This is a genomic window from Shewanella sp. CAL98-MNA-CIBAN-0140 (genome assembly GCF_040309905.1).
Lineage (GTDB): Bacteria > Pseudomonadota > Gammaproteobacteria > Enterobacterales > Shewanellaceae > Shewanella > Shewanella psychromarinicola.
Genome location: NZ_JBEOPI010000030.1, coordinates 1 through 49,988 on the forward strand (window position 1 = coordinate 1; position 49,988 = coordinate 49,988).

A 49,988-nucleotide genomic window follows, 5' to 3' on the forward strand; every position below is an offset into this window, starting at 1 on the left:
TTTCATAGCAAATCTCACTTCTAGTCTTGATTTATACTATAAGAATAGGCCAAAACTGACTCAGATGCATAGGCATGAAAAGTAATGATGCGGGTAGCTTAGTTCATACAGGTTTTCAAACAACATTTGAATCTTTTAGAGATGGGTTAGCTGACTATTTAGATAAACCTGAAGTGTTAAAGAGTACAGGTATTATCCATTGTGTTGGTCATAGTTTAGGTGGTGCATTAGCGACTTTAGTTGCAAATTGGGTTAAAGCTAAATATAACAAAACAGTTTACTTATAAACCTTTCGACCTATATCCAAACGAAGTTTGGACATAAAAAAGAGTAACCGCGATTACTCAAGGTTACTCTTTATTCGGGAGCACTCTCTACTCTGGGTCACTCTCTACTCTGGGTCACTCTCTGCTCAGGATCACTCTCTATTCTGGGTCATAGTCCAATATCGGTGACAACCATCGCTCTGTCTCTGCTAAGGTCATGCCCTTACGTTTAGCATAATCTTCAACTTGATCTTTACCAATATTGGTCACGCCAAAATAGCGTGATTTTGGGTGGGCAAAGTACCAGCCAGACACTGCAGCGGTTGGGTACATGGCGAAGCTTTCGGTAATGTTTAAATCAATCGTTTCATCGGGTTTGAGTAAATCCCACAACAAACCTTTTTCAGTATGATCCGGACACGCTGGGTAACCTGGTGCTGGACGAATACCTTTATAACGTTCGCGAATTAACGCTTCGTTATCGAGTATTTCATCGGCGGCATACCCCCAAAACTCTTTACGGACGCGCTCGTGCATACGCTCGGCCAAGGCTTCGGCTAAACGGTCGGCTAAACATTTGAGCATAATCGCATTGTAGTCATCATGGTTGGCTTCAAAACGGGCTACATGTTGATCAATACCGTGACCTGTTGTCACCGCAAACCCGCCCATGTAATCGGCAACGCCGCTGTCTTTAGGGGCAACAAAGTCTGATAAACAGAAGTTGTCGTTACCCACGCGTTCAAGTTGCATGCGCAGATGATGGGTGGTCATTTCCAATGTGGTGCGAGTGTCATCGGTATACAGTTCAATGTCGTCGTGATTAACGGTATTGGCTGGGAATAAACCGATGACGGCTTTGGCGGTAAGCCACTTTTCAGCAATAATTTGCTTCAGCATGGCTTGGCCATCGGCGAATAATTTAACCGCTTCTTCACCGACCACTTTGTCTTTTAAAATTTCAGGGTAATGACCGTGCAGTTCCCAGCTTCTAAAGAACGGTGTCCAGTCAATACGTTCAACTAAATCATCTAGCGGGTAGTCATCAAATACTTGGCGACCTAACACGTTAGGCGTAAATGGGCGGTAGTTTTCCCAGTCATGTTGGCAACGGTTTTCACGCGCCGCTTCAATCGACACTAAGGTTTTACGCTTGGTTTGCGATAAGCGTTTTTCACGCATCATGTCGTATTCAGCATAGGCTTCGTCGATGGTGGCTTGGCGGGTGGTATTGTTAATCAGTTTCGACACCATAGGCACGGCGCGGGATGCATCGGCAATATAAATGGCGCCGTGTGGATAATGCGGCGCTATTTTCACAGCCGTATGAATTTTAGAGCAAGTCGCCCCGCCGATAATGGCCGGAATGGTTAAGCCTTCACGGTGGAAGGTTTTCACGTTGTGGACCATTTCATCAAGGCTTGGGGTAATGAGCCCTGACATGCCGATGATGTCGATATTATGCTCTTTAACGGCATCGAGAATTTTATCAACCGATACCATCACCCCAAGATCGACCACTTCGTAGCCGTTACAAGCGAGCACGACGCCGACGATATTTTTACCGATGTCGTGCACATCACCTTTTACGGTGACCATTAAAATTCGTCCGTTTGACTGACCCGCAACCTTCTCTAGTTCGATATAAGGATTAAGGTAAGCAACGGCTTTTTTCATCACTCGAGCCGATTTAACCACTTGCGGTAAGAACATTTTGCCCGCGCCAAATAAGTCACCGACTACGTTCATGCCGTCCATTAATGCCCCTTCTATCACATCAAGTGGGCGGGTGGCTTCTTGGCGTGCAGCCTCGGTGTCTTGGTCAATAAATTCAGTAATGCCTTTGACCAAGGCGTGCGACAACCGCTTGGACACCGGCCAGCTACGCCAGGCTAAATCTTCTTTTTTGGCCACTTGGGAGCCATCGCCGCGAAAGGTTTCGGCGATGTCGAGTAGCTGTTCGGTGTTGCTTGAGTCGGCAACCGGGCAAGGTAAGTTTTGTACTACGTTTTCAACCCGTTTTTTAAGCTCGGGATCTATATCATCGTATATGGTTAACTGACCCGCGTTGACAATGCCCATGTCCATGCCGGCTTGAATAGCATGGTATAAAAATACCGCATGAATCGCTTCACGTACTGGGTTGTTACCCCTAAACGAGAATGACACGTTAGACACACCACCGGAGATCATTGCATGTGGCAAGGTGGTTTTGATGTCTTTAATGGCTTCGATAAAGTCGACAGCATAGTTGTCGTGTTCATCAATACCGGTGGCAATGGCGAAGATGTTGGGGTCGAAAATAATATCTTCTGGTGGAAAGCCGACCACATCAACCAAAATACGGTAAGCACGGGTACAGATTTGGGTTTTACGTTCACGCGTGTCGGCTTGGCCGTCTTCGTCAAAGGCCATTATAATGGCGGCGGCGCCATAGCGTTTCACTAAGGTGGCTTGCTCGATAAATTTGGCTTCACCTTCTTTCATCGAAATCGAGTTAACAATGGACTTGCCTTGGACGCATTTAAGGCCCGCTTCAATCACTTCCCATTTAGACGAGTCGATCATGATCGGCACGCGGGAGATATCTGGCTCAGAGGCAATTAAGTTTAAAAACTTCGCCATGGAAGCCACGCCATCGAGCATGCCTTCGTCCATGTTGACGTCGATAATTTGGGCGCCGTTTTCGACTTGCTCGCGCACCACATCGAGGGCTTCTTCAAACTTTTCTTGCTTAATTAAGCGTAAAAACTTGGCTGAGCCTGTCACGTTGGCGCGCTCGCCGACGTTGACGAATAGCGAGTTTTTATCGATGGTCAGTGGCTCTAACCCCGACAACCGACACGCCACAGGAATGTCTGGAATGTGTCTTGGTTCATGTCTGAGTACTGCTTCACGAATGGCATTAATGTGGGCGGGGGTGCTACCGCAACAACCGCCGACAATATTGAGCATGCCTTCTTGGGCCCATTGGTTGATGACTTCAGCCATCTCTTCTGGGGTTTCATCGTAGCCGCCAAACTCGTTGGGTAAGCCCGCATTTGGATGGGCGGAAACATAACACTCGGCAATACGTGACAATTCTTCAACGTAAGGACGCAGCTCTTTTGGCCCAAGGGCGCAGTTAAGGCCAATGGATAACGGCTTAATGTGGCGCAGTGAGTTATAAAACGCTTCGGTAGTTTGGCCGGTTAAGGTGCGGCCCGATGCGTCGGTGATGGTGCCGGAGATCATAACGGGTAAGCGATCGCCAAGTTGATCAAATACTTTTTCAATCGCAAATAGGGCGGCTTTGGCGTTTAAGGTATCAAAAATGGTTTCAACCATAATGATATCGGCGCCGCCTTCGATTAAGGCGCTGGTCGATTCGACATAGGCTTCGACGAGTTGATCAAAGCTGACATTACGAAACCCTGGGTCGTTCACGTCTGGGCTGATAGAACAGGTGCGGTTAGTTGGCCCTAATACGCCGGCAACGTAACGTGGCAAGCCTGTTTGCGCAGCTACTTCGTCGGCAGCTTGGCGGGCAATTCTGGCACCGGCTAAGTTAATTTCGGCGGCCAGTGACTGCATGTCGTAGTCGGCCATAGCAATGGTGGTAGCGTTAAAGGTATTGGTTTCAATAATGTCGGCACCGTTCAATAGGTACTGAGTATGAATATCTTTAATGATTTGCGCTTGGCTGAGTACTAATAAGTCATTGTTGCCTTTAACATCGCAATGCCAATCTTTAAAGCGCTCACCACGATAATCTTCTTCTTCCAACTTATGGTCTTGGATCATGGTGCCCATGGCGCCATCTAAAATCACAATTCGCTGCGCTAACAATGCATTAAGTTGTTCAAGTGTTTGACTGTAAGAAGTCGATTTAGCCATAACAGTTACCTTTTTATCACTATGTTGCTTGATACCTTGATTGAGATAAGCATACCCTTATTTTTACAATAATAGGGCGATAACATCATTTCTGTGTACAACTGTTGATTACAATTGCTGCTTACAATGCGCATCTTCTAAATGATTACCTTTTAAGATAGCCTTTTGGACATATAAACGTATAGACGTCTATACTACGCGAGTTTTCACCGCCAGAGCAAGGCTGATTTAACTTCTACTTGGGTTAAGCGATGGGGGACGTCAGTTAGCCGCAGAAATGTTCAACCAATCAACATAATAGTAGGTGTTTTTTATTGATCTAAGCCTATGTTTAATAGAAATTTATTATCAATATATGTTTATTATCTTATTCGATTGCTTCAGGCTGCTTGTCGTCAAACAGGTTGAGGATGACAAGCCCAATGAGGCCGAACACTTGAGCATCCAAATGACAACATACTATGGCTTTAAAACCGAGTTGAGTTATAGGGCGTAACTCAAGCTGTTTCAGCAACATATTGCCAATTTTTATCACAAGCTTGGAAAGCGGCAAAGTCTACGATGTAGCCAATATTGCAGCATAGGGAGAAACGTTTAATGACAGATACCGTCTTCTGCCAGAAGGCACTAGATAAAAAACTGAGATAAAAACCCTACATGGTTATACAAAGGTTCTAAAGCATTAACCAAATCACCTCCCCGCTAAACATAAAGGGTTATACTCATGCTGTTATAGTTTTTTATTCATATTTAACAACTTGTTAATAGCTGTATTCTTCGTTATCGCTGATTTTGTGGAATTATTTCACTGCCAATTAATGTGCTCTGCTCTTAAAATAATTCTTTAACTGAGGAATTCTGTATGCCTGATAGCAAGAATAAAGTGGGACGCCCCAGTGGAGAGACCCAAAATCGCGATAAGCTTATTCAGGCGGCAAGATCTCTTTTTGTCGAACGTGACTACTCTCAGGTTACCGTTCGTGATGTCGCGGCGCTTGCAGGCACTGATCCTGGGCTTATTCGCTATTACTTTGGCTCTAAACAAAATCTGTTTATCGCGATGTTGCGAGAGACTGCGGCGCCAGTGAAACAAGAGCTCTACAAGGTGAATAAAGAAAAACAAGCCCATGGCCCGGCAAGCTTGATGCAGACCTACTATCAAGTGATGTCAGCGCATCCCCATTTCCCAAGATTAATTTTCCGTCTGGCAGGCCTAGATCAAAGTATTCCCGAAAATAAAGAGATAACCAAGGTGTTTAACGAAATTGTCAATGTGGATGACATCATGATGTTTGATAAACTCGAAGCTAAGGGACTGTTGCACGATGATGTTGATATCCATTGCGCTCAACTGAGTTTTTTTTCGATGATGATCTTTCCATTTATTGTGCCCGAAGGGTTCTTGAGTCGACTCGGTATACAAATCACCCCAGAATTTTTAATGAAACTTGCACAGCAAAATACCAATCTGCTTGCAAGAGGCTTGATGCCGACAAAGGACAAAAATAATGACCAGTAATAAGAAACGTTTTCTGCTCCCCGGTGTCCTAGGCGGAATGCTGATATTATTTTTAGCTATAGCCCTAAAACCATCACCCTCGGTTGTCCAGAGTTATGATAAAGCCAGGGCGGTTGACATTCTCACCCTGGACAAAACCTTGCTGGCCCCAAGAATACAGGGGTTTGGTCGCGTGACACCTAAGCATATATGGCAAGCCGTCGCCGAAGTGAGTGGCAAAGTTATCTACCGCCACCCTCAGCTTGAAACGGGCCGAATGTTACCAAAGGATACCTTGGTGCTAGAGATAGACCCTCTGGAATATGAGTTGAAGCTGGCACAGGCACAAGCGAGTCTCAATGCTACGTCGGCACAACTGACAAGGCTCGATCAGCAGGAGCGAAACCTCAATACCAGCCTGCAGATAGAGAACCAGAAACTGGATCTGGCTAAGCAGGAATATCAACGTAAGCTCACCCTCAAAAAGCGTAATTTGGTGTCGATTTCTGAACTTGAAAGTCAGCATCAGTCCTTGTTGGTACAAACCAAGTTGGTAGAAGATCTGCAAAACTCAATTAAGCTCCTTCCCGACGATAGAAAAGTGAGCCAAGCACAGCAAAGCGTCGATGTTGCACAGTTAGAAGATGCCCGCAGAAGACTGAAACAAACCAAGGTTGTGCTGCCTTTCGATGCCAGAGTGGCCGATATCAACATTGAGCAAGATCAGGTGGTTGCCATGGGCTCAACTATGTTGATCGCTCACCAACTCGGTACTGCGGAGATAATGGCTGAAATATCGCTGCAGGACATGCGCACTTTAGTCAGCAGTATTGAAATGATCCCTGAACAAAATAGTCTACCTTCTTTTGAGCTCTTAGCATTACAAGCCGATGTAGAGTTTCAGGTAGGAAGCAATCGTTTTACTTGGCCAGCTAAAGTCACCCGGGTGGCTGAAACGGTTAATCCGAATCAGGCTACCATCGGCTTATATCTTGAGGTTGAGCAGGATATTCGTCAGCTTAAGCCATTCAGTCGGCCTCCTTTGACCAAGGGAATGTTTGTTTCAGCGCGGATATACGGCCAGGCAAAGCCACATTTTATCGTCCCCGAGAAGGCGCTTCACGGTGACAAGCTATATCTGATGAGCTCGGATAATAAACTGATGATAAAACCGGTGACCATTTTGTTCCGTAATCAAGATCAAGTGGCGATTAAAGCAGACGTTATCGTTGGTGATAACATTGTGCTCAACGATCTTATTCCCGCTATCCCAGGCATGTCTTTAAGAGATATCTCATCAGACCTCGACGTTAATGCTGCTGAGCAATCTCAGGTGAACCGAGAGGAGGCCGGTCAGTGATCGCTTATATCACCCGTCATCCGACCTTAGCTAATTTGTTGATGCTCAGCCTACTCTTGCTCGGATTATTGAGTTTGGGATCAATAAAACGTGAGACTTTTCCAGAGTTTGCGCCTCCCTATGTTACCGCTACCGTGGTTTATCCCGGCGCGTCGCCGATAGAAGTGGAAGAAAGTCTATGTCTGCGTATGGAAGATGCGGTCGATGGGCTAGGCAATGTCGAAGAAGTAAAATGTGACGCACAAGAAGGCGTCGCGTCCATGACTATCAAGCTGGACGGCAAAGCCGATATTGGGCGCGCTATTGTGGATGTGCAAACCCAGATCAATGGGATTAAAAACTTTCCATCACAAATTGAACCGCCGATCGTTAAAGAGCTCGATTGGGCCGAACCTGTTGTTGATATCGCTATTTCGGCCGATGCCAGCTGGCCCCATCTGAAGCATTATGCCGAGGATCTCAAACGTCGCTTGAAAATCGATGCCGGAGTGAGTCTGGTATCCGTTGTTGGCTTTTCCGATCATCAACTGCGGGTTGAGCTTAATCAAATCGATATGCGCCGTTTGGGGCTGACTGCAACCGACATTGCCGATGAAGTGGGTCGGCAAAATGTGAAGATCCCTGCCGGTAATATTGAGTTAACAGATAAAAATCTGCTGCTGAGATTCGATGAGCGCAAAGTCACGCCAGCGGCGTTAAAGCAAACCATCGTGGCCTCTACCAGCGACGGCAGCGTGGTCCGACTCGGCGATATTGCCACCGTGACTGACCGATTTGAACTCGATGAAGAGCACATCTTTTTCAACGGGCAGCACGCCGCCATACTCAAGGTGAAGAAGAACAAAGCCGATGATGCCTTAAGAATAAAACAGAAAGTAAGCCGTTTTATCGAGCAAGAGCGTTTACGTGTGCCCGATGGCGTGAATTTGACCTTGACCAACGATCTCTCGTCGCTGCTTAAAGATCGTCTGGATATGATGTTAACCAATGGCTGGCAAGGGATCATCCTAGTCTTCTTTAGCATGTGGTTATTTTTCTCTTTGCGTTACTCTTTTTGGGTATCGGCAGGTCTTCCGGTTGCCTTTTTAGGCGGCATCTATTTGATGAGTCTCTTTGGCGTCTCTATTAACATCATGAGTTTAGTCGGTTTGCTTATGGCCATCGGGATCATGATGGATGATGCCATCGTTATCGCCGAGTCTATCGCCTCCCATGTCGACCGGGGCTTAGCGCCACATGATGCCGTGGTTCAAGGGGTTAAAAAGGTTGCCCCAGGAGTGGTCTCCTCATTTCTAACCACCATTTTAATCTTCAGTAGCTTACTTGGGCTCGATGGTCAGATGGGCGCCGTACTCTCAGCTATCCCGACGGTGCTGATTATGGTGCTCAGTATCAGTTTGATTGAGGCATTTTTAATCTTGCCCAACCATTTAAACCATTCATTAAGCCATGTCCCCAAGAAAGCGCCTAGGCCTGAGCTTAAATTTAAGCGAGATTTCTTAGCCGCATTCGAAACGTTTCGTAATACGACACTCGTTAATGCGGTTAGGTTTGTGGTGCATTGGCGCTACGCCAGCGTTGGCATAACCTTAGGTATCTTGCTCTCATCTGTGGCGCTGGTTGCCGGTGGCGTGTTGAAATTCTTGCCCTTTCCGGAACTTGATGGTGATATCGCCGAAGTGAGAATTATCCTGCCACCTGGCAGCCCATTGAGTTCGACTCAGGAGGTTGTCGAACAAGTGATCCTCAGTGCTAAAGAGACGGCTGCTCGCTATACCCAAGACGTGGAAGAGGGCGTTGAGCTTATTGAAGATATTACCGCACAGTTTAATTTTAATGCCGATGCGGGCGAGAAAGGGCCTCATGTGGCGACGGTTAGGTTAGATCTCTTGTCGGCCGAAACTCGAAATACGCTAATAGAAGATTTTATCGAAGATTGGCGCGACGGTACGGTTGAGCTGGCAGCCCCCTTGTCTATGGTCTTTAAGCAGCCAACGATGGGGCCTGCGGGTCGTGATATCGAGGTTCGCCTGCTAGGTGATGATCTGGATATGCTAAAGCAGGCCTCGGTGTCGCTGCAATCTTATCTTGTCAGGTTCGATGGTATCAACGGTATTCTCGATGATATGCGTCCGGGGAAAGAGGAAATTAAGGTCAGTCTGAGGCCCGGAGCGGAAGTCTTCGGCATCGATGGTCAGTTGGTCGCCAATCAACTGCGCAGTGCTTTCTTTGGCCAACGGGCCGATGAGATCCAAATTGGGCCCGAGAATATCGAAATTGAAGTTAGGCTGAATAAGGAGCAAGCAGGCGATCTTCATGCATTGGCTAACTTTCCCATTATGTTAGCCAATGGGGAGCAGTTGCCTCTGTCGGCGATCGCCAAATTAGAGCATCAACGATCTTATGTCCGTATTCAGCGGATCAATAGCCAACGTTCGGTTACCGTGATGGCCGATGTTGACAACCGCAAGGGTAATTCCACCGAAACATTAGCTAAGATAAAATCCGATTGGCTGCCGCAAGCCACTGAAGATTATCCTGGGGTTAAGGTCGACTTCGAAGGCTCGGCAAAAGAGACTGCGAAGACGGGCGCCTCTCTTGGTAAGGGATTCCTTATCGGAATATTTGGACTTTTTGTCATACTCAGTTTTCAATTCAGGAGTTACCTCGAGCCTGTGGTGGTGATGTTGGCAATACCCTTGTCTTTGATAGGCGTGCTTTGGGGGCATGTGCTACTTGGCTATAACCTATCTATGCCATCGATTATGGGCTTTATCTCCCTTGCAGGCATAGTCGTCAATGACTCTATCTTGCTGGTGCAATATATACGTCATCATGTCGATGAAGGTGATAGCGTTCATGAAGCAGTTGTAAGTGCCAGTCGGGAACGATTTAGGGCGGTATTTTTAACGTCGCTGACGACGGCAGCAGGTCTGTTACCCCTATTGCTCGAAACGAGTCTTCAGGCGCAAGTAGTACAGCCCTTGGTTGTCTCAATCGTATTCGGGATCTTTGCCTCTACCTTGATGGTGTTATTTATTATTCCTTGTGCCTACGCGATTTTGGCTGACTTTGGCTTGGTGAAGAAACATCAAAAAATTTAGCGAGAGGGAGTAAATTACTGCCATTATCTTGTAATGGCAGTGGTCAGATACCCAAACGACCTCGACATGCAGGAGCCAGCATGTCGAGAAGTGACTGCGTTCAAGGTCGTTAATTACTCCTGCATAAACGAGATTGCCATCTTCTGTGGTGGTCTTGGTAACATAGCCGTACTCGTTAACCTCAGCGCAGGAGATAACGGCTTATCCAACAGTCCTTTATCCCGCTAACTGCGTTGCATTAACTTGCAATAGGCTCGCTATTGACGGGTCAATGCGCCTTGTTAGTCAAACAAATGACCCGTTTGAGATGAAATAAGCTGCTCACGTTGGCAATTGCCCCGGTGCGTTATTGGTGACTCACGGTGGCATGATGCGCTGCTTAATGGAATATGTGCTTAAGGCTGGCCAATGTAGCGGATTATTCGCTAACCTAGCGATCCCCTATGCTGCTATTATGGTGCTCGATATCTATTGGCTTGATATATATTGGCTTGACGATATTGATAAGCTTGACTGTTTTCAATCTGTTGTAATGGATAGCAAGGTAGCTAAAGTGAGCATTACATAGGCTTAACGCGTCATATTGATAGTCATAGAATTATCACCATAACGTTATATTAATAGCTTAATAATCATATTGTTATAATCGAAGCATCATATTAATAGCTTAATAACCATAGCTTAATAACCATAGCTTAATAACCATAGCGTTATAATCGACTCATCAGAACCATAGCGCCATAATCATAGTGCCTTTCAAGGTATTGGGAATTGGGATAAGCCCAAACTGTACCCGCAACTGTAGATGGACCAATTAACCATTGGTGCATAAGTCAGATACCAGCTTTGAATTGCCTCAATATCCATGCCTAAGCGGGTGACTTAGGGGAGTTTTTAAATAGATGTATGTGTTAATTAATTGGACATGGCGAGGTCATTTACATGTCTGAATCAGTATTGGATGTCAATCATCTCTTTTGGCAAGTCGATAATAAAACCATTCTAGCTGATATTCATTTCAGTTTGCCTAGAGGCCAAATGCTAGGGCTCATTGGCCCCAATGGTGCGGGTAAGTCGAGTCTGTTACGTTGCTTGTATCGTTATATTGAGCCAACTAGCGGCGATATTGAAATTTTTTCCAAACCCATCAGTGGTTTTTCCTCTAAATCGTTAGCGCAGAGTATTGCTGTGGTGCAACAAGATACCCCGCATTATTTTGATATGACTACTGAGCAGTTAGTGACAATGGGGCTAACACCGCATAAAAACTTGTTTGACCCCAACACAGCGCAAGACCGAGAACGTATTTTAAGTGCATTAACCAAAGTGGGATTGCAGCAAAAAGCGCAGCAACAGTATGAGCTATTATCTGGTGGTGAAAAACAACGTGCACTAATTGCCCGAGCCATTGTGCAACAGCCACATATTCTTATATTAGATGAACCTACCAATCATTTAGATATTCGTTATCAAATTCAAATCCTTGAACTCGTCGTATCACTAGGGATCAGTGTCATTGCTTCTATACATGACCTGAATTTAGCCAGTGCGATGTGCGATAAATTACTGCTACTCGACCAAGGGCGGTTAATTGCTAAAGGTACCCCAACAGAAGTACTCACCGAGCGGCAAATTAGTGAGGTGTTTGGCGTTTGCTGCCACGTCAATGATCATCCACAACATGGTAACCCCCTCATCAGTTATTTCTATGGTTACCAGGCAAGCAAGAAAGGATGCTCTGATCATGATTGATGCATCGCAACGTCGGTATTATGTGTGTTTCAGTTTGTTGGTATTTGCCACGCTACTTACCCCTATTTTTGCGGCCAGTTTTGGTGCAGCCAATATTGATCTTAATGACGTATTGATCATTTTCAATACTTTATGGGGGGGTGACATACCGAGTTCTATTGATGGCAGTGAGCATGCTATCGAGTTGAGCCAACGTATTGTGCTTGAATTACGCTTGCCGCGGATTTTGTTAGCCTTTGTGGCTGGTGCTGGCTTGTCTATCGCGGGCAGCGTATTGCAAACCGTGACCCGTAATCCGCTAGCCGACCCTTACTTATTTGGCATTAGCTCTGGGGCGTCATTTGGTGCTGTGTTGGTGGTGTCATTATTCAGCCAAACAGGCTTGTTTGCGGAGATATTTTCAGGCGCATTGTCGATAAAACCAAGCTTTACGGCACAACCTTGGTGGTCTTGGTCGACATTAAGCATCCCGATTGGGGCATTTATTGGCGCCAGTTTATCGGTATTGATTGTGTTTATATTGTCGGCTTCTGGTCAAAGTAGTCAAGTTGAACGTATGTTGTTGTCTGGTGTGGCGACCTCGTTTCTGTTCGGCGCACTAACTAGTTTGCTGTTGTATTTCTCTAGCCCACAGGCTGCGGCATCAGTGTTATTTTGGAGCTTAGGCAGTTTTGCCAAAGCCAGTTGGTCTAATTTACTATTACCCAGTGTGACGGTTGGTATTAGTTTGTTAATTATGTTGGCGTTTAGACGGCAAATTATGGCGCTAAAAGCGGGTGATGAAACCGCTCACACCTTAGGCATTAATGTCGCTAAATTGCGTTTAAGTATGTTGTTACTGTGTTCACTGATCACCGCGATGTTGGTGGCGACGTGTGGGGGCATTGGTTTTGTGGGGTTGATGATCCCGCACACGGTTAGGCTATTGTTTTCCGGACGTCAGCCGCTGATCTTAACCGCGATGTTGGGGGGATTATTTATGGTGTGGATTGACGTGATAGCGCGATGTATTTTATCGAACCAAGAATTGCCTGTCGGTATTATCACTGCCGCTTTGGGCAGTGTATTTTTCTTGTTTATTTTGCGTCAACGCCGTTAACAGATCTTATTGACTGACAAGTGTCGTTAAGTCGGTTTTGAGCTTGAGATAATTGATTGCCCGATATTATAGCCGCTAACGGGCTAAGCCAATGTTATTGTTCAACGTTTAGGCGCAGGTGCTCAGGCGATACATTTAGCGCCGGCAATGGGCTTGAAAAAGTCGCCTAAGGCTTAGAGCATACTCGTCAGCGGGTGCACGTCTTGTTGGTGCTGGTTGCAATGTCATTGCTTTGGGTAAAATGGTTATAGGCAATACTTGTGCCGCAACTGCGGTAATGTCAGCTATGCTGAATATCATTATTGCGTAATGTGCTGTGTATTGAGCAATATGTTGAGCAGTGTATTGAGCAATGTGTTGAGCAGTGTATTGAGTAATGTGTTAAGCAGTGTATTAAGCAGTGTATTAAGCAATGTATTGAGTAATGTGTTGAGCAGTGTATTGAGCCGTGTATTGGTCGATGCACGGGAATTGATGATGCAACCTAGGACACTAACCCCCGATTAATTAACCAAGCGTTAGACTTACATCGTCATGAGTAAGTCTGTTCATGGGCCATTTTAGCCCTTTAGCTGGCGTTAGAATCGTGTCAATGATTGGGGCGATTTTAGTGGCTAGGGAACAAAAATATGAGTGATGATTGATGGTTTTATCGCTACTGCTGCAGCATGAGTTGCGGTAACATTATTTCCACCATCAAGAGATTATTGAGTCTTTGCTCATCAGTGGCAAGAGCAAGGAAATAAGCTTCTATTACAACAGCTACAAGCTACACTATTGTTGTCGCTGGGATTAAGGCTTGGAGAGGGTACTGGCGCTGCATTGGCGTTAATTCAAGCTACGGTGAATTTTTACAATCAAATGGCCAGTTTCTATGGTGCTGGTGTTAATAATGCGGTTTAAGGGTACAAGATGTCTGGCGAGATAAAGTGGTTGCGGCAGTTGAATCTATTTTTTGTGGCAATGAGTTTTTTTACTCGGATCCCGGTGCCGCCTTGGGTGGTTATCGACAATGATAAGCAGAGCAAGGCCAGCCGATATTTTGGTGTGGTCGGCTTAGTGATTGGCTTAATTTGTGCGCTGTTGTTTTGGTTAGCACAACTCATTTTACCCGCGAGTATCGCTATTTTACTGGCGATGGTGGCGGGTGTGCTAGTCACTGGCGCATTTCATGAAGACGGTTTAGCCGACACCGCCGATGGGTTTGGTGGTGGTAGAACGATTGAAGATAAGCTGCGGATTATGAAAGATTCGCGCTTGGGCAGTTATGGGGCATTATCTCTGGGATTGGTGTTACTACTTAAATGGCAATTGTTGGTAGAGTTAGCTTTATACAGCCCACTGGCGGCGGTCAGCGCACTTGTCGTGGGTCACACCTTAAGTCGAGTCGTGTCGGCGAGCTTAATTTTCAGTGAACAATATGTCCGAAATGAACAGACCAGTAAGTCAATGCCTGTAGCACAAAATCAGCAGCTCAATGACTTGCTTATATTAATTGCTAGCGGTATTTTTGTGTTGTTATGGCTTAATGGCCTAGTGGCATTTGTACTGTTTATTACCTTATGGCTGGTGCGTATTTTGTTAGGCGGATTCTTCCGTAAACAGATTGGAGGCTATACTGGTGACACATTAGGCGCAGCACAGCAAATTAGCGAAGTGTGTTGTTATCTTGTCATTTTAGCGGTGGGATTAAGCTGATGATCCATTTGGTGTTGGGCGGTGCGCGCAGCGGTAAGAGTCAATTTGCAGAGCAATGTGTAGCCGAATACGCTGCTATTGGTTACCAATGCGTGTATTTAGCCACGGCAACGGCGCTAGACAATGAAATGTCGCAGCGTATTGAGCAACATCAGCAATATAGAGTGTCTAGCGCCCATGGCTGGACACTGCATGAACAAGCTTACGATATTGCACAAACCTTGGTGGCAATCGATAAACCCCAGCAAGTGATATTGCTTGATTGTTTGACGTTATTATTAACCAATCATTTATTGTTAGATGATGGTGCCTCGTGGGCTTCTCAAAAATCATTACTCATCGACAGTCTGCCCGCGTTGCAAAGTGAAGTGGTATTAGTCAGCAATGAAGTGGGCTCGGGTATTGTTCCCATGGGCGAGTTAAATCGCCGTTTTGTTGATGAAGCCGGTTGGCTTAACCAATCGATAGCGGCAATATCAGACCAAGTCACTTTGGTGGTTGCGGGCCTGCCTTTGACCTTAAAAGCATAATGTCATTGCCGCATTTTACCCTGCCAACCGCTGACCTATTGTCCGGGGCATTAATGGTGCAAGGCACCACATCTGATGCCGGTAAAAGCACTCTTGTTGCAGGGCTATGTCGCTTATTTGCCCGCCAAGGAGTCAATGTTGCGCCTTTTAAGCCACAAAATATGGCATTAAACAGTGCGGTAACCATTGATGGGGGTGAAATAGGTCGCGCTCAAGCACTGCAAGCCATCGCATGTCAATTACCCCCTCATACCGATTTTAATCCCGTGCTGTTAAAACCCAGCTCTGATACTGGCGCGCAAGTGATTATTCACGGTAAAGCGTTAACCACATTAGAAGCGAAGGCTTTTTTCGGCCCTGAGAGTCGAGGTTATAAAACCTTGGCCTTAGCGGCCGTGATGCAATCATACCGACGCTTACAGCAACAATACTCGCTGGTGGTCATAGAAGGGGCGGGCAGTCCCGCAGAAATCAATTTACGTGATGGCGATATTGCTAATATGGGTTTTGCAGAAGTGGCCGACTGCCCAGTGATTATTATTGCCGATATTGATAAAGGCGGCGTATTTGCCCATTTGGTGGGCACGTTGGCACTGTTAAGTCCGTCTGAACAAGCACGGGTAAAAGGCTTTGTGATTAACCGTTTTCGCGGTGACATCAGCTTATTGCAACCGGGTATTGATTGGCTTGAAGCCTATACCCAAAAACCCGTATTAGGCGTATTACCTTATTTACACAACCTACATTTAGACGCTGAAGATGCGTTAATTGATAGTCCCCAAAATCCGTTATCGGCAACATTGCCTACTACGCAGCGCTTGTCAGTATTGGTGTTAGTGTATCCAAGGATCAGTAATCATACCGACTTTGATCCGCTGCGTTTACACCCGCATATTGATTTTCATTATGTGACTATGCAAAGCGATGCAAGCTCGACTGTATGGCCTAACGCCGATGTCATTATTTTACCAGGCAGTAAAAATGTCCGCGCAGATTTGGCTTTTATGCGTCAACAAGGTTGGGATATTAAACTCAAAACCCATTTACGTTACGGCGGTAAAGTCATTGGGATTTGTGGCGGTTATCAAATGCTCGGTGAGCTAATTGACGATCCTTTAGGCATTGAAGACATTGCCGGTTGCAGCAAAGGATTGGGCTTATTACCTATTACTACCGTATTAACGGTTAGTAAAACCTTAACTCAAGTAAGGGGTCACTTACGCTTACAACACCAGCAGGCAGAGTTTAGTGGGTATGAGATCCATTGTGGTGAGTCTTCACTCACTCAAAGTGATGTAACGCAGCCCATATTGATTGAGCAAGATGCACAGCAGACAATGCCGATCACCAAGCTCGATGGCATGGTGAGCAATGACCAACAAATTTTAGCGACCTATGTGCATGGATTATTCGATCATCCCGCTGCATGCCAACTTATTTTGCAATGGGCAGGCTTAGCGAGTCACCATGCTATCGATATTAACCAGATCCGCGAGCAGCAACTAAATCGTCTTGCCGATGTATTAGAAGCGCATTTGGATATGAATACATTGAAAGGAATAATCTCATGACAACTGATCACCACGACAACGAACAAGCTAGCGCTATTGATGCAAGCAAAGCTGAACGTCATAAAGCCCGCCAACAGAAAGTCAAAGTGGGTGTTGACGCTAAAATTGCCGCAGCCCAAGAAGAAAAAGGTATTTTGCTGGTACTAACCGGTAACGGAAAAGGTAAATCGACATCAGGTTTTGGCTCCGTTGCTCGTGCTGTAGGCCATGGCCATAAAGCGGCGGTAGTGCAATTTATTAAAGGTTCTTGGGCTTGTGGCGAACGTAATTTATTAGAAGGCGCAGGGGTGCCATTTCATGTGATGGGCACGGGGTTTACCTGGGACACCCAAGACAAAGAAAAAGACACCCAAGCCGCAATGGAAGCTTGGCTAGAAGCAGAAAAACTGCTTAAAGATGAATCGATTAATATGGTGTTACTTGATGAGCTGACTTACATGGTCAGTTATCACTATATCGAGCTTGAGCGGGTATTAACGGCATTAAAAAATCGCCCTGCGATGCAACACGTGATTATTACTGGCCGCGCTTGTCATCGTGACATCATTGAATTAGCCGACACAGTTAGCGAAGTGCAACCGATAAAACATGCGTTTAATGATGGGATTAAAGCTCAGTTGGGTTTTGATTACTAACAACAATGTAGGTTTGTTGATGGCTATTCAAATTAGTCTTTTGATTTAGCCGCTCACTCATCGTTTAGTTAAGATTGGGCGGGATATCCATACTTGCTGTAGCACTTAAGTTAACTTTTTTGGTATCAGAGCCAGGAAACCACTTGGCAACAACATGGTTAAATTCGCCGTTTTCTTTGATGGTGTCAAACGCTTGCTGCATTTGATTAAATAACTCAATGCGGGTGTCTTTGTGAGTTGCTAGTCCTAATGAAATTTTGCTAACAATAAATGCCGGAGTAAAATCGGCATGATTAAATCCTAAGTTTTTTACTGCTTCATTAAAACCAATTTGATTGTTGTAATTTAAATCAACGCGGCCAAATTGGAGCATTTTTACCGCAGTAGTTTGGTTGGTCACTAAATACACGTTGGCATAATCATGTTCAATGTTTAAGCGCTCCAGTGACACGTCATTGCGAGATAGCGCTATGTTGTACCTGTCGATATCATCTGGATTAGATATATCGATATCGGTTCTTGCGGTTTGTTTGTAAATCGCGTCTTGTACCGTGTAAAAATCGCTTACCCATTTAAAAGACGTTAAGCGTTTGTCGGTTTTCCCAATTGAAAAAATAAACGTATTAGGGTGCTTTTGAGCATTTCTATAGGCCCGACTCCAAGGCATCATTTGAATATCGATATCAAAATTAACATATTGCTGGGTAGCGTGTAAGATATCAATTGAAAAACCAACTAATTGACCTTGCTGATTTTGAGATTGAAATGGCGAGTATGCCTCAGTATAAAAAGTCACTTTTTCTTTTGCTTCACTAACGAGCGAAATAAGCGATATCACCACAATAGTTATAAAAGTGAAAAGAGACCTAATCATGAAATAGGATTACCTTAAGCCGAATTTTCCGCGCATCTTATCCTATTTATTGTATATATCAACGATCCTACTCATTATAGTTTATTACTGGATGTTGAAAAGTTGTAGACAGTGGTGTTTCTTATTTTGGTTTTTTAGTTTATGTCTTTGTTATCGTGATTTATTTACCACTGATTCAGTTACACCACATATTCGTCTGCCCAATCTTTTAAGCGCTCTAAAATATCCAATGCGGTACGGCCAAGATTGGTAATGGCATAAGACACTGCAATAGGGCGATCACTAATCACATGGCGGCTCACTAATCCTTGGGTTTCTAATTCTTTAAGACGTTGATCGACCATTTTCTTACTGGCGCCGCCTAACATGCGAGATAAATCATTGAATCGTACTGGACCATCTTGCAAGTGCCATAGTATTGATGCTTTCCATTTTCCGCCTAACACTCGCATTCCACGCTCAACTGAGCAGGGTTCTGCGCAAGGGTTGATAACTTTTTTTTGACCGTTATTCATTGTTTCAATTGTTGTTTTCATTTTTTCAACTTAAGTTATCCTAGGTTACTAAAAGTATACTGGTTGCTTTTGTATCCTATTGTATCAAAATAGACTTAATTCAGGCTAGTGTCATTTTTGTCCCATTAAGGAATATTTCTCCATGGCAGTATTAACCTCTTACGATCCGGCGAGTTATCACAAAGCCGATGACGGCCAACATATTGAAGCCACTGCGGTTGGCAGTGTTGAAACCTTAGCGATATCTCAGTTACCTGAGGTCATTGCCAATGCCCGAGTCGCGCAAAAAAGTTGGGCGAGTTTGTCGCTCATTGAACGTCAACAGTATCTGGTCAAGGCCTACCAGCAACTTGTGGCGGTACAAGATGAGCTGGCAAGATTAATCGGCCAAGAAATGGGTAAAGATTATCGCCGTGCCACTTATGAAGTGGGTGGTACGGTACAAAATGCAGCGTATTTTGCCAGTGAAATAAGCGATGCATTAACCACTGAGCAAGTTGATAACCGCACTGAAATACAATATCGACCATTAGGTGTTGTGGCGGTGATTTCGCCATGGAACTATCCGTTAGCCATGGCCAATAACTTGCTGATGCCAGCACTTATGGCCGGTAACAGTGTGATATTAAAACCGTCGGAACAGACACCATTAGTGGCTGAGTTGTTTATCAATACATTGAATAGTGTATTGCCAAAAAATGTGCTGCAACTGGCACAAGGCGATAGATCCCTTGGCCAAGCTCTGGTGGCGGCAGACATTAATATGGTGGCATTTACGGGTTCTATGGCGGCAGGAAAGCACATTATGGCCAATGCGGCAGCGGGCTTAAAACGCTTAGTGATGGAGCTTGGTGGCAACGATCCCATGATTGTGATGGCGACGGCCAACATTGACGCAGCGGTCAGGTTTGCAGTAGCCAGTTCGTTTGAAAACGCCGGACAGATGTGTACTTCAACAGAGCGCGTCTACGTAGATGAACGTATTGCCGATGAGTTTGAACAGAAGGTGGTGATGCTGGCCAGCCGTTATCAAGTCGGTAAATGGGATGAAGCCAATGTAAATATTGGTCCTTTAGTGAACCCAATGCAGCATCAAAAAGTGCTTGAGCAATTGCAAGATGCTAAAGCGAAAGGGGCGAGTTTTTTACTTGGTAGCGATGATTATCCATTACCGTTTATTCAGCCAACCGTGGTTAGCGGAATAACGCCAGAGATGTTAATCGAGCGCGAAGAAACCTTTGGCCCTGTGGTCGCTATCAGTCGTTATAAGCACATTGATGAGGCTATAAGTAGAGCTAACGATAGCCATTATGGTTTAGCTGCAGTGGTGTTTGGTGGCCAGGGCGCTAAAGCGGTTGCTGAGCAACTTGAGGCTGGCATGGTGGGAGTTAACCAAGGTGCGGGTGCCGGTAATGCGCCATGGGTTGGCGCTAAGCAAAGTGGTTTTGGCTTTCATGGTACTGCTGCAGGGCATCGTCAATTTGCCCAAGTACGCGTAATGAGTTATTAAATTTTTGGGCTGGGCAACATTGATTAGCCGATTTTTTGGTGAACAATCGCTGGCCCATTTTATGGTTAAAGGTATAAATAAATGAACACAACAAGTGAAAATTCAGCTTATTTTGTGGTGGCACGTGAACCCGGCGCAGAGCATCCGGCGTTGCCAACGTGGGCTAATCATCAAGCCAATATCGCAGAGCTTAATGATGCAGAGCTGACGCAAACTGAGCGAACTAAGGTGAGCAAAAAAATGTTAGCCGAAGTGCCTGGTGCTTTTCAATTACTCAATGTGTTGTCGGCCGATGAGTGTAAACGGTTAATTTCGGCCAGCGAGACGATGGGCTTTTTACCGGATGCAGCTGTGTCACTGCCTCGTCATGTTCGTCATAACGACAGCTTGACCTGGGTGGTCGATAACACCACTGAGCAAGTCATTTGGAATAGGGTTCAGCACCTTATGGATGACAACTTAGGGATTTTTGATGGTAAAGCTGCCTTAGGGGTAAATAATCGGTTTCGTTTTTATCGCTATAACCAAGGTGATTTTTTTAAGCCGCATTCGGATGGTTCATGGCCCGGCAGCCAAGTGATTGACGGTGAATTAGTGCGAGATGCTTTTGGCGATCGTTACAGTCAGTTGAGTTTTTTAATCTTACTGACAGAAGACTTTGAAGGCGGTGCAACCCGATTTTTAGTCAATGCGGATAACCCTCATTTACCGGCAAAACACGGCGATAATGTTAAGACCGTGGATGTAAGAACCCCAGCGGGTAGCGTGCTTTGTTTTCCTCACGGTATGCATCCGCTACATTGCATTCATAGTTCAGAACCGATTTATCAAGGGATTAAATACATTATCCGCACCGATGTATTGTTTGAGATATAGACATAACGATTAAGCGATAAACAATTTGATGGGTTAGCTTAATAATAAGCTAACCCATTTTTATGGGGCAATATAGTTGATGTGTAGCGTCTGTTATGCTTAACGGATAGAGGTTCTATATTAGAGAGACCAAACGTTACGTTTATGTATCTCTAGAGGCGATCAACGCTATTCAATTAACTCTTTATTAACCAAATTTAATCCGTCTCAGTACTTGCTATTTTAGTGACGAGGTTATCTAATTGTGCCGCTTTCTCCACCACATTTATAGAGGCGTTTACATGAGAGCTGTGCTGTGCAGTTTGTTGGTTGTGAGTGTTGTTTGCCTATCTGGATGTGCAGCAACGCAAAATAATTTTGCATCCAAAGTGAAAGCTGAAGGTGAGCAACACCTCGACTTGTCCCAGCAATGGGAACAAGGTCAAAAAGACGTTAAAAATGGCAGTAGCTTGTTAGTTGATGGCCGGAATTTGATCGGCAAAGGTAATACGAAAATCCGTGAAGGTGAAAAGCTGATTATCGTTGCCAAAGAAGCGGCACAACAACACCGTGTCGCATTTCAATTGATGGCGAGCACGTTAAACGGTGCTCAAAATGGCGCACGAGCACTGGTATTAGTTGAACGATTAGATGATATTGCCGATCTTTGGGAAGATGCCGACGACATGTATGCTGACGGTAAAGAACTTATCGAAGACGGTAATACCAACCTAGCAGAAGGCCAGAGTTCCATTGAACAAGGTCAAAATATGCTCACCAACGGTCGCACTAGAATGCAGCAAGCTGAATCTCAGTATCAGCAACGAACGGGTCAAGGTTTGGTTGAGCAAATGCATTTAGAAGAGCAGCCTCGTCAGTTCTAGTTAGCGTAAGTCATCATCAACGCGAGTTAACAATGAAAACCGATATTGCTGACCCAATATCGGTTTGTTGTTTTTAATGCTTTGGCTTAATGCTTTGGCCTAATGCTGTGGGCTTAGTGCTGTGGGCAATAAACTAAAGCGCTTTGCTGTTAAGCCATTATTCAAAATCGGCTTTTACTTCAAACACCATTGCTTCGCCGCTCACCGGGTGATTTAAGCCTAAATACTGGGCGTGCAAATGCAGTCTATTAGCGACAACCCCGTATAAATCATCGCCCACAATCGGCATGTGCAATCCGTCATGATGAGCGCAATGGATGCGCAACTGGTGGGTGCGACCTGTTTTAGGATACAAATGCAGTAAAGTGCGTTTTCCTTGACGTTGATACACCTGCCAAAATGTCTGGGCATGCTTACCGTATTCATAGCACACGAGTTGCTTTGGCCTGTCGTCTAAATCAACCCTAAGCGGCAAGCTAATGTCGCCCTCATCTTGGTCCGGCGCACCTTCAATGAGGGCAATATATCGTTTGGTGACAACGCGCTGAATAAACTGCTGTTGCAGGGCTTTATTGGCCTCTTTGGTGAGCGCTATTACCATTAAACCAGAGGTCGACATATCGAGGCGATGGACAATTAATGGCCCGGTTGCATTAGGATATTGTTGCTGCATGCGGCTAAATACCGAGTCGGTAATGTTTTTACCCGGAACCGATAACAGTTCAGCGGGTTTATTAATAATGGCCATCGCCTCATCTTGATAAATAATATCAATCGGTAAGTCTTTACCTGGATTAATCAGTAACGGGTCATCATCAACCTGCATGCCTGTTAACATATGAGTCAAAATCGGGCGGCATTTTCCGTGGCAAGCAGGGTAGTAGTTTTGATGTTGTTTGATTTCAGATTTAGGTGATGACCCCCACCAAAACTCCGCCATGGCAATGGGGGTTAATTGATGGCTAAACGCATATTGCAGCAACTTAGGTGCCGCACATTCGCCAGCCCCAGCGGGCGGTAAATGATTGGGAGCATCATTAAAAATATCGTTTAAATCTCGCGCTTCACCTAAGGTATTTAAAAATTGATACTGGGCAAATAGCTTTTTTTGTAAGCCATTAGACAGTTGTTTACGCTGATATTTAAGCTGCTTAATCTGTTGTTGCAGGCTACCGAGTTGCGATTGTGTCGCGTCTATTTGCGTCTGCCATTGCTGCTTTAACCCATTAAGCTGGTGCTTTTGCTGCACGCTTTGACGGCTTAACTCAATCGACAATCTTTTATGCTCATCGGCACTTATGTTTGATAGCGCTAATGCCGAATCTGCTTGCTCACGCTCTATTTTTCGTTGTTTGCGACTTGCCACAATTAAACCGCGTTGCTGCTCAAGTTCGGTGGCAGATTGCTGTTGTTGCTGATGTAATTTCGCGGTTAGCGTCGCCAGTAATGGATTGGCTTGTTGCTGACTAATCGACAGATTAATTTGATTAATCTGTTTATTCTCGGCACTAAAAAAACTGTCTTGGGTTAGCATGTCAAATACTGGCGGCACAAACGGTGGCAAGATATTTTTATCAGCCAATTTACCCGAAAAAGCTGCTAAAAAACCGATATTCCCTTGAGGATTTTTTACCACCAACACACCAAACATTTTACCAATCACCATACCGCGATCGTTTACGCTGTCTAAGCCAAAGTTATGTTGCCAAGGGTTTGATATAAGTAAGTCTTGTTGCAACTGCTCAGCAGCCTGCAAACATATTGGGTGTGGCTGATAATAGAACGGAAAGGTAAACGACTCAGGCTGGCTGTGCTCAGCAATACTGTGATTAAAAGGAATAAAATACGGGTCGTTAACAGCCATTACACACACTCACAGTACAAAAGGGTCGCTATTTTACCCCGTAGCGGTTTGTGATGCATCTATAAGTGCATTGCAGGTTTGGTATTAGTTCCTATCACCTTGGAGACACTTGCTGACATAGGATATAAATAGTCAAAAAAAATCCCCGCGGATAAACACCGCCGGGATAATATTTTAAAAAGCTCTCTCATCGCAAGCTCAGGCTATAGACCCAAAACGACTTAGGCTTTAGCCACTCTGTGCAAGGCACAAACTTTATTACCATCTGGATCGCGAAGATAAGCTAAATACAAGTCAAACGCTGGACCTGAGCGTACCCCAGGCGCATCTTCACAGCCTGTGCCGCCATTGGCTAAACCTGCAGCATGCCATGCATCAGCCAATGCGGGTGTTTCAGCGGCAAAACCGATAGTCGTGCCATTGCCATGACATGCTGACTCACCATTAATGGGTTTAGTTAATGCCAATATACCCGTTGGCGTCATGTAAAAACACCGACCTTTGTCATCAATTTTGCCAGCGGCGTGGCCCAATGTTGCTAAAATTGCATCGTAGAATTTTTTTGATGCATCGATGTTATTAACGCCGATCATAATGTGACTAAACATGGTAACTCTCCTTGTATGAACTCAACTGAATTCAATGGTTATTTGCCCCATCTATATCTTCTCGACGGGTTTATCTTATTGATGTGTTTTTATTGTCTAACATTGAGCTTAGTTAAGCTCAAATTTGGGGTTTAATAACGCGATAGTATGGTTCAGTAATGATTTGTCACCTATCTCGCCATGACCTGGCACCACCATTTTCACTTGAGGGAATTGGGCTTGTACCTTGGCAACAGTTAATGGCCAAGCTTGCATGTCGGCTTCACCAGTGTAGCCTAATGTGGTTGCATTAAGTGATTTTATCAAACACCCGCCAAATAATATTTGCTGTGTTGGTAGCCATACCACAAGGTTATCAAGGGTATGGCCCGCACCGAGGTTATACACTTCGACTAAATCCGTTTGCATAATGTACTGTTTTTCTGCAAAGGTGTTTTTAGCTATTGGTTGATCATTTTTTGCTAAAATTTGCTGGGTAGTTTCAGACACGGTAGTCGAAATGTCTTGGCTGTTAAGGTAACCGATACCACCGGCACGATCCTGGTGGGAATGTGTTGAAATACTGGCGACAGGGGTAAAGCCTTTCAGTGTTATCCAGTCGATGAGTTTAGCGGTATCACTGTCTGTCCAAGGGGTATCAATGATAAAGGCTTGTTTATCTTGAACCACGATAAGGCCGTTGGCTTCGACTAAGCCAAAATTGCTGACATTCATATAGGAATGATGCAAATACACCCCATCAGCAAGTTTAGATACACTTAGTTGGCCTTCAAGGTTAGGTTGTGCTGTTTGGCTTATTGTGGAGTCTTGCTTCGCTTCATGAGCATAGCTTGATGAGCAGAGCATCAATACGAGTAAGCATATCGTTCGCCATGAGCAATTTAAGTAACGGTTAATCATAGCAATGTCCATATATGCCTGAGTGAATGGCGAGTAAAATAAAAATCAACGTAGGCATGTTACACAGGCTTATCATTGGTTTGAGTTTGATAAACAGAAAATAATGTTGCTACGTTCACTTTGGCATTAAGTTTTGCTGCCAGTAAATACATACCTGCCAATTTTCGATGTATAAAAATAGCATCGGTTGGTGGGGTATGCCATTCATTTTGTTGGGTACTCATGACTTTACCTGCTTGAGTAATGCGTTTAGCTAAATTACTTTCGCCAAAGTCGTAATCCCCGTCAAAGCGAAGTGGCTCGCAAGCTTGATAAAAAATATCAATAATTAATTGTTGCTGGGCGGGATCAATTTGATCTTGAAAAAAGCCAATTTGCTTGGCTGCAGCGGTCATTTTAGTCTTGTCTTCATCAGCGGCTCCTAGCATGAGCTCTAGGTAGCCATCTGATAACGTATCACTGATCGCTCGCGTAGCGCCAAAGTCGAATAGAACGATTTTTTGAGTATCTTTTTGATATTGAAAATTGGCAAAGTTAGGATCAGACTGGACTAATTTAAATTCAAAAAGTTCTTTAAAGCACAAGGCCATTAGCGTGGTAGCAATTTGATCCCGCACCTCTTGTGGTGATTGTGCTAATGACTCAATGGCCACCCCTTCGACAAACTGCATGCACAAAATACTGTCATTACTGAGTTGCTTATACACCTTGGGCACAATAAAGCTTGGGTCGTCGGCCAATTGCTGCTGATAAAGTGCTATTTGTTGTGCTTCGAAGTGATAATCTGCTTCGTTATGCAGCTGTGCTTTAGCTTCAGCCAATAAGGTATCGAGTTTAACGTTTGCCGGAATAAGGCGTGAGACTTTTAATAATGTGGCAACGTTGTCGATATCGCTGTCGATACTGTCTCGAATACCTGGGTATTGAATTTTGATTGCCAGTTTTTCGCCAGTCTCTAAATAGGCTAAATGCACTTGGCCAATAGAGGCCGCGGCAAATGGGCGTAATTCAAATTGAGCAAACGGAGCAAGCCAGTCTGGGCCCCAATGCTCAACTAATAAATGGGTTAATTGCTTATGTGGCATGGCTTTAGCGTCTGAACGCAGTTTTGCGAATATGTCTGCTAACTCGGGAGGCACGAGATCGCCCGCATCCATTGACAACATTTGACCCACTTTCATCGCGGCGCCGCGCAGCTGTGACAACTTGTCTGCTACATGGCCAATGTTGGTTGGGGTCATCATCAGTTGTTGCATTGATGGTGATTTGCCTTGGCTAAACTGTTTTGCGCCTTCAAACAGGACGTTACCCGCTAGGCGTGAAGCCAGCCCACCCATTTTTGATAATCGAGATAAACGGCTAGTTGGCACTTTGGCTTCATTATTTTTCATCATCACTCACTTGTGTCGCGTAAATGGGGAACGCATGTAGTCATTGTACGCTTAAGTTGATTATTTCGTTCAATATGCGCTGATGCCCTAGTCAGAAATAGCGGTATTTTATGTTAATGTTATTGGGACTCATAAACTAATAATAAGAAAAGGACCCTCGTTTGAGTATTATTAATCAATATTTGAGCCAAGCGGAATCGCTGTTTAAATCTAAAAATTATTCGTCGGCCAGAATATATGCTCGTAAAGTGGTTAAGCGTGATGATAGGCACGTTGGCGCCCTAGCATTATTAGGCCACATTCATTTACAGCAGCAACAATATGCCCAAGCCGAAAGCTATTTTGTTAGCGCTGTATCGATTGAACCTCATACGGTTTCAGTGTTGACGGGGTTACTGGCTATAGCTGAAGTGAAACAAGACTTTTTCTCGGCTAAAGGTTATTTAGAACAATTAATTAATCTGCAACCACAGGTCGGCCAATACCGTTATAAACTGGGGCTAGTCGCGACTAAAGTGGCCGATATGGCATTAGCTGAACACAGTTTTGAATGGTGTGTGGAACACGATTTTGAAGAGCCAGCGGTGCAGCTCAATTTAGGTCATATTTATAAAGCGAAAGGTGATACTGAGCGCGCGGCTAATTTTTATCATCAGTATATTCAATTAAGCCCAAAGCAAGTCGGTGTTGGCTATTGGAGCTTAGCTGATTTAAAGCAGTATCGATTTAGCGCTAATGATTTAGCGTTATTACAAAACTTTGCTTCGGACGCGTCGCTCAGTAAGCAAAATCAGGCGTTAGTTTATTTCGCCTTGTGTAAAGCCTATGAACAACATCAGCAAATCGATAAAGCCTGTGAGTCGATGTTATTAGCCAATCAAATTATGGCGGTTTATCGGCCATTTAAGCAGCCTTTGTTCGCTAAAATTGTGTTGTCTTTACTTGGACATACTCCGTCGCCACATATTGATAGTTTACCGACAACTGGCCAAACGCCCATTTTCATTGTCGGGATGCCGCGTTCTGGCACCACTTTGGTTGAACAGATTTTAGCCTGTCATAGTGAGGTAGGTGCTACCGATGAGTTACCATTTATGGAGCGATTTGCGCTACAAATGGACATGTCGGGCGATTATCAATCTCAATTAAGCCAGCTTTCTGCTAATGAGATTATGCAGTTCCGCCAACGTTATTTAACCGAAGTGGATCATTATTTTACCGAGGCACCGATTTATGTGATTGATAAAAATCCGAATAATTTTTTGCATATTGGCCTCATTAAAAGCTTATTTCCCCAAGCAAAAATCATTAACGTGGTGCGTAACACGGTCGACAATGGTTTGAGCGTGTTTAAGCAGTTTTTCAGTTTTGGTCACGATTATTCGTATTCGTTTACGGGAATAACCAGTTACTGGCAGCATTATTTAGACATCATGGCGCATTGGGACAAACTGTACCCGAACGAGATATTACATGTGTGTTTTGAGCAACTGGTGCGTGAACCAGACTCGCAAATTCAGCGCATGCTGGACTATTGTGGCTTAACTACTCAGGCGCAATGCTTTACTTTTTATGAGTCAGATCGCGCCGTATTAACGCCCAGTGCCAGTCAGGTTAGGCAGCCTATGAACCCTAAGGCTATTGGTCAAGCGGCTAAGTACCAGCCTTTTATTGCGGCGGAAATTGCGCAACTTGATGCGATTGCCAAAAAAGCATCGCAGCAATTTTTTGGTTAATAAAATGGCGCCAATAAGGCGCCATTTTATCTGATTAGGATTAATGCTAACTCACTTTACCGTGGCAGGCTTTATAGCGTTCGCCGCTGCCGCATGGGCAAGGACTGTTGCGTGATTGTGGTGCCGCGATAGGACTGGCGGTTGTTGCCGTCGCCGCTTTAGCGGGGTGATTTTTACCAACGCCACTTTTGGCGACGACGTTAGGCGTCTCGGCTGCCGATTTGTTGCTACCTTGATATTGTTCACTTAGTTCAATATTCATACACGCCACGACAACCAATTGTTCGAAGGCTTTTATCGCCGAGCCCGAATGCATTAGTTGCAGCGACTTAGCGCATTGGGAGGCTTTGACCATGGTTTGCTGGCGCAGGGCATGATAATGCGCCCAACCGGCTTTAGTACACTCAAATTGCAGCCATAACACCCGCCAATCGGCAACAAACTCAGCCATCAGTAACCTAAATGCACTCACTTCTTCAGTTGTGTTTTGGGCATTGTGATTAATTTCAGTTAACAGCTCATTGGTTAAATATTCAACCTCTGCCGCAGGCATGATCAGCGGGGAATTAAATTGCTCAGTGATGAATGTTGCAGGTGAGTTTGGGTTAAAGCCGACGAATTGACTGCTTAATGCGGTTGATTGATCGTCTACGATTGAGCGCGAGTGTTGAAAAACAGTGCGCCAAAATTGGCTTGAACCAGCAAGGTCTATCACTAAGTGCACTCGATACTGGTCACTGTTATTTTCCACTTTGTGATGTTTCCACGAGTCGAAAATCCAACACTCACCCGCACCCATGTGGACTTGTTTGTCATGACAAAAAAACTGTACTTGCTCGGTGGTGGTAATAGGAATGTGTACGCGAACGCGTTTATACCAATGATAATTGATGTCTGAATGCAGTGGTACTTGTGCGCCAGGGGCTAAACGCATTAAGCGTGAACGACTGAGTACTTCGCCAAATGAGGCTAATATTTGTTTGATGTAAGGGCTTTTATCTAGCGCCAATGTGGGCTTCATTGGCCCTTTAAAGTCATTATTAAATTCGCCGTTGACCGAGATTAACGGAATGGCAGAATTGCCTTGAAAACCTTCATGATGAGTCACCCAATCTGATTCGGTAAATTGCTCGATCTCTTTGGTTAATTGACCAACATCAAAGCTAAAAGGTAACTGATAAAACTCATGGGGTAACTTCATAATTTGGCTCTCTGCTGTTTAGCTTAACGCACCATGGCATTGTTTAAATCGTTTGCCAGACCCACAAGGGCAGGGACTGTTACGAGCCACATTATTATAGATAGCGTCTTTTGTTAATGGCTTTGTTAATGGTGCGGCTTGCGGTTTTGCTAATGGCACGGTTGGCTCAGCAATGTCGTGATGCTGCCATTGAGTGTCATATATTGGATGACCGCGTTCGTGTAAATGATGATTGATTTTGTTCAGTGTCGTAGAAGTACTCGGCCAAATTTTGGCAATGTCATGATAGTTTTCGAGCCACTTATTGGGTTTGGGTGTCGATATGGTGTAGCGAGAATGCGCTAATGGCTTACTGCATAATTGCGCTAAAGCTGGGTCGAAATCCGTACCGGTAAATTGACAGAGTTGCTTAACGGTTTTCGCAGGGTTGGCAATTAATTGATCATAAGACACCATGCACCAGCGATTGCTGTCGATCTTTTGCAATGAATCCATAATCGCTTCATTAGCCGCTTGCCATTGAAACGCGGCGATAGCCTGCAATGGTTGCTGATTTAACTGTTGCCATTTTTCTGGAAGCAGTAGCGACCAATTGTGTTTATCCCACCCCGGTAAGTTAGGGTAAGTGACAAACTTATTCGAGCGCCAAGCTTGCATAATACTGCTAATATTTTCTTTAGGTTCTCTGACGAGGTAGATAAACAAGGCGTCAGGAAATAGCGCATTAAAAAAATCGACTCGTAAGCTATTCTTGGGAGTTTTCTCTAAAAAACGAATACTCGCATCGCTATTTCTTTCGGGCTTATTGCCTTGGTTATCTTGCAGCGCATTGCTAAAACGGTGCAATAATTGCTGACGTAAATCGGCATCAATATCCTGTTCCGTTAAGGCATTAGAACTAAATTGACGGTAGGCAATATTCAGTTTAGGAATGGTTTCAATCAGCGCATGGCTCTCCCCGCCAATAGTGAATATTGACTGGCTTTTTGATAACACCTCGAACAACAGGGTACTGCCAGAACGGGGCGCGGATAAAATAATAATGGGTCGATCAAATGGGTGCATAGCAGTATGATGTTATTGTTATATTTATTTTAACATCATACCCACACTGGCAACCTATGGCTACTTTATCAATTTCAGTAAGGCCTTAAAGCGATCGCCTTGGGCAACATGCTGTAGTTCAAATAGCAATGATTCAACATTGGTGAGTTTAGCGCCATCATTGAGCATCATTTGCACTCCAAGTACTTTATTGTCTGTACCCCGAGATGACACCGCATCGGCGACAAGATGCACTTGATAGTCGTTGGCCAATAAGTCTTGGCAGGTTTGGTAAACGCAAACATGGGTTTCAATACCGGCTAGGATCACGTTGTGACGTTTTAATGAGTTAAGTTGTTGTTTTACTTCTTCACAGTGCCAGCCACTAAAATGCTTTTTAGCGATGGGTTGTGTGGTTTGCGACAACAATTGTGAGAGTTCTTCGCTAGTATGGCCTAATTTATCGGGTAATTGTTCTAACCAAATAATCGGAATATCAAATAGTTGTGCACCTTGAATTAATATGCCAAGTTTTTGGTGTAGCGGGGCCGATTGCTGCATCACTTGGGCGAGCTTACCTTGTACGTCCACAATCATTAATACACTTTGTTCTGCTGTTAGCATGGTCAGTTACTCGAATCAATTTAAGTGAGCTTTCGAGTATTGGTTATTTTGACGATGGTGAAAATAGGCATTTAGTCTATTATGCTTTATGGGATTATTTACACTGGAGCGTCAGGGATTGATATGAACAAACGAATTATTATTTGTGCCGATGGCACCTGGAATCGGCCAGAAAAAGATCTTGAAAAAGATCACGCCACTAATGTGCTTAAACTCGCCAGAGCGATAAAGCCTATTGCCGATGATGGTGTGCCCCAGCAGGTGTTTTACGATTGGGGGATTGGTTCCTACTATGACTCGATGATTGGCGGCGCGACGGGGCGAGGGCTGCATAAAAATATTATGGATGCTTACCGCTACATAGTGCAAAACTATTCCCCTGGTGACCAAATATATTTGTTTGGGTTTAGCCGAGGTGCTTATACAGTGCGTTGTTTGTGTGGCCTAATTAACAATTGCGGTATTGTTACTCGGCCAGATGCCAAGCTTATCCAGCAAGCCTTTGACCACTATAAAATGAAAACTAAACCCTTCGCTCCAGATGGTGAACGTTCGCTGCAGTTTCGTCAGCAGCATTCTCATCCATCACGTGATGTGGCGTTTGTTGGCGTGTGGGACACAGTCGGAGCCATGGGGATCCCGGTGTCTTTTTTAGGCCTGTTTGAAGACAAAGATGAGTTTTACGACACTAAACTTGGCCGTAATGTAAAGGTGGCGCGCCACGCGCTGGCGCTTGATGAACATCGCAGCGACTTTGAACCGACACTTTGGCAACCCCGAAGTGGCATTGATATCAAGCAAGTGTGGTTTGCTGGCGCCCACAGTAATATTGGTGGTAGTGTTGCGCCCAATTCAGACGGTAGTACCTTGTCGGACATTGGATTGCAGTGGATGATTAGCCAAGCAATGGCATTTGATTTAACGGTAGAATTGCACTTAGCTGATACATTGTTGCCTAACCCTATGGCTGATATTGAAGATTCGTATCGCAGTTTTTATCGGATCAAAAAGCGTTTTTACCGTGAAGTAGCCCCTGTACTTGAGCCCGCACTTAAGTCTGAGCTTTCGCTAATACAGATCCATCAATCGGTTAAAACCCGTTGGTTAAATGACGATCGTTACCGGCCTCAAAACTTAGTAAAATACATTGATAACTATGGCTGGCCCGATAAACTGGTTGATTAGCCACTTTTGATTCGTCGCTTTTAATTAACATCAGGTATTAAGGAAAACATCTTGTTGCGTCTATTTTTATCGCTGAGCATTGTCATTGGATTATTGTCGGTGTCGTTGATTTTACCTGGGGCTGAACTCACTTCAGTACAAGCTCAACAACAAAAGCCACCAGCCAAACGGATTATTGCCTTGTCACCTCATGGGGTTGAAATGCTGTTTGCTATTGGTGCTGGGGAGTCAATTTTAGCCACCACTGATTATGCAGATTATCCCGCAGCGGCTAAAGATATTCCCCGTATTGGTGGCTATTATGGTATTCAGATAGAGCGGGTGATTGAGCTAAATCCAGATTTGATCATCGTTTGGCAAAGTGGCAACAAACAGGGCGACATTAATCAGTTGCGTGATTTAGGCTTTACCCTGTTTAATAGCGACCCTAAAAACTTAGCCGATGTGGCCACTGATCTTGAAGCGCTCGGTAAACTGACGGGTAACGAGGTGCAAGCGCAGCAAGTGGCGACAGATTATCGTCAACAACTAGCCCAAATCAGGCTAAAAAACCAAGCCAAACCTGCAGTCAAAGTGTTTTATCAGTTATGGTCTACACCACTAATGACCGTTGCAAAAGGCAGTTGGATCCAACACCTTATTGAAGTGTGCCACGGTGAAAATGTGTTTTATGACGCTGCGAGTGAGTACCCGCAAATCAGTATTGAGAATGTGTTATTAACTGGTGCAGAAGTGATTTTACAAAGCCAAGATGAAGGCAATGTATTAGGCATTAACTGGGCCGATTGGCCTGAATTACCCGCGGTAAAAAACCACCATATTTATCAGTTTGATGCCGATTTACTTCATCGTGCAACCCCAAGGGCGATTCAAGGCGTTAATGCGGTTTGTGGGGCGTTAGATAAAGTAAGAGGGTAGATTATTGAACTGGTGCGTTTGGCACTGTTTCTTATGGCCTGCGGCCACTAACGTCGTGGCGCTTCGCCCACACCAGATTTTTCAAAGTTCGTTTGAATTAACATCGCAAGGTTCCACCCTGCACCGGCCAAATACTTTGTCATTCCGGCAATGTTTTTGAGTCGGAATTCAGCTTTGTTTTTTTATACGTTGTACTTATGGCCTGCGGCCACTAACGTCGTGGCGCTTCTCCCACACCAGATTTTTCAAACTCCGTTTGAATTAACATCGCAGGGTTCCACCCTGCACGGGCCAAATAGTATGTAATTATGGCCTGTGGCCACTAACGTCGTGGCGCTTCGCCCACACCAGACCAAGAGGAAATCAACGGCTATTCCCTCTTGGAACTCCCAGCCGCCCCGCAACATTTTCAAACAGCGAAAAGGTCGCCATGGGGATTAATCCAGCTTTTAACTTCATTTGTAACCGTCTTCGGACTTATTCGAAAATGCTAACGCTTCCGATAGGCCATCCCTGGCCAACGAAAGCTAGCCTGACGTCCTGTCAGGCTCACGCTATTTTCTTCAACGGCCTCAAGTTCAGAGTTGAATTTGTCCCTTTTAAAGTCAGTATATCTGACACGTTTATGCCCCAAAACGTGTTTCCACTCTTAGTCATTAGCGATTTACTGCATTTACTTTTCCATAGAAAAACTTATGCTCGCCACTATTGTCAGTCTCAAAACTCACACTTCCCTCCGCAGGCTTTTCCTTAATTGAAAAAGCAGATTTTCGCCATGTGTGGTTAATGCTGTTTACCTGTTATTTTACACAGTCGTATTGGTTATTCGTCGAATTCTGGAAGAAAAAAGCGTGAACTGTGCGCGTTTACCCTTGTTAGATATAGAATTGATTTGTAATGTCAGTCATTTAGGTTATTGATGATTTAGATAATAGGCCTGGAGACTGCTCATGAGGCGTTTAGCCTAATGGTATATCAGACAAAAAGCTGGTAAGTTGATAAAATACAGTAGTTTAGTAATTCGCGTTTTTACTGATCTAATGAGGTAAACGCGCATGCGCACTATACAAAGTTACGTGCCCAATAAGGATGGAGTTAACCTATGAAGGATGAAAAGTATCAAAGAAGTATTGGCTTGCTATGCCCCACTTGTGGTTGCACTGACTATGAATATGAGCAAGGCGTTGATGAGACCATTGAGCTAGCTACATGTGCTTCTTGTGGTCGTGAACTTACCAAGGACGAGCTAATTCACGAAAACAGTGAAAATATTCAAGAGCATGTTTCTGAAATAGGCAAGCAAGTTACTGAAGATCTAGCAAAGGAGCTTAAAGCTTCGCTAAAGAAAGCCTTTAGAGGCAGCAAAAACATAAGGATTAAATAATGCCTGTAACAGTAGATGTCGGTGACATTATTGCTGGTTTTGCACTACTAATGTCAGCTTATGCAACTTGGCGTACTACCAGTTTCAATGAAAAACAGAAATCCCTTATCGAAAGCCAAGAAAAGCTAAATAACCTGTTGCTCGAAAAGGAAGAGAGTGAAGCTGTAAGTATTAAAAAAGCTGATTTAGGTGCTTCATTTGTAAAACTAGGCAGCAGCAAGCACAGGCTAAAGGTTTGGAACAAGGGGACCGCCACTGCACGAAATATTAGGCTAGAGTTTCCCGAAGGCAATGATGTGCTTATACAATCCGATGTAGATGAAAAGTTTCCCCTAGAATCTATGGAAAGGTTTCAGTCTGTAGAGTTGATCGCATCTGTTCACATGGGAACAAAAAGTAAGCACGTTATTCGCATAGTTTGGGAAGATGATGCGCACAATCATAATGAAAAGCTCGTATATCCCACGCTGTAAACACGTATCAAACGCGTCAATTAAGACGCTCGCAAGCTCGCGTCAATTACGCGGGCGTTATGAATCAGGAGCTGTATGGATATCTTTCAAAAAGAGTTTATGGAAATGCTTGAAAAGGAGTGCATGTCAAATCCTGAAAAAGCAGAGGAACTTGATGTAGAAAACATGATTGAAAATCTGACTCCAAAATTAACAGTATCACTTCGAACCTCTTTGAAAAGTACGGCCAATCAAATGCTAAAAGAAAGAAGAGAACAATTTTCTTCTTTTACTCAACGTAATGAAGCTAGATGGAAAGATGCTTTTGATTTATTGGAAACCCATATAGCCATTTGCACTGAAGCTGGTGAGAGTGTAAACACTGAGCAAAGACCACTAGCAGTTAAAGAAAATGATCTTAAGTTTGATATTTTAGTCAGGCATCACGCAAGAGCATGCCATATCGCAAATGAAATTTTATGTCTGCTGAAAAATGGTTTTGCTGATGCAGCACACGCTAGATGGAGAGCGTTGCATGAGGTGAATGTAACTGCGATGTTTATTGAAAAGCATGGTCAAGAGTGTGCTCGACGTTTTTATTTTCACGATATTATTGATTCATATGACGGCATGAAAGAGCACAAAAAATATGAAGATAGGCTACAAGAAAAAGCTCCAGATCAATCTATTATCGATGCCTGTAAACGAGAATATGACAATGCAATCAAAAAGTTTGGTAAGGGCTTCGAGTGCCATTATGGCTGGGCTGCTCATTTTTTCACAGAGCGAAAACCAAGAACGATTGGTTTTGCTTCACTAGAAAAAGACGTTGGTCTTGACCATATGCGTCCATATTATAAATGGGCTAGCCAAAATATTCATGCTGGATCAAAAGGAACAAGAAATCGGTTGGCATTAACTGAATGTAATGATGATATTTTAGTTGTTGGTCAAAGTAACTCAGGCATGACAGATCCTGCTCATGCAACAGCATTAAGCTTAATGCAAGTCACATTGAACTTACTAAAAATTGCACCAAATATAGACCACATTGTTTTAATGAATCTATTAAAAGAATTTTCAGACGAAATTGGTGAAACATTTCTTAGAATTTCTCGTAAAGCTGATTCATAACAAGTCAAATTAGCAAAGACTAAAAACAGTGGGCTATCTCGCTCGTATTTTAGACCACAATGTTTCGCCTGTTATTATGGGCGTTAGCGGATATTCAATTGCCATACTTTCTCTCATTCAAATCTCATTAACTAAAGCCAAAGATTTAGCTCGTTTCTGTCCAAAAATGATTTAATCACTATTAAATATATTACCTACAGGCATCAATCGTTTCTGTTCGCGAAGTAGATAACCCCCCTATATCCATAAAACAAAAAGTGTCCGCTCGGACACTTTTCTATTGAACGGACAGTTTTAAAGCTGTCCGCGGACACTTTTATGCTGTTCGGCTATCTTTTTTAATTCTTATCATTATGAAAAATAACAATAAATAACTATTGGCATGGCTTGTGCTTTACCTTGGTATATACGTGAAGTGGTGTGTGTTGTCAGCACCGACTGGGGAACTGAGATGATTAAAGACACAAGTAGCCAAGATACCGTTATCGCGCCGAAGTTAGGCAATAAGTTGCGCTTACCCTTGATAATAGGCTGCGGTGCTATTTTGATGAGTGCATTGGTGTGGGCAAGTTTAGGCCATGACAGCTCAGTGCGTTCAGTTGATGGTGCTGACTTACGCTTAGCAACGCTAACCCGTGGCACCTTGGTTCGTGATATCGCCACCACAGGTAAAATTGTGGCGGCTAACGCGCCGATTTTATACAGCACTGAAGAAGGTGTGGTGACGTTACTCAGTCTGCCCGGCGATGAAGTTGAGCAGGGACAAGTGGTGGCCAAGATTGAAAGCCCGCGTTTGCAAAGTGAGCTGCAACAGCAGCAGTCATTACTTGAAGGTATGCAAGGTAATTTAGAGCGGTCTAAGTTGGATGCTCGCCGTGAGCAGCTTAGGGTGAGCCAGATATTAGACATGGCGAAAGTGGATTTAGAAGCCGCTGATCGCGAAAGCCGTCGTGGCGATCAATTGATTGAGTCGAGTTTGATCAGCAAAATCGATTTTGAAAAAAGCAAAGATGACTTACACAAAGCAAAATTACTGCATAAGCACGCCCAGCAAGAAGTCGAGTTGATGCGCGACACCCTCAGTTTTGAAATTAAAAACCGTACCCTTGAAGTACAACGCCAAGCACTGGTAGTGAGTGAGTTAACCCGCCAAGCCAATGCCCTCAATATTATTGCGCCTGTTAGCGGCATTATTGGTAATTGGCTGGTGGAGCAAAAGGCCCGTATTGGCGCGAGCCAGCCGATGTTAACCGTAGTCGATTTAACGGCCTTTGAAGCAGAACTGGCTGTGCCAGAGTCTTATGCTGATGAGTTGGGACTGGGTATGGATGTTGAGCTGAGCTTTGGCAACGTCAATGTGGTAGGGCAATTGTCGTCAATATCACCTGAAGTACGCAACCGTGAAGTGACTGCCAGAGTGCGTTTTGCCGACAGTAACACCTTATCTTTGCGCCAAAACCAACGTTTATCTGCCCGAGTATTACTGGAAAATCGCCCCAATGTGTTGATGGTAAAGCGCGGTGATTTTCTCAACCTTGGCGGTGAAGTGGCCTACCAAGTTAGTGAGTCTGTTGCCCGCCATAAAACGGTCAAGCTTGGCGCACGCAGTATGAGCCAAGTTGAAGTGCTTGAAGGGGGTGAAGAAGGTGAGGTGTGGGTGATATCGGGCACCGAAACCTTTAAAAATGAACCCAAGATTCAGATCCGATAACTAATTTGATAAACAGGTCGAGAACTTAAGCTGACAGCGTAAGTCGATAACTACAAATACTAATCGAGTAAGGATATCCCATGACATTCACTCAACGTAGACAATTTATTGCGTTAGCCGCGCTGGTTCTTTTGGCCATAGCCGTTATTTATCGTATTGATAATCATACTGACTGGTTATCTGTCAGTTTGCAGTTAATTGATATGAGCAGCCAGGTATCGACTCGTCTGTGGGATAACAACCCTATAGTCAGTTTACATATTGATATCAGCTCAATTGCACACATTAAGCTACAGTTTTAGCCCTTTTATTAACATAACAGCATTTGGTTTAGCAGCACTTGCATTAGCAGCCATAGCCGCTGGGATGTTACCCCAAATTCACCAAGGAAAGTCACTATGTTATCCATGAAAAACATCAGCAAAGTGTTCAAAACTGATTTAGTTGAAACCCATGCCCTGCGCGATTTTAATCTTGAAGTTAATGAAGGCGAGTTTGTCGCGGTTACCGGTCCGTCTGGTTCGGGTAAAACCACCTTTTTGAATATTGCTGGTCTGCTAGAAGGGTTTACTGCTGGCGAGTATCGTCTTGATGGCGTTAATGTGTCTAATTTAAGCGATAACAAAAGTGCCAAAGTGCGCAATGAAAAAATCGGCTTTATTTTTCAAGGTTTTAATTTAATCACCGATCTTAATTTAGCCGAAAACGTCGAAGTACCATTACGTTATCGCGGTATGAATGCCAGCGAGCGTAAGCGCCGAGTTGAATCGGCTCTTGAACAAGTGGGCTTAGGTGCGCGGATGAAGCATTTACCGACCCAATTGTCTGGCGGGCAACAACAGCGCGTCGCGATAGCGCGTGCATTAGCGGGTGAGCCAAGGTTTTTACTCGCCGACGAACCCACAGGGAACCTAGACAGCTTAATGGCACGCCAAGTGATGGAATTACTGGAAAATATCAATCAAAACGGCACCACCATTATCATGGTGACCCATGACCCAGAATTGGCCCGCCGCGCTCAGCGCAATATTCAGATTGTTGATGGTCAAGTATGTGATTTTTCGATGTATCAACACGCTGCCACCGGCACTCGTAACCGCTAAGGGGAATACTGATGTTTTTTTATTATTGCGATTTAGCGTGGCGAAGCATTAGACAAACGCCAATGTTATCAATGTTAATGGTGTTAGCGATTTCGATTGGTATCGGCATTACCATCACCACGCTCAATGTCTACAAAACCATGTCTTATAATCCGGCGGGCGATCGCAGTGAGGTGATTAACTCGGTGCAGTTATGGAGCCAAGGGTTGGATACGTGGGATGAGTTAATGGCAAATATCACTTATACCGATGCGATTAATTTACGTAATAACAATGAATTAAGCCTTAAGGCAGCGACTTACCGTACTGGCTTAGCCCTGCAGTCTGACAACCCAAAAATTGAGCCAGTGTTGAACGGTGTTCGAGTGACCGATAGGGACTTTTTCCGAATTTTTTCGGTGCCATTTTTATATGGTAGTTACTGGGATGCTAGCGTCGATTTACGCCCCGCTTATCAAGTGGTGATTAGTCAAAAATTAAACTTACGCTTTTTTGAAGGTAAAAACAGTGTGGGTAAAACGGTATTTTTAAACCGTAAACCTTACCAAATCGTCGGGGTGATTGATGACTGGAATCCACAGCCCAAATACTACGATCCTCTCAATGGCGCATTTAATGACGCGGAAGAAATATTTATTCCTTTCTCGTTAACTGGCCAAGAAGAATTTGATGTGTGGGGCAATACCAGTGGTTGGAAATTTGAACCTATGCTGACTTACAAGGATCGATTAGTGTCTGAAAAAGTGTGGATTCAATTTTGGACCGAGCTGGCCACCGACGAGAAAAAGCAAAGCTATCTCGGCTGGTTAACGCGTTATGTCGAGCAGCAACGAGCCATTGGCCGATTTACTGACACCGCTAAAACCCCCGCAGAATCTGTGCAAATCAGTGATATCGACAAATGGCTTGAAGACAATAATGTGGTACCTAAAGATAACAAAATATTAGTCGGATTAAGCTTACTGTTTTTAAGTGTGTGCTTGGTGAATATCCTCGGGTTATTACTGACCAAATTTTTAAAGCGTGCGCCAGAAGTTGGCGTTCGTCGTGCCATTGGCGCCAGTCGTGGACAGATTTTCAGTCAGTACATGGTCGAAGTGGGCATGATTGGCTTTATCGGTGGCGTGGTCGGGTTGTTGTGGGCGTGGGGCTCGTTGACGGCGTTGCACAGCTATTTTGACATGGACCAAAGTGTGACAGGACTTGATGCCAGTATGTGGTTTATCACCCCGTTAATAGCGATTTCTACCGCGGTTTTGGCTGGTATTTACCCTGCGTGGGTGGTGTGCCGCACTAAACCTAGTGTGTATTTAAAAGCCCAATAAGGACATCATCATGTTACATATTAAACCGATTTTATCCAGTTTAATACGCAGTAAAAGTGCGCCAATTTTATTGTTATTACAGATTATTCTCTCTGTTGCGATTGTGGCCAATGCCAGCTTTATAATTAACGAGCGTTTGTCGTTAATGCAGCGTGAGTCTGGCTATGCTGAAGATCAAATACTCACATTTAGTGTGTATAACTTTGACCCAGCCATCGATAATGCGAAGCAAAATCAGGTTGATCAACTCATTTTGCGTTCATTACCGAACGTCATCGATGCCAGTTCCAGCAATATGTTGCCTTTAAGCGACAGTGGCTGGATGGACCGTTATGTTGATGGCCCTAATCCAGATACGGCCAAAAGTACCCCTGGATTTGCTTTTTACTTGGGCAATGAACATTTATTGGATGTGATGGGGGCTAAGTTAATTGCCGGGCGTAATTTTACTGCCGACGAAATCAATAGCAACTTAGATGACAGTGGCATGCTGGCGTTAGTGTCACAGCCCTTAGCCAAAGCCTTTTGGGGCGATGAGTCACCGCTGGGTAAAACCCTATATCAAGGTGAGCAAGCTGTGACGATTATTGGCGTGGTGGATAAGTTGCAAGGTGCTTGGGTTGACCATGAAAACTTTGAATATAGCGTGATCCAAAATATCGACTTTGGTGGCAATGGTAGCAACAAGTCTTACATGGTGCGAGCGTTACCTGAGCATATTCCCGCGTTAGAAGAAGCGATCCGCAAAGCATTGCATGCTGAAAACCCCAATCGCGTGTTTGATAACTTTCAAACGCTGTCAGAGATAAGATCCATTACCTACGGTAATCACCGACTAATGGCGACGGTACTGAGTATTATGGTGGTGTTACTGCTACTTATTACTGCGCTAGGATTAACGGGCATGGTGATGTTTAATATTCAACGTCGCACTAAACAAATCGGTACTCGTCGTGCACTAGGCGCTAATAAGCGTGACATCATTGAATACTTTATGATCGAAAACTATTTAATTTGTATTGTTGGCGGGGTGATAGGCGGCCTGTTGTCGCTCGTGCTGGGTCAGCAATTGATGAAGCTGTACAGCTTACCTATGGTGCCGATAATGTATCCTATCGTATCGGTCATGGGTTTGTTAATGGTTACCACGCTGGCGGTCATCGTGCCGGCCACCAAAGCCGCCAATATTTCACCGGCTATGGCGACCCGCAGTGTGTAAAGAGATTAACATGGCGATATTTTTCATTTAAATTATTTACGATAGCGTGACGATTTGTTATTACGTCATGCTAATGTTGTTTAAACATACTGCCGTTTAAACATACTGTTGTTTAGAGATAACCTAATTGGACGCAAGCATACTGCAATGGACACTATTTTAATTGTTGATGACAATCACCCAATTTGCCAAGCACTTGCGCTAATGATTGAGCTGCATGGCTACCAAGCTGTTTTTTGTCACACACCAGAAGCGGCCATTGAGATTGTCACCAAGCAAGAGATCAGCTTGGCTATTCAAGACATGAATTTTAGCCGCGACACCACCTCGGGTGAAGAGGGCAAACAGCTGTTTTATGCTTTGCGTCAGTTGCAGCCTAATTTACCGATTATTTTAATGACCGCCTGGACTCAATTAGAAACCGCTGTCGAGTTAGTCAAAGCGGGTGCGGCCGATTACATGGGTAAACCGTGGGATGACGCTAAGCTTTTAAATAGCATTAGTAACTTATTATCTATTTATCGATTGTCACAGCAAAATAGCCAACTAAGTCGAATTCACAGCGATCGAATGTCGGCCATTAATGGTGCCGACTTATGTGGCTTGATTTTTGGTAGTGGTGCAATGCAGCGTTGTGTTGACTTGGCGTTGCAAGTTGCCCGCTCCGATGTATCCGTGATGATCACCGGCCCTAATGGTGCCGGAAAAGACAAAATAGCCGATATTTTACAGGCCAACTCGCCATTAAAAGACCAGCCGTTTATTAAGGTTAACATTGGCGCATTACCAATGGATTTATTAGAGGCCGAACTGTTTGGCGCAGAAGCCGGTGCGTTTACGGGCGCTAATAAAACCCGCATGGGGCGTTTTGAAGCCGCTGACGGCGGTACGTTATTTTTAGATGAAATTGGCAACTTGCCTTTGTCTGGTCAAGTTAAGTTATTGCGGGTGCTGCAAACCGGTGAGTTTGAACGTTTAGGCAGTCACCAAACCCGCAAAGTGAATGTGCGGGTGATTAGTGCGACCAATGCCGATTTGGCCGATGACATTGCCCATGGCCGCTTTCGTGAAGATTTATTTTACCGCTTAAATGTGATTGAACTGAGTGTGCCGCCATTGCATCAACGCCAAGATGATATTTTACCGTTAGTGAAACACTTTATTGGTGCTAATTTTAGCCTTGATAAGTCGACCCAGCAGGCGTTAATTAATCATAGTTGGTCGGGTAATGTGCGCGAATTAGAAAATGCCTGCAAAAGGGCGGCGCTATTAGCCAAGTCACCACAATTAACGATTGATGACTTTGGCTTGATGGCGATAGCTAATGGCGGCGCGGCTACCCAGCATGCGCTTGTCGTTGAACATCATTTTGGCCAACGAGAGCAGGGTATGGATGATACTCAGTCGATTGGCGAACCAGATAAGCAACAGATAGAAGATGCCTTAGTGCAATATAATGGCGTTATCGCCAGAGTGGCAAAATCCTTTGGCTTAAGTAGGCAAGCCTTGTATCGCCGGATGGAGAAATACGGCCTTAGGGTAACTAAATAATGATGTTATCGTTACGCACTAAATTGCTGCTCAGTAACATGTTGAGCTGCCTTTTGGGTTCAGTGTCAGGGGCTTTAGTGTGGCTTACATTGGGTGACGACACCTTATGGCTGGCTATTATTGTGATGCTGGCCGTGTGTTATTTTTGCAGCATGTGGCTTACCCGCAGATTGAGTGACAGTCTACGAGCATTAGAAATCGGTCTACTTAACTTTAAAGATAATGACTTTAGTGTGTCGCTGCATCCTTACGGCGAGCCACAGTTAGATGCGTTAGTGAGCTTATATAACCAAGCGTCGGCAAAATTGCGCAGCGAGCGACAGTTTATTTATCAGCGTGAGTTAATGCTCGATAAGGTGATTCAAAACTCGCCTAATGTCATGCTGTTAATTGATGATAATCAACGGGTTATTTATGCGAATGGCGCCGCGAGGCATTTGTTTAATCAGGGTGTCAAAGTAGAAGGCATGTTGTTACCAGAACTTGTCGTCACGTTACCCGATGCGCTTAAAACGGCGTTAAACAGTGAGCAAGAAGGCTTGTTTTCGATGGGCAGCAGCGATAGCACTTCGGATGATGTTGATAATAACGCTGGTAGTAACGCTGGTAGTAACGCTGATAATAACGCTGATAGTAACGATGTTGAAACCTGGCATATTTCTCGGGGGCGTTTTACCCAAAACAATCAGCAGCACCATTTAATTCTACTTAAACAGCTGACTAAAGAGCTTAATCGTCAAGAAGTGGCTGTGTGGAAAAAGGTCATTCGAATTATCAGCCATGAGCTCAATAATTCGGTCGCGCCCATTGCCTCCATGGTCAATTCGGGTAAGTTTTTAACCCAACATTTAGATAATGATAAGCTGCAATTAATTTTTGATACTATTGAAAATCGCACCACTCATTTAAGTCAGTTTATTTCCCATTATGCCCAGTTTTCCAAACTGCCACTGCCACAAAAAGAGCTGATTGATTGGACTAAGATGACCCAGCAGCTGGCGCAGCAATATCCGTTTCGTCTGTTATCAGCCTTACCGCAAACCGCGATTAAGCTCGATGCAGTGCAATTAGAACAAGTACTGATTAATTTACTTAAAAATGCCCATGAGTCCGGCTCTAGTGCCGATAATGTGGCGCTGAGCTTTGACGAAACGATTCATCCGCTTGCGGGTTTATTGATAAAAGTGGATGATCAAGGCAGCGGGATGTCGAGCGAAGTATTATCGCAGGCGTTATTGCCTTTTTATTCGACCAAACAGTCTGGCACTGGCATTGGCTTGCCATTATGCCGCGAAATTATTGAGGCCCACGGCGGACGGATTAGCATGCAAAACCGCCCACAAGGCGGCTTAAGCGTCAAACTCTGGTTACCTGCTCAACCCTGACACGTCATTAGCGACTCACTACCGCTCGAATTAACCCTTGTTGAAACCAAGCTTGTAAGGTTTGTAATACCATCAGTGGCGCTGACTGCTCGTCATGCCATTCAAGCATGTGTTCACACTGGTTGGCAAAGTTGTTTCCCTGAATAAAACCGAGCAATAATCCATGTTGTTCAGCAGACAATGACACAAACTCGGTTAAGCGAGATCCACCGCGCCATAGTAACCAAGCACGAGGTGACAAATAGTCTGGCGCAGGTGGCGGGGTGTCTATTTTTAAGGCTTGCCAAGCTTCAACGGCATTACTATGACAAGTAAACACTTGCACGCTGGGATGAAAACGTAAACAGCAATTAGGCCATTGTTGTGGCGGTAATGCTTGTAAGTCATTAAAGCTAGCGCGTGGGCTATCGGCTGCGTCAAACGCATTAAGCAACCGGCGTTCAAATCGGGCTAAATCAGCAATGATTGGGTGCTGTTTAAAAAAATCATCTTGTTGTAAAAAATCGGGCAGTGCATCGCAAAATTGGCGCAATGACTTATTACTCGAAGGATAAGCGCGGGTATAATCTGCGGCCATTTTGTCGAACAAATCATCGCCTAAATACAGCCCTAGGATCTGATGATCGGTTTCGATGGTTTCTTTTAAACGGATGCGATAAGCGTTGGCATAAATGGCTAGACGGATCTCGGCACTGATCCCGGCTTGATCAGACACATTTTTTTGCATCACCGACTGAATTTGGCCATGGTTATCATTTGCTTTATCAGAAAGTAAAAATTGCATAAATTGCTGTTGTATTTCAGCTAAACGGCTCATGTCTATCCCCTGATTTTTTGCGGTGAATCATGATGGGGGCTTGCTGAGGCGAGCTTGCTCGTCTCGCTAAGTGTGCGAGTGCCAAAGTGTGATCGGGCTAATGCTGGGTGGTCCGGTAAAGTTAACTGAGCAATATGCTTAGCTTCAAGTAATTCATTATATAACGCGGGGAATGCTGGAATATTAGCATCGCGCTCAATCATGGTGCTGACGGCACCAAAGCGTTCAAGTGCGGCTTGGTATAGGGTCCACACTGACGGCGTAATATCGTGGTCATGAGTATCAATAACGTAATCACCATAATCACTGTGACCCGCTAAATGGAATTGCTGCACTCGACGTGGGTCGATTTTGTTAAGATAATCGAGCGGATTAAAATGATGATTGCGGGCGCTGACATAAATATTATTGATGTCGAGTAAAATCAGGCAATCTGCCGCTTCAGCCACTTGGCTTAAAAAGTCCCATTCATCCATGGTCGAGTCTTGGTAAGACAAATAACTCGACACGTTTTCCAGTAAAATACGACGACCTAGAACATCTTGTACTTGCCTAACTCGCTGTGCCACATGGTTAACGGTTTCTTCGGTATAAGGTAAGGGCAGTAAATCGTGACTGTTGACACCGTGGAGTGATGTCCAGCAAATGTGATCGGATATCCATTTAGGCTGAATGTCGTTACTGAGCTTTTTTAGTGCTTTAAGATAATCCATATCTAAAGGATCGGTACTGCCTATCGACATCGATACGCCATGCATCACCACCGGATACTGTTCGGCAATCGCTTCAAGATAATAACGGGGTTTACCACCGGCCACTAAGTAGTTTTCAGACAGGACTTCAAACCAGTCAATGTCTGGTTGGTGTTGTAAAATATATTCGAAGTGGTCAGTACGCAAACCTAAGCCAAATCCAAGAAAGTCTTCTGTAATACGCGTATCTGGCATGGGGTATCCTATTTCTGCGGACCTAGTAACGGACCTAGTAACGGACCTAGTAACGGACCTAGTTACTTGCTTAATTATTTGCTTAGTTATTTGCTTAGTTATTTGCTTAGTTATTTGCTTAGTTACTGGCATTCGCGCTGCAAAGATGTGCTCGCGCTAAGATCAAAATACGTTAATGGCACTAAGGTATAAATAAGTTTATGACGCGGTAATATAAATAATTTGATGACTCTGAATAGAGATTAGAGACAGAGTCAACAAATTTAAGCGGAATTAGCTGGCTTTGCCACCAATGTCAGCACATGATTTTGCTGTGGTGTTAACAAAACCAGAGCCTTTACAGCTTGCCATTCCACCACAAGCGTTATCTGCGCCTTTACAGTCGTTATGACCTTTACATACGTTAACGCCATAGCAATGGACTAAATCTGCTTTGGTCACTTTGCCAACCCAGTCATCTTTTTGAGTGCCGCCAACATCAGCGCAGGCTTTTGATGGCATACCAACAAACCCGCTACCTTTACAGCTTGCTTTACCGTTACAGGCATTGTCTGCGGTTTTACAATCGTTATGGCCTTTGCAGGCGTTAACGCCGTAACAATGGACTAAATCGGTTTGACCCGCAGCCATAGGTGCAGAGCTTGTTTCAGCAGCCATAGCCTGACCTGACAAGCTTGCCATTGCGAGTGCTAATGCTGCGCCAGTTAAGCTGCTTTGTGCTTTAATATTCATGATGTGTTCCTTGCATTGGTGGTTATTATATTTACTGCTATTCATGTTTACCCATGACAAGGCTGATGGATACTATCGTGGATGAAACCCATCATTCTCGTTAGGCGTTATTAGTATTGACCGTGGTGCGATCAAAAATCTTTCAACGTAAAGTGTAGACTAGTGACTGAAATGTTGTAGATGTGTTAACTTGTGATTGATTTGTAAAGAGAAAGAAAGTTTACGATTTACTGGATACGATTTGCTCAATAAATGCTTAAGCATGATATGACTTGGCTTATTATTGATGCGGTGTTGAGCGGCGAATGTGATCACATTGTATTGATCACGCTGTATTGCCCACATTGTGATCAATACAATGTCGACAGCCAAAAGGAGCGGGTTCAATCGGAGTTAAAAAACACATAGCAAACACATAATAAAAAATTGATAACTAAGGACAGATTATATGCAGACGATACTTATTTGTTTATTAATAGCCGTTTTATTGCCTTATGCCGCAAAAGTACCGTTAGCAATGGCAATGACTAAATTGGGCCGATATGACAATAATCATCCGCGGGAGCAGCAAGCTCAATTAACCGGTTTTGGTGCTAGAGCATTAGCGGGGCATCAAAATGCATTTGAATCGCTGATCATTTTTGGTATTGCAGTATTAACTGCGTTAGTCACCAATAATGTTACCGATTTGGTCGCGCTTTTAGCGATTGTGCATGTGGTGGCGCGGTTGGTTTACCATGTTCTGTATTTATTGAACTTCGGTACATTACGCTCGTTGTCTTGGTTTGTAGGCATAGGTGCATCGATAGGGATATTGTGCCAAGGGTTTTAAGATCGATTAGCGCAACTAAAAAAACGCCTTAACGGCGTTTTTTTATCGGGTTAGTTGATACTATTAATCTAGACTAGCAACGCGTTCGTAGCCCATTTCAGTTAATTGGTCATTCACGCAATCAAGCAAAAATGTCGCGACTTCGTTTTCTGGGAGTTGATCTTCAAGTGCAATTTGCTGGCAGGCCCCTTTTAAAGACAACACATCTTCCATTGGCGCTTGGGGAAGGGCGGCAGCGTTAAAACTTATTGCTGTACTGCTTATTAACATTGCGACTAAAGTGATATGGGTGAGACGTGATGATTGCATGGTTGTTCCTTCTTGGGAGAACTTTGTTATTAGACCAATATTACTGCCTCTTAGTTCCGGTGGATATAACAATTTACGGGCTTTTTATGATTTTATATGCAAACAGTAAGGCAGTAGTGGACATGGCTTCGTTACTGACTCAAGTCAAAAATTGTCAGCTTTGTGCATCAAGTTTAGTCGATGGCGTGCGCCCCGTGGTGCAAATTGATCCGCAAGCAAAAATACTGATCATTGGTCAAGCCCCTGGACGTAAAGTGCATCAGTCAGGTATTTTGTTTAATGATGCCAGTGGCGACCGATTACGACAATGGTTAGGTGTAACGACAGAGGTTTTCTACGATGCCAAGCAAATCGCCATTATGCCGATGGGCTTTTGTTTCCCCGGCAGTTATGCCGGCTCTGGTAAGGGCAAGTCTGGCGACTTACCTCCTAGGCCAGAATGTGCACCCAAATGGCACGGTTTATTGCTGCCGCACTTAGTGAACGTGCAGTTGATATTGCTGGTGGGGCAATATGCACAGCAGTATTATTTAACCCATAAACCGAAAACATTAACCGAAACTGTTCAGCAATGGCGCATGTTTGGACCTCGTTATATTCCCTTACCGCATCCTAGCCCGCGTAATAATATTTGGCTTAGCCGTAATCCATGGTTTGAGGCTGAATTACTCACCGATATTCGTCAGCGCGTCGCCATGGCGTTAGCGTAACGATAGCGAAACGATATTATGAATTACTGTTTCTAATGATTGTTTCTAATGATTGTTTCTAATGATTGTTTCTAATGATTGTTTCTGATTATTGTTTCTGATTATTGTTTCTGATTGATAAAGTCGATAGCGTTTTCATCTAAGCAACGTTTAGATAAATAAGTGGTCGTTTTTTGTAGTTTAATTAAAAATCCGACATCGGTTTCAATGATCCGATACACATCGGTCCACAAAATCTGTTGATTAACATGGGCAGACTGACTGTTGATACCATGATCATCGATAGTAAGATTAACATGTTCACCCGCCGCTTTACTCATCATTTGACGCCATAACCACCAGGTTTTATTAAAGCGAATACTCAAAAATTCTACCACGGCCAATCCAATGAAAAAGTAGCCCAAATAGTAGGTTTCTTTAGTACTCATTGCTGCTGAGCTTAGTGAATCGAGCATTAAAATAGCCAAGCCAACCAGTGCAAATATGGTGGTTTTAATAAAGCGTTTTGGTGATGGGTTGGGATTAATTGATTGCTGATAGCATTCTTCAAAGTAGGTTTTATCCAGTACATACTTAGTAGTGTAACTAAAGACTTGTGGCATGATGACCTAATTAACGGCAGTTGATTAGCATAAGTATCGCACAGTCATCAATTTGCTCAAAGTATGACGAATGCTGGCACAAACGGTGTCGCAAAAGATCGTCGTTAATAAGTGATACCCAAACGACCTCAAAATACAGGCCCAGCTTGTCGAGATACTAGTATCGCTTCGCTGCTAGGGCGGACTGCGTCCTGCTAGTGTCGCTTCGCTGCTAGGGCGGACTGCGTCCTGCTAGTGTCGCTTCGCTGCTAGGGCGGACTGCGTCCTGCTAGTATCG

The 49,988-nt window shown here is 44.2% G+C and carries 46 protein-coding genes, 1 pseudogene and 1 riboswitch; of the genes and pseudogenes, 32 read left to right on the plus strand and 15 right to left on the minus strand.

All coding sequences use genetic code 11. The annotated features are described in order from the left end of the window. The first annotated feature begins 74 nt into the window (after positions 1-74). The gene (locus tag AAEY93_RS15070; protein ID WP_351077983.1) at positions 75-287 is read left to right on the plus strand and encodes a lipase family protein; all 213 of its coding nucleotides are present in this window, start codon (positions 75-77) and stop codon (positions 285-287) included. A gap of 138 nt (positions 288-425) precedes the next feature. Here the strand turns inward: AAEY93_RS15070 and metH are convergent, their stop codons facing one another. Continuing rightward, positions 426-4,142: a methionine synthase gene (gene metH / locus AAEY93_RS15075; RefSeq protein ID WP_351077986.1), complete on the minus strand. Its 3,717-nt coding sequence runs from the start codon at positions 4,140-4,142 to the stop codon at positions 426-428. Between the two features lie 862 nt (positions 4,143-5,004). Here metH and AAEY93_RS15080 point away from each other — a divergent pair. The 13 genes and pseudogenes from AAEY93_RS15080 to cobO all read left to right on the plus strand — a co-directional run bounded on the left by AAEY93_RS15080 (position 5,005) and on the right by cobO (position 17,389). Next, positions 5,005-5,661 (plus strand): TetR/AcrR family transcriptional regulator, encoded by a 657-nt coding sequence (locus AAEY93_RS15080; protein ID WP_124013684.1) that lies wholly within the window; start codon positions 5,005-5,007, stop codon positions 5,659-5,661. Further along, positions 5,651-7,000 (plus strand): efflux RND transporter periplasmic adaptor subunit, encoded by a 1,350-nt coding sequence (locus AAEY93_RS15085; RefSeq protein WP_351077990.1) that lies wholly within the window; start codon positions 5,651-5,653, stop codon positions 6,998-7,000. Before AAEY93_RS15080 ends, AAEY93_RS15085 begins: the two co-directional genes overlap by 11 nt. Then, positions 6,997-10,104, plus strand: a complete 3,108-nt coding sequence (locus AAEY93_RS15090) for an efflux RND transporter permease subunit (RefSeq protein WP_351077993.1) — start codon at positions 6,997-6,999, stop codon at positions 10,102-10,104. Before AAEY93_RS15085 ends, AAEY93_RS15090 begins: the two co-directional genes overlap by 4 nt. A 349-nt stretch (positions 10,105-10,453) precedes the next feature. Continuing rightward, positions 10,454-10,672, plus strand: coding sequence for a hypothetical protein (locus tag AAEY93_RS15095; protein WP_351077996.1), 219 nt, complete (start codon positions 10,454-10,456; stop codon positions 10,670-10,672). A gap of 174 nt (positions 10,673-10,846) precedes the next feature. Next, positions 10,847-10,967, plus strand: a riboswitch (cobalamin riboswitch). Between the two features lie 79 nt (positions 10,968-11,046). After that, positions 11,047-11,856 (plus strand): ABC transporter ATP-binding protein, encoded by an 810-nt coding sequence (locus tag AAEY93_RS15100; RefSeq protein WP_351077999.1) that lies wholly within the window; start codon positions 11,047-11,049, stop codon positions 11,854-11,856. Further along, positions 11,849-12,955, plus strand: a complete 1,107-nt coding sequence (locus AAEY93_RS15105) for a FecCD family ABC transporter permease (protein WP_335688498.1) — start codon at positions 11,849-11,851, stop codon at positions 12,953-12,955. The genes AAEY93_RS15100 and AAEY93_RS15105 overlap by 8 nt, the downstream gene beginning before the upstream one ends. Positions 12,956-13,196: 241 nt before the next feature. Continuing rightward, positions 13,197-13,265 (plus strand): hypothetical protein, encoded by a 69-nt coding sequence (locus AAEY93_RS15110; protein WP_233768685.1) that lies wholly within the window; start codon positions 13,197-13,199, stop codon positions 13,263-13,265. Positions 13,266-13,276: 11 nt separating this feature from the next. Then, positions 13,277-13,462 carry a hypothetical protein gene (locus tag AAEY93_RS15115; protein ID WP_351078002.1) on the plus strand — a complete coding sequence of 62 codons (186 nt, stop codon included), beginning with the start codon at positions 13,277-13,279 and terminating at the stop codon, positions 13,460-13,462. 61 nt (positions 13,463-13,523) lie between these two features. Continuing rightward, positions 13,524-13,858, plus strand: a pseudogene (locus AAEY93_RS15120) (nicotinate-nucleotide--dimethylbenzimidazole phosphoribosyltransferase); the annotation flags it as partial. Between the two features lie 9 nt (positions 13,859-13,867). Next, a complete protein-coding gene (locus AAEY93_RS15125; protein ID WP_101032618.1) occupies positions 13,868-14,653 on the plus strand; it encodes an adenosylcobinamide-GDP ribazoletransferase in 786 nt (261 codons plus the stop codon). Continuing rightward, entirely contained in the window at positions 14,653-15,183 is a 531-nt protein-coding gene (gene cobU, locus AAEY93_RS15130) for a bifunctional adenosylcobinamide kinase/adenosylcobinamide-phosphate guanylyltransferase (protein ID WP_124013689.1), read from the plus strand. The genes AAEY93_RS15125 and cobU overlap by 1 nt, the downstream gene beginning before the upstream one ends. Then, positions 15,183-16,754 carry a cobyric acid synthase gene (locus tag AAEY93_RS15135; RefSeq protein ID WP_351078006.1) on the plus strand — a complete coding sequence of 524 codons (1,572 nt, stop codon included), beginning with the start codon at positions 15,183-15,185 and terminating at the stop codon, positions 16,752-16,754. The genes cobU and AAEY93_RS15135 overlap by 1 nt, the downstream gene beginning before the upstream one ends. Then, complete coding sequence (cobO, locus tag AAEY93_RS15140; RefSeq protein WP_101032615.1) at positions 16,751-17,389, plus strand: cob(I)yrinic acid a,c-diamide adenosyltransferase; 639 nt, start codon at positions 16,751-16,753, stop codon at positions 17,387-17,389. Before AAEY93_RS15135 ends, cobO begins: the two co-directional genes overlap by 4 nt. Before the next feature lie 64 nt (positions 17,390-17,453). On the opposite strand, the gene AAEY93_RS15145 is transcribed toward cobO, so the two are convergent. Together AAEY93_RS15145 and AAEY93_RS15150 are read right to left on the minus strand one after the other, a co-directional pair. Beyond that, positions 17,454-18,263, minus strand: coding sequence for a substrate-binding periplasmic protein (locus AAEY93_RS15145; RefSeq protein WP_351078010.1), 810 nt, complete (start codon positions 18,261-18,263; stop codon positions 17,454-17,456). 179 nt (positions 18,264-18,442) lie between these two features. Beyond that, a complete protein-coding gene (locus AAEY93_RS15150) occupies positions 18,443-18,799 on the minus strand; it encodes a winged helix-turn-helix transcriptional regulator (protein ID WP_124013693.1) in 357 nt (118 codons plus the stop codon). Positions 18,800-18,920: 121 nt separating this feature from the next. Between AAEY93_RS15150 and AAEY93_RS15155 the strand changes: the two genes are divergently transcribed. The 3 genes from AAEY93_RS15155 (at position 18,921) to AAEY93_RS15165 (ending at position 22,027) form a co-directional block, all read left to right on the plus strand. Beyond that, positions 18,921-20,288, plus strand: a complete 1,368-nt coding sequence (locus AAEY93_RS15155; protein WP_351078014.1) for an aldehyde dehydrogenase family protein — start codon at positions 18,921-18,923, stop codon at positions 20,286-20,288. 81 nt (positions 20,289-20,369) lie between these two features. After that, on the plus strand, positions 20,370-21,164 hold the full coding sequence (locus AAEY93_RS15160; protein ID WP_351078016.1) for a 2OG-Fe(II) oxygenase family protein: 795 nt from the start codon (positions 20,370-20,372) through the stop codon (positions 21,162-21,164). A gap of 281 nt (positions 21,165-21,445) precedes the next feature. After that, entirely contained in the window at positions 21,446-22,027 is a 582-nt protein-coding gene (locus AAEY93_RS15165; protein ID WP_101032610.1) for a hypothetical protein, read from the plus strand. Positions 22,028-22,184: 157 nt separating this feature from the next. Here the strand turns inward: AAEY93_RS15165 and AAEY93_RS15170 are convergent, their stop codons facing one another. From AAEY93_RS15170 to AAEY93_RS15185, 4 genes are all read right to left on the minus strand, one after another. Next, positions 22,185-23,891 carry an RluA family pseudouridine synthase gene (locus AAEY93_RS15170; protein ID WP_351078018.1) on the minus strand — a complete coding sequence of 569 codons (1,707 nt, stop codon included), beginning with the start codon at positions 23,889-23,891 and terminating at the stop codon, positions 22,185-22,187. A gap of 221 nt (positions 23,892-24,112) precedes the next feature. Continuing rightward, complete coding sequence (locus AAEY93_RS15175) at positions 24,113-24,499, minus strand: VOC family protein (protein ID WP_351078020.1); 387 nt, start codon at positions 24,497-24,499, stop codon at positions 24,113-24,115. Between the two features lie 108 nt (positions 24,500-24,607). Then, the gene (blaDIM, locus tag AAEY93_RS15180; protein WP_502959560.1) at positions 24,608-25,411 is read right to left on the minus strand and encodes a DIM/SIM/IMP family subclass B1 metallo-beta-lactamase; all 804 of its coding nucleotides are present in this window, start codon (positions 25,409-25,411) and stop codon (positions 24,608-24,610) included. 47 nt (positions 25,412-25,458) lie between these two features. Further along, positions 25,459-26,790: an ABC1 kinase family protein gene (locus AAEY93_RS15185; protein WP_351078064.1), complete on the minus strand. Its 1,332-nt coding sequence runs from the start codon at positions 26,788-26,790 to the stop codon at positions 25,459-25,461. A gap of 161 nt (positions 26,791-26,951) precedes the next feature. Here AAEY93_RS15185 and AAEY93_RS15190 point away from each other — a divergent pair, with 161 nt between their 5' ends. Continuing rightward, entirely contained in the window at positions 26,952-28,526 is a 1,575-nt protein-coding gene (locus AAEY93_RS15190; RefSeq protein ID WP_351078024.1) for a tetratricopeptide repeat-containing sulfotransferase family protein, read from the plus strand. A gap of 46 nt (positions 28,527-28,572) precedes the next feature. Here the strand turns inward: AAEY93_RS15190 and AAEY93_RS15195 are convergent, their stop codons facing one another. Genes AAEY93_RS15195 through AAEY93_RS15205 form a run of 3 tightly spaced genes read right to left on the minus strand, consistent with a single transcriptional unit; the run spans position 28,573 to position 31,395 of the window. Further along, complete coding sequence (locus AAEY93_RS15195) at positions 28,573-29,727, minus strand: aspartyl/asparaginyl beta-hydroxylase domain-containing protein (RefSeq protein ID WP_351078027.1); 1,155 nt, start codon at positions 29,725-29,727, stop codon at positions 28,573-28,575. Between the two features lie 18 nt (positions 29,728-29,745). Continuing rightward, positions 29,746-30,792 (minus strand): sulfotransferase family protein, encoded by a 1,047-nt coding sequence (locus AAEY93_RS15200; RefSeq protein ID WP_351078029.1) that lies wholly within the window; start codon positions 30,790-30,792, stop codon positions 29,746-29,748. A gap of 60 nt (positions 30,793-30,852) precedes the next feature. Then, a complete protein-coding gene (locus tag AAEY93_RS15205; protein ID WP_351078030.1) occupies positions 30,853-31,395 on the minus strand; it encodes a hydrolase in 543 nt (180 codons plus the stop codon). Positions 31,396-31,518: 123 nt separating this feature from the next. On the opposite strand from AAEY93_RS15205, the gene AAEY93_RS15210 reads away from it, so the two are divergent. The 12 genes from AAEY93_RS15210 (at position 31,519) to AAEY93_RS15265 (ending at position 44,762) form a co-directional block, all read left to right on the plus strand. Further along, entirely contained in the window at positions 31,519-32,580 is a 1,062-nt protein-coding gene (locus AAEY93_RS15210; RefSeq protein WP_351078033.1) for a T6SS phospholipase effector Tle1-like catalytic domain-containing protein, read from the plus strand. Between the two features lie 99 nt (positions 32,581-32,679). Further along, the gene (locus AAEY93_RS15215) at positions 32,680-33,498 is read left to right on the plus strand and encodes a cobalamin-binding protein (protein WP_502959561.1); all 819 of its coding nucleotides are present in this window, start codon (positions 32,680-32,682) and stop codon (positions 33,496-33,498) included. A 1,102-nt stretch (positions 33,499-34,600) separates the two neighbouring features. Next, positions 34,601-34,882, plus strand: a complete 282-nt coding sequence (locus tag AAEY93_RS15220; RefSeq protein WP_351078036.1) for an ECs_2282 family putative zinc-binding protein — start codon at positions 34,601-34,603, stop codon at positions 34,880-34,882. Then, positions 34,882-35,355, plus strand: coding sequence for a hypothetical protein (locus tag AAEY93_RS15225; RefSeq protein WP_351078039.1), 474 nt, complete (start codon positions 34,882-34,884; stop codon positions 35,353-35,355). Before AAEY93_RS15220 ends, AAEY93_RS15225 begins: the two co-directional genes overlap by 1 nt. Positions 35,356-35,430: 75 nt before the next feature. Further along, on the plus strand, positions 35,431-36,468 hold the full coding sequence (locus AAEY93_RS15230) for a DUF5677 domain-containing protein (RefSeq protein ID WP_351078041.1): 1,038 nt from the start codon (positions 35,431-35,433) through the stop codon (positions 36,466-36,468). 451 nt (positions 36,469-36,919) lie between these two features. Further along, positions 36,920-38,179 carry an efflux RND transporter periplasmic adaptor subunit gene (locus AAEY93_RS15235; RefSeq protein WP_124014045.1) on the plus strand — a complete coding sequence of 420 codons (1,260 nt, stop codon included), beginning with the start codon at positions 36,920-36,922 and terminating at the stop codon, positions 38,177-38,179. Positions 38,180-38,259: 80 nt separating this feature from the next. Continuing rightward, positions 38,260-38,481, plus strand: coding sequence for a hypothetical protein (locus AAEY93_RS15240; RefSeq protein WP_101032596.1), 222 nt, complete (start codon positions 38,260-38,262; stop codon positions 38,479-38,481). Positions 38,482-38,577: 96 nt separating this feature from the next. Beyond that, entirely contained in the window at positions 38,578-39,282 is a 705-nt protein-coding gene (locus AAEY93_RS15245) for an ABC transporter ATP-binding protein (RefSeq protein ID WP_124014018.1), read from the plus strand. 11 nt (positions 39,283-39,293) lie between these two features. Then, on the plus strand, positions 39,294-40,607 hold the full coding sequence (locus AAEY93_RS15250; protein WP_351078045.1) for an ABC transporter permease: 1,314 nt from the start codon (positions 39,294-39,296) through the stop codon (positions 40,605-40,607). 10 nt (positions 40,608-40,617) lie between these two features. Next, entirely contained in the window at positions 40,618-41,826 is a 1,209-nt protein-coding gene (locus tag AAEY93_RS15255) for an FtsX-like permease family protein (protein ID WP_351078047.1), read from the plus strand. A 147-nt stretch (positions 41,827-41,973) separates the two neighbouring features. Next, complete coding sequence (locus AAEY93_RS15260; RefSeq protein WP_351078050.1) at positions 41,974-43,377, plus strand: sigma-54-dependent transcriptional regulator; 1,404 nt, start codon at positions 41,974-41,976, stop codon at positions 43,375-43,377. 2 nt (positions 43,378-43,379) lie between these two features. After that, entirely contained in the window at positions 43,380-44,762 is a 1,383-nt protein-coding gene (locus AAEY93_RS15265) for a sensor histidine kinase (protein ID WP_124014046.1), read from the plus strand. A 7-nt stretch (positions 44,763-44,769) separates the two neighbouring features. On the opposite strand, the gene AAEY93_RS15270 is transcribed toward AAEY93_RS15265, so the two are convergent. The 3 genes from AAEY93_RS15270 to bufA2 form a co-directional block, all read right to left on the minus strand. Next, positions 44,770-45,579, minus strand: coding sequence for an HvfC/BufC N-terminal domain-containing protein (locus AAEY93_RS15270; RefSeq protein ID WP_124014022.1), 810 nt, complete (start codon positions 45,577-45,579; stop codon positions 44,770-44,772). A gap of 2 nt (positions 45,580-45,581) precedes the next feature. Continuing rightward, complete coding sequence (bufB, locus tag AAEY93_RS15275) at positions 45,582-46,526, minus strand: MNIO family bufferin maturase (RefSeq protein WP_351078054.1); 945 nt, start codon at positions 46,524-46,526, stop codon at positions 45,582-45,584. A 273-nt stretch (positions 46,527-46,799) separates the two neighbouring features. Further along, positions 46,800-47,258 (minus strand): BufA2 family periplasmic bufferin-type metallophore, encoded by a 459-nt coding sequence (bufA2, locus tag AAEY93_RS15280; protein WP_101032589.1) that lies wholly within the window; start codon positions 47,256-47,258, stop codon positions 46,800-46,802. A 448-nt stretch (positions 47,259-47,706) separates the two neighbouring features. Here bufA2 and AAEY93_RS15285 point away from each other — a divergent pair, with 448 nt between their 5' ends. Next, a complete protein-coding gene (locus AAEY93_RS15285) occupies positions 47,707-48,090 on the plus strand; it encodes an MAPEG family protein (protein ID WP_101032588.1) in 384 nt (127 codons plus the stop codon). A 63-nt stretch (positions 48,091-48,153) separates the two neighbouring features. Here the strand turns inward: AAEY93_RS15285 and AAEY93_RS15290 are convergent, their stop codons facing one another. Then, entirely contained in the window at positions 48,154-48,399 is a 246-nt protein-coding gene (locus tag AAEY93_RS15290; protein WP_124014025.1) for a hypothetical protein, read from the minus strand. Positions 48,400-48,485: 86 nt separating this feature from the next. On the opposite strand from AAEY93_RS15290, the gene AAEY93_RS15295 reads away from it, so the two are divergent. Then, positions 48,486-49,109, plus strand: coding sequence for a uracil-DNA glycosylase family protein (locus AAEY93_RS15295; protein ID WP_351078059.1), 624 nt, complete (start codon positions 48,486-48,488; stop codon positions 49,107-49,109). A 101-nt stretch (positions 49,110-49,210) separates the two neighbouring features. Here the strand turns inward: AAEY93_RS15295 and AAEY93_RS15300 are convergent, their stop codons facing one another. Beyond that, entirely contained in the window at positions 49,211-49,711 is a 501-nt protein-coding gene (locus tag AAEY93_RS15300) for a YcxB family protein (RefSeq protein WP_351078062.1), read from the minus strand. Between the last annotated feature and the right edge of the window lie 277 nt (positions 49,712-49,988).

Excerpts from the sequence above, each read along its gene's own strand:
- AAEY93_RS15185 (WP_351078064.1), bottom strand. The coding sequence starts at position 26,790 with ATGAAAAATAATGAAGCCAAAGTGCCAACTAGCCGTTTATCTCGATTA.
- AAEY93_RS15105 (WP_335688498.1), top strand. The coding sequence starts at position 11,849 with ATGATTGATGCATCGCAACGTCGGTATTATGTGTGTTTCAGTTTGTTG.
- AAEY93_RS15085 (WP_351077990.1), top strand. The coding sequence starts at position 5,651 with ATGACCAGTAATAAGAAACGTTTTCTGCTCCCCGGTGTCCTAGGCGGA.
- cobU (WP_124013689.1), top strand. The coding sequence starts at position 14,653 with ATGATCCATTTGGTGTTGGGCGGTGCGCGCAGCGGTAAGAGTCAATTT.
- bufA2 (WP_101032589.1), bottom strand. The coding sequence starts at position 47,258 with ATGAATATTAAAGCACAAAGCAGCTTAACTGGCGCAGCATTAGCACTC.
- bufB (WP_351078054.1), bottom strand. The coding sequence starts at position 46,526 with ATGCCAGATACGCGTATTACAGAAGACTTTCTTGGATTTGGCTTAGGT.
- AAEY93_RS15155 (WP_351078014.1), top strand. The coding sequence starts at position 18,921 with ATGGCAGTATTAACCTCTTACGATCCGGCGAGTTATCACAAAGCCGAT.
- AAEY93_RS15240 (WP_101032596.1), top strand. The coding sequence starts at position 38,260 with ATGACATTCACTCAACGTAGACAATTTATTGCGTTAGCCGCGCTGGTT.
- AAEY93_RS15125 (WP_101032618.1), top strand. The coding sequence starts at position 13,868 with ATGTCTGGCGAGATAAAGTGGTTGCGGCAGTTGAATCTATTTTTTGTG.
- AAEY93_RS15160 (WP_351078016.1), top strand. The coding sequence starts at position 20,370 with ATGAACACAACAAGTGAAAATTCAGCTTATTTTGTGGTGGCACGTGAA.
- AAEY93_RS15175 (WP_351078020.1), bottom strand. The coding sequence starts at position 24,499 with ATGTTTAGTCACATTATGATCGGCGTTAATAACATCGATGCATCAAAA.
- blaDIM (WP_502959560.1), bottom strand. The coding sequence starts at position 25,411 with ATGGACATTGCTATGATTAACCGTTACTTAAATTGCTCATGGCGAACG.
- AAEY93_RS15225 (WP_351078039.1), top strand. The coding sequence starts at position 34,882 with ATGCCTGTAACAGTAGATGTCGGTGACATTATTGCTGGTTTTGCACTA.
- AAEY93_RS15220 (WP_351078036.1), top strand. The coding sequence starts at position 34,601 with ATGAAGGATGAAAAGTATCAAAGAAGTATTGGCTTGCTATGCCCCACT.
- AAEY93_RS15080 (WP_124013684.1), top strand. The coding sequence starts at position 5,005 with ATGCCTGATAGCAAGAATAAAGTGGGACGCCCCAGTGGAGAGACCCAA.
- AAEY93_RS15265 (WP_124014046.1), top strand. The coding sequence starts at position 43,380 with ATGTTATCGTTACGCACTAAATTGCTGCTCAGTAACATGTTGAGCTGC.
- AAEY93_RS15210 (WP_351078033.1), top strand. The coding sequence starts at position 31,519 with ATGAACAAACGAATTATTATTTGTGCCGATGGCACCTGGAATCGGCCA.
- AAEY93_RS15290 (WP_124014025.1), bottom strand. The coding sequence starts at position 48,399 with ATGCAATCATCACGTCTCACCCATATCACTTTAGTCGCAATGTTAATA.
- AAEY93_RS15150 (WP_124013693.1), bottom strand. The coding sequence starts at position 18,799 with ATGAAAACAACAATTGAAACAATGAATAACGGTCAAAAAAAAGTTATC.
- AAEY93_RS15295 (WP_351078059.1), top strand. The coding sequence starts at position 48,486 with ATGATTTTATATGCAAACAGTAAGGCAGTAGTGGACATGGCTTCGTTA.
- AAEY93_RS15230 (WP_351078041.1), top strand. The coding sequence starts at position 35,431 with ATGGATATCTTTCAAAAAGAGTTTATGGAAATGCTTGAAAAGGAGTGC.
- AAEY93_RS15170 (WP_351078018.1), bottom strand. The coding sequence starts at position 23,891 with ATGGCTGTTAACGACCCGTATTTTATTCCTTTTAATCACAGTATTGCT.
- AAEY93_RS15270 (WP_124014022.1), bottom strand. The coding sequence starts at position 45,579 with ATGAGCCGTTTAGCTGAAATACAACAGCAATTTATGCAATTTTTACTT.
- AAEY93_RS15255 (WP_351078047.1), top strand. The coding sequence starts at position 40,618 with ATGTTACATATTAAACCGATTTTATCCAGTTTAATACGCAGTAAAAGT.
- cobO (WP_101032615.1), top strand. The coding sequence starts at position 16,751 with ATGACAACTGATCACCACGACAACGAACAAGCTAGCGCTATTGATGCA.
- metH (WP_351077986.1), bottom strand. The coding sequence starts at position 4,142 with ATGGCTAAATCGACTTCTTACAGTCAAACACTTGAACAACTTAATGCA.
- AAEY93_RS15135 (WP_351078006.1), top strand. The coding sequence starts at position 15,183 with ATGTCATTGCCGCATTTTACCCTGCCAACCGCTGACCTATTGTCCGGG.
- AAEY93_RS15145 (WP_351078010.1), bottom strand. The coding sequence starts at position 18,263 with ATGATTAGGTCTCTTTTCACTTTTATAACTATTGTGGTGATATCGCTT.
- AAEY93_RS15205 (WP_351078030.1), bottom strand. The coding sequence starts at position 31,395 with ATGCTAACAGCAGAACAAAGTGTATTAATGATTGTGGACGTACAAGGT.
- AAEY93_RS15260 (WP_351078050.1), top strand. The coding sequence starts at position 41,974 with ATGGACACTATTTTAATTGTTGATGACAATCACCCAATTTGCCAAGCA.
- AAEY93_RS15195 (WP_351078027.1), bottom strand. The coding sequence starts at position 29,727 with ATGAAGTTACCCCATGAGTTTTATCAGTTACCTTTTAGCTTTGATGTT.
- AAEY93_RS15245 (WP_124014018.1), top strand. The coding sequence starts at position 38,578 with ATGTTATCCATGAAAAACATCAGCAAAGTGTTCAAAACTGATTTAGTT.
- AAEY93_RS15300 (WP_351078062.1), bottom strand. The coding sequence starts at position 49,711 with ATGCCACAAGTCTTTAGTTACACTACTAAGTATGTACTGGATAAAACC.
- AAEY93_RS15235 (WP_124014045.1), top strand. The coding sequence starts at position 36,920 with ATGATTAAAGACACAAGTAGCCAAGATACCGTTATCGCGCCGAAGTTA.
- AAEY93_RS15250 (WP_351078045.1), top strand. The coding sequence starts at position 39,294 with ATGTTTTTTTATTATTGCGATTTAGCGTGGCGAAGCATTAGACAAACG.
- AAEY93_RS15165 (WP_101032610.1), top strand. The coding sequence starts at position 21,446 with ATGAGAGCTGTGCTGTGCAGTTTGTTGGTTGTGAGTGTTGTTTGCCTA.
- AAEY93_RS15100 (WP_351077999.1), top strand. The coding sequence starts at position 11,047 with ATGTCTGAATCAGTATTGGATGTCAATCATCTCTTTTGGCAAGTCGAT.
- AAEY93_RS15200 (WP_351078029.1), bottom strand. The coding sequence starts at position 30,792 with ATGCACCCATTTGATCGACCCATTATTATTTTATCCGCGCCCCGTTCT.
- AAEY93_RS15285 (WP_101032588.1), top strand. The coding sequence starts at position 47,707 with ATGCAGACGATACTTATTTGTTTATTAATAGCCGTTTTATTGCCTTAT.
- AAEY93_RS15070 (WP_351077983.1), top strand. The coding sequence starts at position 75 with ATGAAAAGTAATGATGCGGGTAGCTTAGTTCATACAGGTTTTCAAACA.